Genomic DNA, 57,671 nt, shown 5'->3' on the forward strand with positions numbered 1-57,671 from the left:
TTAAAGGGGTTTAAGTTCGCGATCTGTCTATGTTTACGTTTATCCATACAAGAGGACCACGAAGTGGTCCTCTTGGCGTTACTGTTAAACATTAAATATTTAATATTTAATGTCCCATTCCCGAAGATGCAGACTGCGTACGCCCTCTACCACATATGGGTCGTTCTCCGCCAACTGCTGCGCTTCCTCTAGCGAATCTGCTTTGTAAATGACCATGCCGCCTGAACCGTCCTTGAATGGACCTTTCAAGTGTACTTTTCCTTGCTCGCTCAGTGCAGCCAAGTACTCTAAATGCTGCGGACGTAACGTCAAATTTCTGGATTCATCTAACATGTCTAATACTGCTGCGAAGTATGCCATATGTACGATCTCCTTACATCCAATTGGATTCATTCTGTGATTCTGTAAACTATTATAGCCTAACGGGGATAGTTGTGCAGCGTGTATACATACGGGCTTTCAGACAGCAACCTTATAGGGGGATCATTCTATACATGCCTAAAGATTTAGGCTCAGTATAGTCAAAGCCAAATTGCTTATACAGTTGGTCGGCGGGCACATCAGCAAGTAGACTGATATATGCTCCTTTAGCGGCATGCAGGTCCAAATATGCCGTTATTTCTTTCATAATTAGCTTGCCCAGTCCTGCACCTTGATGCGCAGGATCAACGGCAATGTCAACTACTTGATAAAAGCAGCCCCCGTCTCCTATAATTCTTCCCATGCCGATTAGCTTGTCCCCCTGACGTAAAGTGACTGCAAAGATGGAATGGGCTAATCCGATTTTTGCTCCGTCTAGCGACTTGAGGCTAAGCCCAGTAAGTGCTCTTAATTGTATGTATTCTTCAGGCTGGGGAGCTTCGTACAAAACGGCTATGCTGCTATCTGCTGAAACCATATGATACCCTCCAAATGCTGATCAATTGATGGAACGTAATCCTGTTTTCTTTGCAGAATTACGTCCCATAACATCATTATATAGCAATGGCGAGGTTGAATAAATCAACGGGATCTACGCTGCTTTCTTGTCCCTACAGCGAGCCTAAAACCAGCCTATAGCAAGTATATAGCATGCCTAAATCAAGTCTCGTGCGGTTTAGTATGCTCGTACTGCTGCTGCCCGAGTCATCGCCAACACGTTTGCTACGATCCGATATCCCGCGGCGTCTGACATCGTCAGGATGGACTCTGGATGAAATTGGACGGCAGCAATGGACAATTCCTTATGCTCCACCGCCATCACAACCCCATCTGCTGCTATGGCAGTGACCTGCAAACACTCAGGTACTTGAGCGGCGTGTAATGAATGGTAGCGTCCAATCTTAAAGCTGGAGGGCAGTCCATCCCAGAGCGGAGTGCGCTGCGTAATAGACAGATGCGCCGGCTTGCCGTGCTGTGGATAGTCGAGCACCTCTAGTTGACCGCCAAAGTATTCGACAATCCCTTGCAAGCCTAAGCAAACGCCAAATATCGGCAGCTGGCGGTCCACGCACAGCTGTATAGTCGTGTGCAGATCAAAGTCGTTTGGTGTCCCAGGTCCTGGCGACAGGACGACAAGATCAAACGTATTATTTTGCTGAAGCAACTGCTGTGCATGCTTGGTTCTGACTGTAACCACTTCAGCGCCTGTTTGTCTGAAATAGCTGGCGAGCGTATGGACAAAGGAGTCCTCGTGGTCCACAAACAAAATACGCTGCCCGCTCCCCGATAAATGATCTTCCTGCTCAGAAGTGTTCACTATTGTTGCACCACGAATAGCTTGAATAAGGGCCGCACCTTTCACAAGCGTTTCTTGTTCCTCCTCAGCGGGGATAGAGTCATACAGCAGAGTGGCGCCTACTCTTACTTGGGCAATCCCATAACTCAACCTGATCGTACGGAGTGTCAGCCCCGTATTAAGATTGCCGTTAAACGTATACATGCCTACAGCGCCGCCGTACCAGCCTCGTGCGTCCGCCTCGTGGTCCTCAATCCATTGGATCGCAGCACGCTTGGGAGCGCCTGTCACTGTAACCGCCCACATATGGGTCATAAAGGCATCTAAAGCATCAAATTCCGGTAAAAGCCTGCCTTCAATATGATCCACCGTATGAATTAAATGGGAGTACATTTCCAGTTGCCGTCGGCCAATGACCTTGACACTGCCAGGAACACAAATTCGTGACTTATCGTTTCGATCCACGTCTGAGCACATCGTCAATTCCGCTTCGTCCTTTTTGGAATTAAGCAAAGTACGAATCTGCTCGGCATCCTCAAGTGGAGAGGTACCACGCTTAATCGTGCCGGAGATCGGACAAGTTTCAATCCGATTTCCTTCTACGCGCACGTACATTTCAGGGGATGATCCAACCAAATGCTCATGGCCCAGATGAATAAAAAAACCGTACGGACTTGGATTAATCGCATTTAACCGTTTAAAAACTTCAGAAGGCTTGTCATGATAAGGCTCCACGAGCGTATGTGAGGGCACCACTTCAAACAAGTTGCCCACACGGAATTCATGGACAGCTTCTTCAACGAGCTTCGCGTATTTGCCTGGTTCATAAGGCTGAGGTAAGGAATGAGCAGCATCTGTACTCGCGATCTCATTGGCAATTGTTCGTTCCATACCTTGAGTTGCGAGCCCCTCAAATTCGAAATCATAATAAAGTGTATAGGCTTGACCGATATTTCGATCCACGATCACAATCTCATCGGGCAGGTAAAGCACAAGGTCTGTATGGGTATCGGAACGTGTATGTGTTAAGCGCAAAGACTCAAATTGAAACACAAGGTCGTATCCGAATGCACCGTATAGGCCAAGGTGGGAGTCTTCCGTCGAGTGAAATATATCTTTAAAAAGACGCATCAGTGTAAAAATAGAGGGCTGGCGTGTCCGTTCTTCTTCAAACACAACTTCGTTGGCTGATTCCATCGTTCCGAGTATGGCCGTATCGGTACTTGAATGAATGGTTAGTTCAGGTAAACGAGTAAGGTGAGGGTGAATGATGTCCAGAAGGACACCACCGCGTTCATTAAGCGCACGACATTCAAACTGCTTGCCGGAAGCACGTAGTTCCAGTGGTGGATCGGCAAAACCGATATCCCAGCGCGAATAACGACCAGGGTACTCATAGCCGCTTGTAAACAAAGCACCTCGAACCTGATCGATTCGAGTTACGATTTTTGTGATGGATGCCTCAATTTCAGTCGGGATTAAATGGCGGGTAATGTGGATGCCGCCTTGGGTAACGTAGTTGTGGTGCTGTGTGGACAATGGAAAATGAATGCTCATCTGTCTCTTCCTCCTTAAAATGTGGAGAAGAGAACTGAGAAGAAGAATCCCCTAGCGTAGATAAATATATAACTTTGCTCGACTCAACTCATCTCAACGTTCTCTCTGCTCTACTCTGCTCAACTGGTATTGTGCATGAACGGCTTGCTTATCGTGCAGTCAACTGCCGAAATCGCTCGCTTTCACGCCTGTCTTAGCTTGCTCCACTAAGATTTATCTCATTGTAATGAAAAAGGCCGCATTCGTCAAAGAAAAGCTGTGCCGAACATCAAAAAAAGCGAAGACCTAATGTCTTCGCCTGTTCATAATAAACTAATATCTAAATCGAGTTGGGAAATGCTAACAATAGGTTGAAGCCAGCCCATGTATATGCTAAGATGGGAGTACTTATTGTCTAGTGTTAACTGAATTGAGCATTATTATCTAATAATAGATTACCACAGAAATAATGCTTTGTCAAACAGTATGTAATTATTAACATAAAGGGAGCGGTGACATGAGTACAGAAAATCAAGAGTGGCTGAACGAACAAGCACGCGTCAATCATATTGTGGCTGAAATCCATGATCGTATTGAAGTGCTTGGGCATCAAGTAAGTGACGTGAGAACGGATATCGTAGACATCCGAAAGACGTTCTGGGACGACGTAACCGTTAACTTTGAAGACGGTGATGAAGCCGCTGAGACGGCGGCTAGCATTAAGCAGCAAGCCGAGCTGATGTCTGAACGGGAACGAAGCCATCGCCAAGCGCAAAAGCAGATGAAGACATTGGCAAGACTTGAGCAGTCACCTTATTTTGGTCGCATTGATTTCAAGGAGACGGGCGAGCCAGATACGGAAAAAGTATACCTTGGCATTGCTTCATTGTTAGATAAAAGCGGAATGGAATTTCTAATATATGATTGGCGAGCGCCGGTATCGAGCTTGTATTACGATTACCCGCCAGGTCCAGCCAAATACGAGACACCAAGTGGAGCCATTGAAGGCGAGATGCAGCTAAAACGGCAGTTTATTGTTCGTAATGGCCGCATCAGCAGTATGTTTGATACCGGTGTAACGATTGGTGACGAACTCCTTAAAGAAGTGTTGGGAAAACAGGCAGATTCTCAAATGAAAAGTATTGTTGCTACGATCCAAAGGGAGCAAAATCGTATTATCCGCAATGAACATAGCAAATTGCTTGTCGTGCAAGGTGCTGCGGGTAGTGGTAAAACATCGGCTGCATTGCAGCGTGTAGCGTATCTGCTGTATCGTCATCGTCAGACGCTTAGTGCGGAACAAATTGTGTTATTTTCACCTAACCCGATGTTTAACCATTATGTTTCAACGGTGCTGCCAGAGCTTGGTGAGGAAAATATGCAGCAGGTTACGTATCAGGAATTTTTGGACCATCGCTTAAGTTCTTTCTTTACCGTGGAAGATCCGATTGATTTGCTGGAATATGAGCATTCAGCGAGAGATGATGCTGATTACAGTGTGCGAATGGCTGCCGTCCACTATAAATCTTCCGTTGATTTTATGGAGATGATCGAACGTTATGTTGCGTATTTGGGGCGAGAAGGTATGCTGTTTAAGTCCGTGTACTTCCATGATGAGGTTATTGTTTCTGCTGAACGATTACGTGATCTGTTCTATTCGTACAATCAGGAGATTTCAATTCCGAATCGGGTTGATATGCTAAAGGATTGGATACTCAAGCAGCTAAAGGCATATTCTCGCACGCAAACTTCAAAATCGTGGGTAGAAGAACAAATGGAACTGCTGGAAAAAGAGGACTACTTGTGGGCCCATCAAGAACTCCGACGCAGACGAGGAAGTACCCCCGAAGAGGATACCTTTGATGATTTTGATCGTGAACAGGAATTGCTGGCGATAAAGATTGTTCAAGATGCGTTAAAACCGTTGCGAAATTCGGTTAAAAAATTAATGTTTATCGATTTGCAAAGTATTTATATGCAGTTGTTCGAAAATACGCACATTGCTGCTTCTTTGCAGGTTAAGTTGCCACAGGAGTGGGCAGAAATTGCTCGGATGTCGGTAGAACGACTCCATGCGGGTAGTTTGCTCTATGAGGATGCAACACCTTATCTGGATCTTCAAGGGCGAATTGAGGGGGTTCACGTTAATACGTCAATCCGCCATGTCTTTATTGATGAAGGCCAGGATTATTCGCCTTATCAATACTTCTTTGTGAAGCGTATGCTCCCGCGCAGCCGGATGACCGTGCTTGGCGACTTGAACCAAGCGATCTTTACGCATGCAGGCTCTGGCAGCGGGCTACAGGCGATCAAGGAGCATTATGACGAGGCTGAGACAGAGACTTTTGTATTAACGCAGAGCTACCGATCAACAAGGCAGATTGTCGAATTTACGCGACAATTGATTAAAGGCGGTGAGGTGATCGAACCGTTTAATCGGAACGGTGTGATGCCGACTTTGATGAAGGTGCCGGATGAGACCGCACTAATCAATAACATAGCTCAACGTATTTTATCTCTACAAGCAGAAGGGTACGAGTCAATCGCTGTTATTTGCAAGACGGCTGCTGAAAGTGAACGTGCGCATGCGGCGTTAAAGGATCTTGTTTTGCTTCGGCTGATCGGTAAGGACACCGCTTCTTTTGAGCGTGGTACGCTCGTTATCCCTTCGTACTTGGCTAAGGGTGTGGAGTTTGATGCTGTACTTGTATATAATGCGTCGATGGATCATTACGCCCAAGAAGGTGAACGCAAACTGTTCTATACAGCATGTACACGCGCCATGCATGAGCTTTATATGTATTATACGGGCGAGCGAAGCCCTTTTATTGCTGAAGCTAGTCGTGACAGCTACGTACACGTAGAAGACAATTAGGAAGTAGTCGTAAAATGATAGGCTGCTGCAACCGGAAAGTAATTTACAAGCATGATTGCATAGTGTGCTATTGAACGGTACAAGTGGATATGACGTAAAATTAGGATAGAAATAAGCCTGGCAGATGAGCTGCCAGGCTTATTTGAATTAGACGTGTAGGATGTTATCGTTCTTCACGAAACAGATTGGTAAATGTTTTAGGGATATCTGTCTCAAAGCGCATCAACTTGCCTGAAGTGGGATGCTTAAATGCCAAGACACGAGCATGTAGTCCAAGTCGTCCAATCGTTTTGGACTTGGCGCCATATTTCTTGTCGCCAACAATCGGGTGCCCGATATCTTGCATATGGACACGGATCTGATTTTTGCGGCCGGTTTCCAGACTGACCTCTACTAGAGAATAATGGCGATTGGATTGCAGCAGCTTGTAATGCGTAATCGCTAGCTGACCATCATTGGCGAATGGACTGGAGTACATTTTAAGCGTCTTGGTTTCTTTGAGCCACGATTTCACGGTACCCTCGGGTTTCTTCACAGCACCTTCTACAAGCGCAATATAAGTACGCTCTTGAACCGTATCCTGCCACGATTGTTGTAGCTTCTGCTGCACATGCTCGCTTTTTGCAAACATCATCACACCTGATGTATCACGATCTAGCCGATGCACAACAAATACGCGGTTGCTAGCGCCTGATTTACGAACGTGCGTCATCAGTTGGCGATAAGCTGTTACTTCATCACCAGGGAAGTCATGATGTGAAGATATGGACAATAAACCAGCATCCTTATGAATAATTAGGACATCATCATCTTCATGGATGATACGCAAGCCGATCATTGGCACTTCTTCCGGGGCGCGGCCTATCCGGACGATGACGGTCTGCCCTGGCTCAAGGTTGTAGTTGTAAGCCTTGGTTACGCGACCATTAACCGTGATTTGACCACGCGCAAGCATTGCCTTGACAGCGTTACGTCCTGAACCAGACATTTGTTCTAATAGGAAAGCAAGCAGTTCGCCTTGCTGCTTAACTTCATAAGACTTTGACTTTATAGGTGCCGCGGCAGGTTTATCTTGGCGCTTGCTGTCTGCTTTGTGCTTGGATGCAGCAGTTGAAACCGGCTTAGTAGAGTATTCAAAAGCAGAGCGTGTCCCCTTGGGGCCTGCTGTATGTGCTGTATGTCTGGCAGAGGCATGGGCTTGCTTGCCTGAGGTTCCACCAGATCGGTGGGCCGATGAGCGATTGTTCTTCGAAGGTGGCGCTGCGTAATCGAATGGGCTCTTGGCGTTTGCATTTGACGATGCTGTATTTGATGATGCTGTATATGTGTTTGATCCACGCTTAGGCGACCGATTTGCAGTGGATTTGTTGGCGTGATTGGTCTTTCTTGGTTGATGCTGTGATTTCATAGATGGATAGCTCCTCATTCGTAACCGAATTTAATAGTTCTATCATAACAAAAAGGGGAAGCAATCGCTATAAGCTGGCTACAGGACACGTTTGTCTAAGGTTAAACAGAGCCGATTAACCTGCACGAGCAGTACGCACATGGTATACTAACAACATATACAACTGGATCGTGGCATAAGGGATCTTGAACAAAGGGAGTAGATTGCAGCAATGGCATTAACGATGATGGATGCACGGAATACGCTTAAGCGTATTTATGGATATGAAGATTTCCGGGAAGGTCAGACACTCATTATCGAGCATTTGTTAAATCGGCAGGATACGGTAGGCATTATGCCAACGGGTGGAGGTAAATCGATTTGTTATCAGATTCCGGCGCTGCTTCAGCACGGACTAACACTTGTTATTTCTCCGCTAATCTCGCTGATGAAGGATCAGGTGGACGCGCTTCATACGTTGGGGGTTGAAGCGGCGTTTATTAATAGCACGCAAGAAATAGCCGAGGTTAACCGGATTTTTCGTCAGGCAGAGCAAGGGAAGCTGAAGCTGCTGTATGTCGCGCCGGAACGGCTCGAAAGTGATTGGTTCCGTGAACGTGCGGCCTCCTTGCGTATTTCTTTTATTGCAGTTGATGAGTCCCACTGTGTCTCGCAATGGGGGCATGACTTCCGCCCGAGTTACCGAGCAATCGCACCTTTTGTGCGCGCGCTTGCCGCGCATGAATTTGGCGAGCGTCCGCTCGTGGCAGCATTTACGGCAACCGCCACGCCTGAAGTGACGGAGGACATTATTCGCTTGCTGGAGCTGCGTCAGCCTGAGTTGGTCATTACAGGCTTCAAGCGGGATAATCTGGCGTTTACCGTGCTGCGCGGTGAGAATCGTAAAGAATTCACGCTTAACTACGTGAAGCAGCGAGCTAGCCAAGCGGGCGTAATTTATGCCTCCACACGTAAGGAAGTGGAGGATCTGCACGAGATGCTGGAGAAGGCAGGCGTGCCAGCGGGCAGGTACCACGCAGGCTTGTCGGATGACGAGCGCGCCAAGATGCAGGAGGCTTTCCTTTACGATGACATTCGGGTCATCGTTGCAACCAATGCGTTTGGCATGGGCATTGATAAGTCAAACGTACGTTATGTGCTGCACTACAACATGCCAAAGCATATGGAGGCATACGTGCAAGAAGCGGGGCGGGCAGGTCGTGACGGGGAGCCCAGTGAATGCGTGCTGCTTTTCCATCCGCAGGACATACAGACGCAAAAGTTCTTTATTGAGCAAAGTGAATCGCTGCCTGAACGAAAGGCACATGAGTATAAGAAGCTGCAATCAATGATCGACTATTGTTATACGCTTGGTTGCTTGCAGACGTATATGCTTAAGTACTTCGGTGAGGAGAATGATATGCCTTGCGGCGTATGTGGCAATTGCAAAGATGAGCGTGAAGAGGTAGATATTACGGTAGAAGCACAGAAGATCTTCTCCTGTATTTATCGGATGCGCGAGCGGTTTGGTGTCTCTATGGTAGCCTCTGTGCTCAAAGGGTCACGGAACAAGAAAGTGCTCGACTATCGATTTGACACGCTGTCTACGCATGGTGAGATGCGCCATCTAACAGATAAGGCAATTGCTGACTTGATCTACGTCTTAATTGCGGATGGATATTTACAGCTTAGCGAAGGGCAGTATCCGGTCGTTAGGCTGCTTCAACCTGCCGCAGATGTGTTGAAAGGACAACGCAAGGTGATGCAAAGAGTTGCCAGTTCCCTTAAGCCGAAAGTATCAGCCGCGGTGGATGAAACGTTGTTTGAGCAGCTTCGACTGCTGCGACGTGACATTGCCAACAAGGCGAATGTGCCGCCCTATATCGTCTTTAATGACAGCACGCTGCGCGAGATGGCAGAGACACGGCCAACGACAGAGCTTGCTTTCTTAAAAGTGAAAGGTGTCGGGGAGGCCAAGATCAAGAAATTCGGGATGCCGTTCTTGGAATTGTTCCGGCAGTTAAAAGATGCCGAAGCGGAGCAAGATGAACGCGGGGATTGGGAGGACATGAGCGAATAGGCATGTTCTACAAAAATAAAGGACCCGAATTACCCGGGTCCTTTTCCATGTGCAAATCCGTTACGAATCCACAATCGTCACATTTCTTCTCGCCGGTTTGATAAGCTGATCGGGATAATGATATGTACACTTAAGCCCATACCCGCTTCAGAAAGGAATTCAATGCTTCCCTCCAAACTGATCACTCGCTCACGAATTCCGGATAAGCCCATGCGGCTAAATGAGGATTGCATATTCTCAAGGTTCATCCCAATACCATCATCTTTATAGGTAAGATGAATGTGATGATCGACTTCTTTAATATCAATAATGACTTGATTGGCTTTGGCGTGCTTCTCCGTGTTACGTAACAATTCCTGCATAATCCGATAGACGGCTGTAATCTGTTCTTCACTTAACTTTGCCGTTACCGGCTTGCTTTGAAGAATGACAGCAAAGTTCACCTGAAGTTGAAGATGGTCTGTCAGAGATTGTATCGCCTCTACAATGCCAAGCTCGTTAATTAACGGAGGTCTTAACTCATTACACGTTTCACGAATCTGATGGATGACGTCAAGTAATCCCTCCCTGATTTGATACAGCTCATTGTGCATATGTGCAGACAATTTGTTGTCTACCATAAAGGTTTCAAGTCTTCTGTACCAGATCAGTTGATCCTGCAATGCGGAATCATGGAGATCCGAAGCCAGTCGGCGGCGTTCATTTTCGGACAGGAGAAACAAGAGCCGCAGCAGCCAAGGAGATGTAGTAGCAGACTGTGCTTGACTCATTTCCTCTTCCAACTGTTCCATCAGATTTTCAAGAAAGTACAGGTTCTCATGTACGATGCTAGTGTAATTCGCGATCGTTTTCAGCCATTGAAGCTCATCGACATTAAATAAAGTCCGGTTGTTTTTGTTGCCAATCCAAAGTACGTACAAACAGTCTTTACGTTTGCCAATAATTAAGGCGACGCCGTGAGGCATCGTAATTACATCAGCAATTTGAAATGTGTGGGCGCTTGCTAGCAGTGCCTTGGAGATCGCCTGATCCACATCACTAGAAGGAGCCGGAGTCACGCTCTGTTGATCGCTGTTGACCGTTAAAAATTGATATCTGCAATACGGCAGCATGATCGACACTTCTTGTTCAATGGCACGAATCAGGTCATCCTTCTTCATGACACGCGCCATTGAACGGGAGAAGCGGTCAAGACTGTCCTGATAACTATACATCTGCTTGAAAAATTTGGGTCGAAACTTATAGTCAATAAGCTCTTTGAGATAAAGAAACAGGGTGAACCCGATATGGATGACTACGTAGATTTGAAACCATTGAACCCACGTATGGTCATACTCAATATTAAAGATAATGACTATAAAGAGCAGAACACCAAGTGCAGGCAGTATAGATAATGCGGTGTAGTACTTAAACCTTGTCAGCATAAAATCAATATCGAATAAACGATTGGACGTAAATAAATATAAATAGCTTACGGGCAGCGCCAACAAAAACAAGGTGCTAAAAGAGGCAGGGAGCAGTTGGACTTTAAAGAAAAATAGTGTAATGACATTACTTAATACAAACGGGATAAACGACGCTGCATGGGCAACGAGCATAAATTTAAATAATGGATTAAGCTTTGTGTATCGATATCGCTTAAATATAACGATAAGTCGGTACAAGCAAATCAAATAACTGATGGCAATCAAAGCTAAAAAGATCGGATTAATGACCCATATAATATCAAAATCGATCGCATCCACTATAAATAAACCACTAAGAACAAATTGTGTGACGACAATAGCAGTAAGTGTATGAATAACTACGGGCTTAACAAATCTAATTTTGAAGCGAGCTAAATATACGTTCATGAAATACATATATATGCAGAAACAAAGAGGTAATAAAGACATAAGCAGCTTGCCCACGAGGTCGAGTCTGCCAGAGGCAGGAGAAGCAAAATAGATCATGCCGACAGAAATAAAGAACAGAATAAGCAGTCTGGCTGCATTATCTTCTTTCTTTTTGACGTACACAATAAAAGACATAAGCAGAAAAATGAGTAAAAATAAGACGGGTATAATGATAGTGAAAAACAAGGTGTTTGTATTGATGTTGTCGAGCCAATGTTCATTGTTAATATGTATTTCCTGGATATCGCCATTTTGCTTTTGAATGCGTAATGTGTCGGCTTGTTCTACGCTTCTGTACTTTTCAACGTAATAATGTTCACTTGCATCACGACCATTCACTTCAAGCAGTAGATCCCCGACTTGTATCTTATTCTGATCAGCCTGATCAAAGGGGTACACCTCGGTAATCCGATATTGTCCTGAAGTTTGGGTTACAATTAACCCTATTTTAGCGTTAGCTAAAGATACATTAACGAGATGAAAAATAACGATAAGTAGAACAATAACAAAAAGTGCATCTATCCAGTTAATAAATTTTTTTCTTATGCCCACGCCCAGAACCCAAATGAGTATTTTTCTCTAGCCTCCTTGTGTGTATTCAATGACGCTTTGAGAGCCCGCTCTTGACTTGCCGACATACCTGCAAACTGTAGCTGTCCAGTCATAAACAATTCCATTTTACCCGCATCGCTCTTAAGTTCCTTCATAATGTTTAACAACATATAATTCCCTCCATTTTATAAATATGAATTTAGGTTATTGGACTTTAACGATGATACTTTTGCTCCACTAACGGATAAGGTTTATTTTAGGCCATTAACAAAATAAGTAATGAATAAAGTTCTGCTAGATTCAGGCAAAGACAAGGAATCAAAGTGCTCCATACATTGGAAATAGTGGGTTCTTAGCAGGACATCAATGTACATTTCAACATCAGCTTGCTCAAATATACGAATAATTTCGCTTCTAAACAGATCGTTGCTTATATACTCTGAAAGCTTGTCGAACTGTGCTTCGGTTAAGTATGCTGCTTTGTGAAGCTCATCCAACAAAATCAGAATGGGCAGCGTCCTTCTGCCTGAAGTGATATCACTTGAGTGCTCCCAACGAATCATATTACGATAATCGTTTAGCAATTGGGCTCCAAAGCCCATTTCCCTTGCGTAAGTCTCGACGGTCGTATTGTATTCACCAGTAGCAAGCAGTACTCCTGTCATACATGCCATAATTAACATCGAAGCAGATTTCTGTTCAATCATGTCCATGTATGATTCCATATCCACAACGCTGTTCATAAGGTCAATCGTCTGTCCATTCACAGCAGCTAACAATTGCCGCTGCGTCATATTAACGACTAACCGAAGACGTTCCAAGTCTGTTGAACTAGACTGTAAAGCATAATGTCCCAAATTAAACAATCCGATTGCAACATTAATGGCCAAAGGCTGGGGAATTTGCATCCATGACTTATGTGAGGCGTCTTGGTCTTGTACGTCATCGAAGATATCATAACTGAGCATGAACAGTTCCATAGCAGCGCCAGCTTTATAAATCAGGTCTCCTTCTCCCCCAAACATCCGATAGTGGAATAGGGTCAACAAACCAAAATGAGTATCTTCTTCTAGTTTGTCATCCAAGAAACGTCGTGCATATAATCTTATCGAATCTGTGAAAAATTCGTCGATCAATGCGTACAGTTCCTCTTTTATTCTCACTAGTTCTATTTCCATATCTCACCTCCACCATTGATACTATACTACTAATGATAATAATAACGACAAAAGAAAAAACAGGCAACCGAATAAGCGCCCATATTAAAAATGATATCGATAAACATTTTAAGAGAATGATTTTTTTAATGTTTGGCCCCACAAATGGATCTCTGTTCGCGCTTCCAATTGGACGGCGGCAATGAAATAAGCGGCAAAAGCCATTAGGCTCTGCCGCTTTACATCAAAGGGATATTAAATAGCCCAGTTTCCGTTTCTGAATACAGGCACTACAGTGCCATCTTTTAAAATACCGTCGATATCCATCTCGGCTGAGCCGATCATAAAGTCCACGTGTGTAATGCTGTTATTTACGCCATTAGCGCTTAACTCTTCACTGGACATCTTTTTGCCGCCTTCTACGTTAAAGGCATAACCGCTGCCGATCGCAAGGTGGTTGGACGCATTTTCGTCAAATAACGTGTTGTAGAACAAAATGTTCGACTCTGAGATCGGGGAATGATGGGGAACAAGTGCAACTTCTCCCAGATAATGCGAACCTTCGTCTGTATCTACAAGGTGCTGCAAAATTTCTTGACCTTGCTCGGCTTCAACTTTGACAATTCGGCCTTTCTCAAACGTAAGCTTAAAGTTGTCTATGAGATTGCCGCCGTAGCTGAGTGGTTTTGTGCTGGACACGTAGCCGTTCACACCTTCCTTAAACGGCACTGTAAACACTTCTTCCGTTGGCATGTTAGCCATAAACGGAACTTCTTGTTCGTTGGTGCTGCCTGCGCCAACCCACAGGTGCTTCTCTGGCAGTTCGATCGTCAAATCCGTGCCAGGAGCCCGGTAATGCAGCTTGTGAAAATGTTGGCCGTTCAGAACGTCAACTTTCTTATGTAAGGTAGTATTATGGTCAGCCCATGCTTGTACCGGATCTTCTGCATGGAGACGGACAGAGGTAAAGATGGCATCCCACAACTTTTCGACTGCATCTTCAGGGCTTGCATCCGGAAATACTTTGGCAGCCCAGTCTGCACTAGCAGCACCGACAACTGTCCAGCTTACTTTGTCAGATTGAACCGCTTTGCGATAATGATCAAGCGCTTGTCCGGATGCTTTCTGGAAGTTGCCGATTCGCTGCGGATCAATGCCCTTTAACAAGTCGGGGTTAGAGGAAACGATTGCAACAAATGCGGCCCGCTTGTCAACAAATGTGTTACGTTTTAAAGCTTCAAACTCAGGATACTCCGTAAACACTTCATCTGCTGCTTTCTCATATTTTAAGCGGGACAATTCCTCGTCAACCCAGTCGACATGCACGTTGGATGCACCAGCCTCATAGGCTTCACGAGCGACCAGGCGGGCAAGCGGAGCAACTTCAGTTGTCGCGGTTACGTATACATCTTGTCCTGGCTGAACGTTTACACCTACTTTTACGATCAGATTTGCATATTTTTTTAAGTTGTGTTCAAATGATGCAGTCATTGGGAAATCCTCCTTTAGTAATTGACCTGTGTTACAAATATAAACCATTTTACGATCGCAATCAAAACAGACTTTTCAAATCTACAAATTAGGGGGTGGGGATTTCATTACAACGGTTGTCGAATTAATTGCTGCAAATGGTTATAATGGGGATGGCTGCTGTTAGCAGAAAGGAGAAATTATGAAAGTAGTATTAGCGACATTAAATGCAAAGTATATTCATACTTCGCTTGCGATCCGGTATTTGAAGGCGCATTGTGAGCATGAATTTGACGTAGAGTTGGCAGAGTACACAATAAAAGATCCGGTGATGAACATCGTATCTGATTTGTACCAGCGAAATGCGGACGTGATCGGTTTCTCTTGTTATATATGGAATATTGAAGAGACGATTAAAGTGATCAGTATGCTGCGCAAGGTCCGTCCAGACGTTCGAATTTTGTTAGGGGGCCCTGAGGTATCTTACGACACTTCCTATTGGATGGAACGTGTAACGGATGTTGATTTTATCGTTGTGGGTGAAGGGGAGGAAACGTTACTACACCTGCTGCGTGAGATGAGCACAGAGCAGAAATATCACTTTGTGTTTGGACTTGCTTATCGAGACAAGCACGGTAAAGTGGCCATTAATCCGCCTCGACCCAAGTTGGATCTGAATGAAATTCCGTCCCCTCATCGCTTTAAGGAGGATATAGGGGAGCTTGGTAAGCGCGTCGTTTATTTTGAGACGAGCCGAGGATGTCCATTCAGCTGTCAGTTCTGTTTGTCCAGTATTGAAGTGGGCGTGCGTTATTTTGATATGGAGCGAACGAAGGCTGATATTTTATACTTGATTGAAAACGGTGCTAATCTGATTAAGTTTGTGGACCGTACGTTTAATATCAAGCGTGATTATGCAATGGAAATGTTCCAGTTTCTGATCGACAACCATCAGGGCTGTGTGTTTCAGTTTGAGATTACGGCTGATATTATGCGTCCTGAAGTGCTGGACTTTCTGGCAGAGAATGCGCCTCCTGGCATATTCCGTTTTGAAATTGGTGTACAATCAACAAATGATTCGACTAATGAATTGGTGCAGCGACGCCAGAACTTTGCGAAGCTGACACGTACAGTGAACAAGGTGAAGGATAGTCTGAAGATCGATCAGCATTTGGATTTGATAGCCGGATTGCCGCTTGAAGACTATGACACCTTCCGTAAAACATTTAATGATGTGTTTGCGTTAAGACCTGAGGAACTGCAACTGGGCTTCTTGAAAATGCTGCGGGGCACTGGACTAAGACGGGATGCAGAGAAGTATGGCTACATTTATATGGATCATGCGCCTTATGAAATGTTAAGCAACAACGTGATGTCATTTGATGATGTCGTTCGTTTAAAGCGACTTGAGGATGTGTTGGAAAAATATTGGAACTCACATCGGATGGACTATACGATGGAACATTTAATGGAGCGGGAGTTTGATTCTCCATTTGATTTCTTTCAGGCGTTCGGTGATTATTGGGAGTCCAAAGGCTGGCAGAAGATTGGCCACCAGCTAGAAGATTTATTTGTGCGGCTTCGGGGCTTCTTGCAGGAACGGGAATTAAAACAGACATCCGTTGCATTTGGCTTGATGAAGCTGGATTACTTTATGAACCATAAGTACAAGCCACGTAAAATATGGTGGGACGTCTCGTTATCAAAAGACGAAGCCGCTAATGTGTTACGGTTCGCGGCGCAGCAGCCAGATCGAGTGTCCAGTGTGTTTGCAAGTCTCGGATTAAGCGAGAAGGAGCTTCATAAGCATGCTGTTGTGGAGCGTCTTTCATTTGACGCACTCCAGTGGATGACTGTAGATAATGCGGAAGCCGTGAGTGGCAATAAAAAGATTGCTGATCAAGAGACGTCAACTATCGTGATTGTGTTATACCAACAGACGGATGATGAGAAGCCACTGCTGTTCTTTTTGCCAGAACAAAGTCTCGTCTTAAAATAAGCTTGATTATATAGTCAAACAGGTCTGCTCCTATGTTACATAGGGCAGACCTGTTCTTGTAATTACCGTAAATGCAACTGCAAAACATGCAGCATTTGCATGAAGATAACAAAGCGATACGTCCAGTTAAGGAGCTACTGAACGTAATACAGTACAATTGCCATCCAGTGAGTATTCTCCCAGGTTTGCTGGAAGCAAGAAGCACTCTCCTGAACGGAAGTCAATGGAGCCATCTGTCCAGCGTAGTGTCCCTGTTCCTTCGCACACGACTAGAATCACAAAGCTCTCCGATGTCGTCGTCAAAGCCCACTCTGTGTTCACAATCCCTTTCTCCACGACAAAGTAAGGCGATTGAGCAAGCGTGAGCCACTCGTTAGGCTGTGCATCGTCCGTTTTCATACGGGAAGCACCTGCTCCCTCATAAGCAATCACGTTAAGGGAATCTTCGATATGCAGCTCACGCGGCTTGCCATCGAGTCCAGGACGGTCGTAATCATACAAGCGATACGTCGTATCTGAGTTCTGTTGAACCTCGGCTACAACTACGCCAGCACAAAGGGCGTGCACCGTGCCAGCAGGGATGTAGAAGGAATCGCCCGCTTGAACGGGAACTTCCTGTAGCGCTTCCATAATACGATTCTCTGCAATTGCTTTTGCTAATGCTTCACGATCGATGCCCTCTTTTAGGCCATAAATAATTTTGGCGTCTGGCTTGGCATCGAGAACGTACCACATTTCTGTCTTGCCCAGTTCACCTTGCGGCAAGCCCTCGTATTCGTCAGTTGGATGAACTTGCACAGACAAGTCATCATTACAATCAAGCAGTTTGATTAACAATGGGAAGCGGCCGTTTTTCTCGGAAAAGCCTTTTGTTCCAAACCATTCTTTACCGTATTGCTCGCGAACATCGTCCAGGCCTTGGCCGGCGAGTTCACCATTAACAACACGAGTGATGCCGTTCGGGTGGTCGCCGATCATCCAGCCTTCTCCGATATGACCTTCAGGCAATGCTAGTCCGAACTGCTCTAATGCGCGTCCGCCCCAAACACGTTCTTTAAATTCGGGTTGAAACTTAAGCGGGTATGGTGTAATCATGCTCTTCACTCCCAGTCGTAGTCTAGTTTCTTGTTGATTGGAACATTTCAAGCCATTCGCCCTCTGGACCTTTAAAGAAGAAATATCGGCTTCCATTAGGAAGGGTGACGATTTCTTGGTCGATAAGTTCAATACCGAGCGCTTGAATGCGCTTAAATTCCGACTCGATGTCATCTACAGTAAACGCCAAATGATGGACTTTTCCTTCAACAGGCAGCTGAGCGTTGTATCCTTCGATCAGTTCAAGCTCAATACTTTCTTGTCCTTCAAAACCAAGGAAGGCAAGGCGAATCACGCCGTTAGCATGATTTACGATGTCCTTGAGATTCATACCGATTACTTCTGTATAAAATTGAATGGATGTGTCCAAGTTACCAACCATAATGCCAGTATGCTCTAGCTTGCGTACAGTCATTTGCTCCATCTCCTTAGGGCTTGAATAGAAATGTTCCATCCTTACACGGTATACTTTCTATATTAATCAAGGAAAAGCAAAAAAGAGTGTTCATATTATAGATTTGTTTGTAATCTTTATGCCTTAAATTATACACCTTGGATTTGTGCTAGCGCTTCTCAATTGCGATCACGTAAGGCGCGTGCTGCCGCTGGACCATACGGTACACGACCGCTTGTCCTGCGTGTGCCGGCAGTTGTTCGGCCCACGCCTCTACAGCGGCCGCTTCGCGATCGCCGCCTTCGTGGCCCGGGTAAAGTACAACGCTGAGTACCCCGCCTGGGCGCAGCAGGCTGAGCGCACCCTCTAGCGCGGCCAGCGTTGAGCCCGGCTCCGTCATGACGGACTTGTCAGCTTCTGCCGCAGGCAGAAAGCCCAAGTTAAACATGACGGCAGCCGTCTGCCCAAGCCACGAGGGCGGCAGCAGGGCTGGCATGCTTGCGTGGCTCGCATGCCGCAAGGCCACATGCTTGGCGCCATCGACGCCAAGCGCAGCGTGGAGGCGCTCCGTAGTGAGCCGGAGCGCCTCCTGCTGGATGTCAAACGCGGCAACGTGACCGCGTTCACCAACTAAACGGGCGAGGAACAGTGTATCAACGCCCGTACCCATCGTTGCGTCCACGACGAGGTCGCCAAGGTGGACGCGCTCTTTGACGACCTGCTGGGCATAACTCAGCACGGATAAAAAGCCCATCTTATTTGTCCCTCCACAACTTGCCCTGCCATGTGTTCCGTCGCTTCAGCTCTGCATCTATTGAATTCAGCACTTCCCACTTCTTCAGGCTCCACATTGGACCGATAATCAGGTCGCGTGGCGCGTCACCTGTTACACGGTGCACAATCATTTCAGGTGGTAGAATCTCAAGTGAATCAACGATAAGTTTCACGTATTCATCCTGCTCCAAAAATCGAAGCAGGCCAGCTTCATACTGCTTGACCATCGGCGTTTTGCGCATCAGATGAAGCAAATGCAGCTTTATGCCTTGGACGTCCATTTGGGCGACGGCTTTGGCGGTATCTAACATCATGTTGTAATCTTCTTGAGGAAGACCGTAAATGATATGTGTGCAAATACGAATGTTATGCTTGCGCAGTTTCTCTACGGCTTCCAAATAACACTGTGTATCGTGTGCGCGGTTAATTAAAGTTGAGGTGGACTCGTGAATGGTCTGCAATCCCATCTCAATCCAGAGATACGTCCGTTGATTAAGCTCAGCCAAATATTGTACAACGTCATCTGGTAAGCAATCTGGACGTGTAGCGATCGACAAGCCGACAACTCCAGGCTGCTCCAAGATGACTTCAAAATATTCGCGCAGCGTTTCGACCGGTGCATACGTGTTCGTATAGGCTTGGAAATAACCGATGTATTGGGCATTTGGCCATTTGGCATGCTGCTTGTCGCGAATCGTATTAAACTGTGTAACAAGATCATCGCGTCGCTTTCCGGCAAAGTCACCGGAGCCGCGTGCGCTGCAAAATGTGCAGCCGCCAATCGCAATTGCACCGTCGCGGTTCGGGCAGGTGAAGCCAGCATCAAGCATAACTTTAAATACTTTATTGCCAAACTGTTCGCGCATTTCATAATTCCATGTATGAAAACGTTTGTCTCCCCAAAGCAGCGGAGAGTGTTCATGATCTAACTGTGCTGTCTCATGTATTTGTTTCAACTTTCAGCAAGCCCTTTCGTATATCAAGTCCGCGATGAAGCTGCGGCTGTCACCACTACTGTCCATACAAGCACACTTAGCAGGTAGTGGGTGATGTTGCTCCGATGAGCATACCTTCAGTAGAAGGATATCTATTAAGCCGGAAGTTAGATGGTAGCCTGAAATTTATCAGATATACCTCCTAGTTCGCGCTTGCTGTTGGTAGGCTGCAAACGGCATTAAAAGCTTATTTTATTGTATCAGAAACGATAATAAAAGCGAAGTTAGGCTTGAATAACCTCACATTTCATGTTACATTAAAATCGCATAACAGCAAGGTGTTAACCGTTTTCATTGATCGTTTTCTGGCATATCCGCTTCATGACCTGTCTATACTGATTAACAGGCAAGCAACAATTAGTGAGGTGATGGATAATGAATTCAAGTATCGTTATTCCGCGTGGAGAAGAGAAAGTAACGGTTGAACTAACAGTTAAGGAGGCATTGGCGCTGTCAGGTCAGCGTTTTAATGATCAGCCTCAGGTGAAGAGCGATGCAACACGTAAGCTGAAGCATGCCATTGATCGCAAGTTTGAAGTATAGAGGTATGTGTTAATTTTATAGCTAAGCATCTCATATACATGTTCTACGAACAGGAATGTCAGGGCGAGGTTGTTGCCTGTGTGCATTCCTTTTTTTCGTACTTTACATTTGCTTGATCATTCGGCACAATTAATTGTTGGATCTATTCACAGTGAGCATCCAAAGGGTAAGTTCAGTTCATTTTAGTTGTAGTCATTATTACTATTACACACTAATGGAGGCATAAACATGCGTTTACGCGGCAAAAAAGGCGCACCGGAGATGTTGGCGCAAATGTCCACACTCGTGGTGATGAACCCTGAGGCCCATAAAGGAAAATGGAAAGAACTTTTTGGAAATGATCATCCTATCTATGTTGAATTTGGAATGGGAAAAGGCCAGTTTATAACGCAGATGAGTGTGCGTTACCCTGATATCAATTTTATTGGTATCGATATGTACGATGAATTAATTGCCCGTGCGAGCGAGAAAGCGCTAGCGCTTGGTGAGCAGGCTGGAGAAGGGATGGAGCATCCGGCTAATTTGAAGCTTGTGCGTGCAAATCTGGAATTTGTAGAAACGATTTTTGCCGAACAAGAACTCGATCGAATTTACTTAAATTTCAGTGATCCGTGGCCAAAGAAGAAGCATGCGCGCCGTCGATTAACTCACCCCAGATTTGTTGAGAAGTACAGTCGGATTATGAACGAAAACGCGGAAATTCATTTCAAGACAGACTCGGTCACTTTGTTTGAGTTTTCTTTAAATTCATTTGCAGATATGGGGCTCCAGATGACAAACATCTCGCTTGACCTGCATCGTGGTGGATTAAATGAAGAACATGTCATGACAGAATACGAGGAGAAGTTTTCTGGAAAAGGGATGAATATCCACCGAGTTGAAGTCGTAATAGGATCAGCCGCTTTAGCACGCTACGAAGCTAGAAAGTCACAGGTGAAACGGCGCTATTAATCTTATCCGATAATCGTGTCATTTACTTGAAAAAAAGGTTCTCTTCCGTTAATGGAAGGGAACCTTTTTTAAGCGATCTACGATTGAATTGGTGGGATAAGAAAATGAATTGCGTCTGTATTACTTGGGTTCATACTTATCAAAAAATGAGGTCAGAATGGTTTCGGCGCAAGCTTTAGGATTATACTGGGCTGCATTCTGCTCATATAATCTACGGCGTTGTATCACTTCTTCGTAATGCCGTACAAGCAGGTTCATCCACTTCGTAACCGTATGCGACGACTCAATCGGTTCTCCGTACCCTTTAGCAGTGAAATAATGACAGTTCTCTTCCTCTTGTCCTGGAAGCGGGCTGTAAAACAGCATCGGAATGCCTTTGGCTAACGCTTCGGTACAAGTCATACCGCCAGGTTTAGTCACAAGCAGATCGGACACGTCCATTAATTGATCAATTTCATTCGTATAACCGATCAAATGCACGTTCTCGTGTCGAAAGCGTGGGTTGCGTAATAGGCGATTGCGCAGTTTCTCGTTGCTGCCAATGCAAAACACAAATTGGACGTCCCCTCGCCATCTCGTTAATAATTCATTCACATCGTTAGGGTCCATTAGTCCCCAGCCCCCGCCCATTACGAGGACGGTTGGCATTTCCTTTAAACCAAACTTGTCTCGAATTGCCGCTTTAGTGTCACGATCATGCGTTTCCCAGAACTTAGGGTGTACAGGGATGCCCGTTACATGGATACGCTCAGCACGTACCCCATGATTCATCAGTTTGTCTTTCACTTCCGGTGTAGATACTAGGTATTTGGATACTGCTGGACTTACCCAAGCAGCATGTGCGTCATAATCGGTAATGAGCGTATAGAGCGGCGCAGTTAGTCCGTGTTTGCGCAGCCGAGATACGACTGCACTAGGTATCGGGTGCGTGCATACGATCATGTCGGGTTTCAATTGCTTCATTACAGCCATTGCGTGTGTATAAAATACACGATGCAATGCTAAGGTCGTGAGACGATTTAAAGACCGGTGATATTGTGTCTTGTACATAAACCCGACAAGTTTAGGTTGGACTGTTACCGTTCTCCGATAAGCATGAATAATAAGCGGAGCCATCTTAGGATTCAGGAAGCTGCCGAGCTCAATAACACGTGTTTGTACGTGCGGCGACAGCTTGCGTAAACTGACTGCCAGCGCATGAGCGGCTTGAGTGTGACCTGCGCCGAAGCGTTCCGATAACAACAAAATGCGCTTCTTGCTTCCCCAGTCCTCTTCAGGCAATCCCATATCAGAAGAAGGGAGCAATGTAACAGCTTGTTGCATGGTCGTCACCTTTCTTTTTCTATAATTTAAGTAACCTAGTCCTCTTCTCATAATAAGTTCACTACGTATAAGTACAGGAAAAAGTTGCATGATAACCAAAATCAGACCCTCTAGTCCAGTTCAGTTGCCTCATTTAACCTTGCCACAACAGCACAGTTCCAACAGCAGCACTAGTGCCAAGTATCGCACCAACTAAGCAATCTGAAGGATAATGAAGTCCTAAATACATCCTTGATAAAGCGACGATGCCCGTTATAGGAAGCAGCAGCCATGCCAGCATAGGCACCATCATTATAATGGGAACTGCAATTGAAAAAATTGCAGTAGTATGCCCGGATGGAAAGGAATGGTCGATGAGCGGCTTTTTAAATGTCCGAATATTAGGCAATGCCAAATGCGGACGAATTCTAGGATAAACTTTCTTAATAAGTGCTACTGGAATGTGGCTAACGGTCAGAGCTACCAAACACTGCCATCCCACGGTGTCCCACGGAGTTGGAGCGAACAATGCTAGCAGCACCGAAAAGGTAATCGTAAAGGTTGCTCCGCCTAAATGGGTCAGCGTGTACAATATAATGTTAAGGAATCGATGATGCAGACGATGGTTAATCCAGAAAAATAATTGTCGCTCACGATGTCCGAGCCACGCGATAACACGGGTCATGGTCTTCCCTCCGTTATGCGGTATATTCAATAAGTAGGGTAACAACGTAACATTATCAGAAGATGATCGATTTGTGAATTTTCAATTAAGAAAGTTCAACAAATACACATCGTATACCTCTTATTAAGAACTGCCATCTGAAGGATCTTCACGATCTTTTTACACCGTCTTGATATGCAGTCTATACTGTCATTTTACCCTAATAGGTGTGTAAGGGAAAATGATAATATTGGAGGGGGCTTCTTATGCGTGTTGCGTTGTTGACTGATACGTATTGGCCGGAGCTTAACGGAGCTGCAAGAACGTTGAAGCGTTGGACGCAATATTTATGCAAGCATCATGTACCCATTCGTGTCATTGCACCTATGTCGCAGCAACCACTGGCGAATGAGTGGCATGTTAACCGCGTCTTTAGTATTCCAGTTGCAGTTTATCCAGACTGCCGCTTTGCTCTGCCGAATCCGTCATGGATAGGACGCCAACTTGACCTTTTTAACCCTTCAATTATTCATGTGGCGACACCGTTCTCGCTTGGCTTGATCGGAGTCCGTTATGCGCGTTCACGTGGAATACCACTTGTTGCATCTTACCACACTCATTTTGATCAATATTTAAAGTTTTATCATCTTGAGTCTTTGGAGATGCTGTTATGGAAATATATGCGCTGGTTTCATCGAGATTGCCAAGCTGTTTATGCCCCTTCCACTTATACAATGAGAATGCTTGAGGCTCAAGGCTGGAATCGGCTGCACGTTTGGACCCGAGGGGTTGATGCGCAACTGTTTAAGCCGCTTGCGTCTGAGGAAAAACGGCTAAGACGAGTTAGTCTTGGGATGCCTATCGACCGCCAGATCATGCTGTATGTAGGCAGAATGGCAGCCGAGAAATCTGTAGACCTGTTAATTGAAGCTTACGCTGCGCTTCCAGCCGTCCATTTGTCAAAAAGCTTGCTTGTGCTTGTAGGCGACGGTCCAGAACGTGCTAGGCTGGAGCGGCAGGCACGATTGCATCAGACTCAGCGCCTGCATGGTGATGGCGCCGTGCTTGACATTCGGTTCGTTGATTTTCAAGCACAAGATAAGCTTTCCCTATATTACGGAATTGCGGACTGGTTTGTATTTCCGTCTGCCAGTGAAACGTTTGGTAACGTCATTCTGGAAGCAATGTCGTGTGGATTGCCGGTAATTACGACACAATCAGGTGCCGCAGCTGAACTGGTCATATCTGATGCAACCGGATGGCTAGTTCCCCCGTATGACTTAGAGGCCTTCAAAGATATGCTGTTGCGTGCGCATGTGGAATCGTCGCGCAGTGCTGTCATGGGAGCAGCAGGAAGACGCAGCGCTGAACGTCGTTCGTGGGAGCAGGTGTTTGGGGGAATGCTGGATCATTACCGCCAAATCGCTAATGTGCCACATTGTTGGGAAGCCTAATGAGCAATAGCTTTACTTTGCTTCATAATTAGTTTCCTGCGATAGATTTCGTCTGAGTTGAAAATGCTGCACAATATTTGTTCACACAAATGACACATTTATAAATTGACGAATATTCCCGTTTCGTATTTACATTTATGGGTTAACAGGTAGTAACTGCTGCAACCTTATAAGTGTCCAGTACGTCTAATAATGAAGTGCGGAGTAAGATCCGCCATGACGTGCATTCGATGTGATTCACCGTAGTAATTACTGTGCTGCTTTCGACATTCATTGCAAAAAGGAGGTCTAAAGCCATAAAAACGGTGTATTTGGATGAAAATAAAACGAAATGAAGCCTTAAAGCATGATCTAATGACTTTTCTCTTGACATAATGGCTAATATTAAACCTAGAAGGCTGTGGAAGCCAATAAAAGGTTTTGACAAAAGAGAGCAAACGTTAGAAAATCGTGTTTGACCGTTTTTATGTTTCGTTACCATAAAACATAGATAAAGAGGTAACTGAAAATGGCTGGTGTTAGATTGAATTGGTTACTTTAAACAGATTATAGAGAAAAAAGAACCAATGTTTCAGGGGTATATAAATAAAGGGGGACACCTAATCATGGTGGAAAAGTGGCTTGTTGCCTTGCAAGTTATATTGGCGGCAATCGGGGTATATCAATTTACCTTGTCGCTGTTTGGTATTTACAGAAAAAAGAATCATAAACAATTTGAACCGAAAAAGACCTTTGCAGTCTTGGTTGCGGCTCATAATGAAGAAGCAGTTATTGATGCACTGATGGAGAACCTGAAGACAGTAGATTATCCTAAAGATATGTACGATGTGTTTGTCATCTGTGACAACTGTACGGATAATACGGCTGAAATTGTACGTGAGCACGGCTGGACAGCATGTGAACGTCACAACCCGCATCAGCGTGGGAAAGGTTATGCTATTGAATGGATGCTGAAGAAGCTGTGGGAAATGCCGCGTCAATTCGATGCAGTTGTGATGCTTGATGCGGACAACTTGGTCAGCCCAGATTTTCTGCGTGAAATGAATAACGATCTATGTTCTGGTGCACGTGTCATTCAAGGATATATTGATACTAAAAATCCACATGATTCATGGATCACTGCGGCATATGGTGTTACCTATTGGTATTGCAATCGTTTGTGGCAGCTGTCCCGTACGAATTTGAAAATGGCTAATTTCTTGGGTGGTACGGGTATGTGTTTTGAGAACCAGTTGCTAAAAGATATGGGCTGGGGAGCAACAAGCTTGGTTGAGGATTTGGAGTTTACCGTTCGTTGTGTAAAAAATGGTGTAAATCCTGTGTTTAACTACAAAGCACGTGTATATGATGAGAAACCTCTTACGTTCAAAGCTTCCGCGCGTCAGCGGTTGCGTTGGATGCAAGGACACTTTACAGTTGCTCGCCGTTATTTCTTCCCACTGCTATGGCAGAGCTTGAAAGAACGCAATTTGGCGAAGTTTGATACTGCATTATATACGATTACCGTGTATACGGTGCTCGTTACGTTTTTACTTACCGGTTACATGTGGGTGGACGCGGCATTGTTTAACGGACCGAATTTCCCAACACTTTATGAATATTTGCCGACATGGTTAGCTGTTGTATCGGTTGTAGCCACGTGTGCGGCCTTTATATTGGCACTTGTGTTAGAAGGAGTCAAGTCGTGGCGTGTATATGCGTCACTTATTACGTTCCCGATTTTCTTGTTGTCCTGGTGGCCGATTACGTTTTACGCATTCTTTACACAGAACAACAAAGTATGGAGCCATACAGAGCACACACGTGTCGTTCGTTTGGATGAAGTTCATGGCAAACAAGTAAGCTAAATTAGAGCTGCATGAAATTATATACGAACCAGGAGAGAGGCACTTGCTGCCTCTCTTTTTTTGTGAGGAGCTAGTTTGTGGCACATAAGGAAACTGAAGCTGCGCAGCCACGCGGTGCAGTTGTTAAAATAAGCATGCTAGGGCACTCTACATATGAAGTACAAATGGCTTATCGGATTTATGAGATGAGATATATATAACCTTAACGTTTATATAGTGATGGGAGGGTGAATTGGAGTGGGACGAAAAGGGGCTGCCAGAGGGAGCAATAAATCGAATTGTATACTGCTTGTCCTGCTGTGTGCAGTCTTGTGGGGCAGCACAGCTATGACGACGGGAGCTGCTTCTGGAGAAAAGACGATAAAGCCCGTATGGGATGCAAAATCAATGGGCAGCTTTATTCAGCCCAATATAACGCATGAGTGGACAGCTCAGGATTGGATGGAAGAACTGTCTATTTTGAAAGAAGCAGGTCATCGCCTCGTTATTATTCAATGGACGGGGGATTCAAAGAAGAAAGAAACCATCTATCCGACTGCACTGGATGGCTTTAAGCAGGATACCAGCTATAAGGGAGATCCATTGGAGTTTGCGCTTCAGGCCGCAGATGAACTGGGCTTGGACGTATGGCTCGGGCTGAATGAGAACCAGGATTGGTATAAATACCATGCGGATCAGCAAGTGTGGCTTCATCAGCTTTTTACATATGGATTAGCATTTGTGGATGAGCTTCATAACCGTTATGGTGGTCACTCTTCTTTAAAGGGATATTATTTGACCAATGAGATGGAAAATTGCAGCTATCAGAGCAGGACTTCCATTCGTAATCTTGCCGCAGAGTTTAAACGGGTTGTGGATCACGTGCATGCGCTGCCAGGTAATTTGAAGACGTCAACGGCTCCGGCTCTTTGGCCAGAAAGCTGGTGTGCGCAATCTCCTGCGCAAAATCAAAAAGCTTGGAAACAGACGTGGGACGGTATTTTACAACAGGTCCCCTTGGATTATCTAATCGTTCAGGATGGGCTCGGTGGAGGCTACCGCAGTAAAGAGGCGACCATACAATGGTATGCGTTTATGAAGTCAGTGACAGATCGGCACCCGATGACCAAGCTGTGGGCAGATGTTGAGACGTTTCGGTCTGTCAATCCGGAACCTTGGTTTGCAGAACCGATGCCGATTCGGGAGGTCGTGCAGCATATGCAGCGGATTAAGCCGTATGTGGATGAATTGATTACGTTTTCCTATGACCATTATCAAAGTCCGAAAGTAGTTGGCGTTCCCTATTATCACGAAACATATATGCAGTATGTGAACACTGGACGTGTAGATTCGGAAGCACCTGTTGTACCCTCAGGCTTGCACGTGGCCGCATGGGGGACCGATAAAATAAAGCTGGTCTGGCAGCCCTCGTCCGACAACATTGGCGCAATGTACTACGTTTATCGCGATGGGGTGAAGATCGGAAAGTCCTATGTGCCACAGTATCAGGACACTGGGCTTATCCCGAATACAACGTATAGGTACAGAGTAGAGGCGGCAGATGCCGCAGGCAATCGTTCACGGCTATCCGATCCTGTCTCCATTGCAACGTCTTATCAATCGACGGACTGGGCACTTGGCAAATCTTACGTCGTATCCATGCCGGCGAACTCAGCTTATCCAGACCGCGAGAGTAATAAGCTGACAGATGGAAATGCCGCCAGCAATGATCCATTAGATCTAGCCTGGCAGGGTAGAAAGGCGGGCAAGGTACCGCAAACGTATACAGTAACGTTGGATTTAGAGAAAACCCGGCCTATTGACGGGGTCTCTTTGCAATTTCTGACTCACGGCTCAATAGGTGCAGCACTGCCAACCAAAGTGGAATACTGGATATCGGATGATGATATCCAGTATCGATTACTGGGACAGGCGCCTTATCGCAGCGCCAATTATGGTGAACCGGCAGTAAATCGTCAAGTTCAGTTTGGCCTTGTATTCCCACAAGAACAGGCTCGTTACGTTAAGGCTGTCATAACGATAAAACCCGAGTCGTGGGTTTTTATGGATGAATTTCATGTGGAGCAGTACAAGGGAGCAGGGATACCGGTAAAGGAGCAGTTGGAGCGGGTAAGTCTGCATAAACCTTACACGGTGTCTCATGCCGCCGCCGCAGCTTATCCGGATCAGGGGCGAGTCAAGCTGACGGATGGGAAGCTAGGCAGCATAGAATTCACAGATCCAGCCTGGCAAGCTCGGGCGGATATTGCCAAGTACAGCGTGACACTGGATCTTGGTCGGCCTGTGAAGCTGCGTCGTTTGGACGCTTCGTTTTTACGTGATGAAGGTGCGGCCATTAACTTGCCTGAATATATAACGGTAAGGACGTCAACTGACGGTCAGCACTTTACAACAAGAGGCACCATCCAAAAAGTGCCGGCAGAGCGTAAGGCACGCAAAGCTTACATTTTCAAGCTGACTAGTACAGTCAAAGCCAAATATGTGCAGGTTGATATCAGCACTTCGAGCGGATGGTCCTTTATGGATGAAATGACCGTATATCGTTAAATAAAGACAAAAGAAGGAAGACAAAAGGCGAAGTGAGGAATGTGCAAGGATGAAAAGTAAAAGGAACGGATAAAAATAAAAAAAGTAAAGGTAAGCCTTGACGAGTGGATTTGCTTGTGATATATTACTTGAGTATGATTAATGAAAAGCAGAGGCGCCCGCTTCTCACCTGACCGACTTTGGTTGGCTGGTCTTTGAACTTTACCGTACTAACGGTACTCACTCGATAATGTATAGTGAGGGATGTGGGCTCTTTTGAGAGCTAACATCCCTTTTTTTAATGAAGTTTGGTAAATCGTATTTGGAGGTGGCAGGTCATTAGTAAGGATCATATTATCAACGAAGAAATTCGTGCGAAGGAAGTACGTCTTGTAGGTGCCGAAGGTGAGCAAATCGGAATTAAGCCTTTCCGTGAGGCTCTTCAAATGGCTATTGATGCGAACCTGGATCTTGTGAATGTGGCTCCTCAGGCTAAGCCTCCTGTGTGCCGCATTATGGACTACGGTAAGTTCCGTTATGAGCAACAGAAGAAAGAGAAGGAAGCACGCAAGAACCAGAAGATCGTTGATCTTAAAGAAGTATGGTTCCGTGCCAACATTGATGAGCATGACTTCCAGACAAAGCTGCGTAATGTAATTAAGTTCTTGGGCGAAGGCGACAAAGTAAAATGCTCTGTTCGTTTCCGCGGCCGTGAAATCGCGCATGCAGCAGTTGGTCAACGTGTGTTGGAGCGTGTAAAGACAGAAACAGCTGATCTTTGCATCATTGAGCGCCAACCTAAGTTGGAAGGACGCAGCATGATTATGATATTGGCACCTAAGACTACTTAATTTACCGATTAAATAGTCCCGCCACGCAGGTGAAGGTGGCGGCTTGGATTAATTATTGAGGAGGAAATGATAATGCCTAAAATGAAAACGCACAGCAGCCTTAAAGGCCGCTTCAAAATCACTGGTACTGGTAAAGTTCGCCGTTATAAATCGGGCCGTAACCACTTGCTTTCACACAAGTCGCAACGTACTAAGCGCGTATTGGCTACAAGCCCAGTAATGGCTGCTGGTGACGTTCGTCGTCTGAAGCAACAATTGGCTAACTTGAAGTAATGAATTTATTCGCTTTTGTGTGCGCGCCACACAAAGCATGAGCATTTATATGCATATTAGAATCAATTGGGAGGTTACCTAGAATGGCTCGAGTTAAAGGCGGATTTACTACACGTCGTCGTCATAAGAAAGTATTGAAACTAGCTAAAGGTTACTTTGGCTCCAAACACCGTTTATTCAAAACAGCAAACGAGCAAGTAATGAAATCCTTGCTGTATGCATACCGCGATCGTCGCGTTAAGAAACGTGATTTCCGCAAATTGTGGATCGCTCGTATTAACGCAGCAGCACGTATGAACGGTTTGTCTTACAGCAAATTCATGCACGGCTTGAAATTGGCTGAAGTTAACATCAACCGTAAAATGCTTGCTGACTTGGCAGTAAACGATATCGATGCGTTCAACTCCTTGGCTGCTGTAGCAAAAGAAAAAGTAAACGCATAGTTCAGCTTTTGAACTGCGCATTTTATAAAGTGCACCCTTTAGATGAGCATAGGACGTCGTCCTCTGTAATCTGACGGGTGCACTTTTGGTTTGGATGCAACAAATGGTTCAAGTAAGAAGATATCTTTTCTTTATGTTGAATTGGCAAGATAGGCTGTCATTTTCACAAAAGGCACGGGCTTCATTAGCTGATACTGCTTGACAAATCCGTGTTTTCGGTAGAGTTGAATAGCAGGAGTATTAGCAGGTTCTACGAATAAGGAGCACTTGGGCAATCCTACCTGCCTTGCCTGCTGAGAGGCCTCATGCATAAGCGCATTGCCTACTCCGAGACCTTGATAGCGGGGAGCGGTAGCTATAAAGTTAATGTACCACTCATCAGTAGTTTTGGCGGTTAACCTTTGCGACTGGATGCCAAGCAGCGGGTGGAGACAGTGGTAGGCAATCAGCCTTATACCGCCAGCACGAGCTAATAAGGGTAACGACAAGCTTGCGCAGTCACTATTTCTAGCATCAAACGAGGTCAGTAAACCAGCAGGAGTACCCTTTATTTCTGCAACCAAGCTGGCCTGATAATAAAAAGGATTAGGTTCAGCCGTCCACAATACTTGCATAACCTTTCTTGCCCTATCTTCCCGCCCACCTCCTAGCACCCTCTCGATAAGGCCGCCCCCAGCAGAGATGATCCGGTCGAAGGCAAAGTTAAAATCGGTTTCAGAGGCTGGTCTAACTACGATTGTGCTCATCATGGACACCTCCTGTACAGGGATTGCCTTTCTTCTGTGTTACCTTCCTGTAAGGCTCTTCTCTTACGAGATGGCCATTAATCACTTTAAGAAATAAAAGGGGAATCAGCCATTCAAAGCCCACTATAGGGGGAATCGCATAAAGTTGAATGAGAATAACGAAAAGAATAATTAGAATAGATACGGGACGTTTTAAATACAAAGGGGTAATGGAGACAATAAAGACAGAAATCATAAACAGGGAGTACCAGATTAGTCCATACGTGATGTCCATCGGACCATACAGCAGCCCTACAACAAGCGGGTGAATGTGAAAGCTGCTAAACAGGAACTTATTTTTGACGATCGCGGCTCGCTTGCTTTCGGTGGATAACAGGGGAGTATGGTAGAACCGTTTGCAAGAGTTCAAGGAATTGCTTACTAGGCCTCCTCCAATATCAAAAGCAAGCAGGAAGGCAATCGTAATTTGTAGTCCATTCCATTGCACATAACCTGTAACTAGCAAGTAAATTAACAATGCGACAAGTGCGACACAGCCTGAATACCCCAATGCTTTTTCTTCGATATAAGCGCCTGTTCCAGCACCTAAATCTTCCTTCCCGCTATAATGCCAATTAATCCGGGCTTGCTCTGCCATACGCTCACTCTCCACGTTTATGATGGATAGATTGGATGTTTACATTACCTTGCAGCACAAATTCAATACCACGCTGATGGGCAAGAAGCATGTCATCATACTGATAATCGTCCATTAGTACGTACAGGCTAAGTTGATGAGTGACACAGGCGGCAATACAACTAAGTGCAGGTTGCAGAACTAATTCGTGATCCACTTCTTCTATAACGGATAGCAGTAGCTGCTCGATATGGCCAATGATCAACTGATCCAACTTAAACAAGCTGCTGCGAGTTAAAGTAGAGGCGCTAGCCTGATTGCCATACACAACGGAGAAGAAATCCTTTAACAAGTCCTTGTTGATGGATTTAATATTACTTAAATAATAATCAATGATTGTAGTAATCGCAGCTGATAGCTCTTTTATGCTGTTAATAGATTGATCAGGAGGTGTGTAAGGCCGGATCACCGTATCACCAAACATAGCACTGACAAACAGATCACCTTTCGAATGAAAATAGTTAAACAACGTGCCTTCGCCGATGCCTGCTGCCTTGGCTACTTTAGAGGTAGTCACTTTGCCATAGCCTAATTGTATAAATTGATTATAGGCATGCTCCAAAATTAGATTTCTAGTCGCTTCTTTCTTGGCCATTCGGATACCGCTCATCATAAACTCCTTTCAATTATGAGTATGCTCATTAATGAGTACACTCATAATTATTAGCTACAAGGTAACATTTGTCAATAGGGAATCGCTGAAATAAAAAGGCACCTGCTTAGGCTTGCCCATCCGGGACCGCTAACAGGTGCGATTTTGTTATTCGCTTATTTTTTCAAAAGACGTATCATATAAACGAAACATCGTTTTATATCCAGATTCATCAATTTTGATGCCTACATCCAGTGTTCCTGTCAATTCAAGCGGTCCTGATGTATAACGAAGCTTCGTATCATTAGGGACAAATACCATCATAATTTTGTTCCAATACGTTTCATCACCGTTGTCAAATGGGCATTCTGCACCAGGTGCAGGGATAAGTAGAAACCAATTTTTATCAAAGGAAAGCACTTCCCCCATGTAACCTTTAATGGTGACTTGCTTACCACTTAGCTCCCAAAACTTCTCTGATGGTGTATTTTGCTTCTCATTATCAAAAAATTCAGACCATAACAGCGTACTTGAATATGTCTTGTCCGCAGGCTGCTGTACAGCAGGCTTTGATGGTGTTTCGGCCGCTTTACTTTGACTGTCAGAATGCCTACCTTGAGCTGGTGTGGGCTTCTTTAATGTGTTATTATTGGCCGCTGTTTGAGTTCCTTTGACTTGAGCTGATGTTTGAGCTGTTGCTGACGAGCCTTCCGACTTGGATGACTTGGGAGACGTAGTTCGGACTGAATCGGCTGATTGGTGCCGTACGGTCTCGCTCTCCCTTGTTACATTCGTATCAGGGGCAGCAGCGCTGCTTTTTTTGCTATTACGAGTCGTGCTTGCGGAGGCATCCAGTTCCTTTTTCTCGGAGGCCGAGTTTGTTTGTTCCTTCGAGCTGCCAACAATAGATTCAGGTAAGTTTTTTACATCAGCGTTGCCCGAGGAGGCAGGATATTCAATCGGCGTTTCCTTTGCGGCAGATACGACCTTATTATGCGTTGCTGCTGATGTCGCTGCTGCTGCAAAAGAATCTGGTTGTTGACCCTTTGACAAGTTCGATTGTCCGCAGCCAGTTAGCAGCGCTCCACAGGTGATGGCAACTGTTATCGCCATAGCTGTATTTCGGTTCATATGTATCCCTCACTTTAGTTAGGAAATGAAGTCCTAAGCTTGACAGCGTGCAGTTAGCTTTTAAAAAGCTGCAACGGGTCAACTCGATATACTTTCCATGCAGGTCCTATAGAAGCGATAAAGCCAATCAGCAGAGTACCAAGCAGGAGCCAGCCTTCACCAGGTACAAATGTGGCCGCGTTAACATGAACGCCGGTCCATTCTAAAATCGGACTGGCACATAAATAGGTGACAAGATGGCCGATCAGCAGGCCAGATAACAGACCCACGCAGGTTAACAGCATCCCTTCGCCAATAAGGACGGACCATACATATCGTCTTGATTTGCCAACAAGGCGCATAAGACCGACATCTTTTTTACGCTCCGTGACCACTGACGTTAACGAGAGCAATAGGGAAATAGCAGCGAGCACAACACAGATCATGGATACAAAGCTGACTAACTCGGTTCCTTGATCTACAACATTTACAACATCTGCTACAGATTTGCTCGTATAGGCGGCCTGCACATCAACACGCTTGTCATACTTGTTCTTGATGAACTGTGTTCCAAGCAGTGACTTGGCCTGCACTAGAATGGCGGTGACCGTTTTGTCTTCATCATGTGTAATGCCATGTACATGCCAGGCGTAATCTACGGTTGTAAATACAGCTCGATCATCAGCCGTACCCAGAGACGGAAGAATTCCTACAATTTTGTACTCAAAATGCTCATGCTGATCATGATCCTCCGCTGGATGACTGTTCGCAGTCACTTGCTCCGGACCTGCTTCTGACGTAGGTGAAGACGCCTCGACAGGAGAGGTGTCCTCATGGGGTTGTTCGTCTGAATGTTCGTCCTGCTCATTAGTAGCAGAAGCCGCCGTTCCTGAATGCGTATCAAATGACTTTCCACCTTCGTGAACGAGCCCGTGACTGCCGTGGAAGGTGTCCCCAACTTTTAAGCCAAGCATTTTGGCAACATGAGCGCCTACGATCGTTTCGCCTGTATTGGCATACATCGTACCCGCTTGCAGCCTCTGATCGCCATAACGTGTCAGAAAGTACTCAGGCTCGATGCCTACAATAGGATAACGATTATAAGCGTCTCCAGCAGTCATCGCATATACGTGTGCTGCCTCTGGCTCTTGCTTCAATTGTTGCAGCACCTGTAGCGGAATGTTGCCGATTGGTGATCCAACACGGTAATAGGTGTTTAGCACCAGTTGTGTCTGACTGCCTTTAGCACCTATGGTGAGTTCAAAGGGACCATAACCTTTCTGCGCGCTTTGCTCCACACCATCGCTTGCTTGCAGCAAGATGACGAGTAGTGCAGTTGTAAGTGTTATGGATAGTATCGTTAAAAAGGATAATGCTTTGCGATGCATCACGTTGCGCCATAAGATGTGAACAACATTCATGCTTGCTGCGCTCCTTTCAAGCTAGAACCCGTACCGTAAAGCTGATGGTGATGACGTTGTGTACAACGATTGACCTCCTCAATATGAATCTGCATCGGATATCGCATAGCGAGATGCTGGTCATGCGTAACCGTAATCAAGGTCGCTTGTTCTTCCCTTGATAAAGACAATAGCAAATTCATAGTGTCATGGGCGGTTTCGAAGTCAAGACTGCCCGTAGGCTCATCTGCAAGCAAGAGTGCAGGACGGTTAACGAGTGCACGAATAATAGCGACACGCTGCTGCTGCCCTCTGGACAGTTGTCCAGGCAGATGATTCATGCGATCATGCAAACCAACACGTTCAAACCACTGCTGAATATGGGCGTAGCGCTCGCGCCCTCTGTGGGGGCCTTCATAAACTAATTCGATGTTCTGCCTAGCTGTGAGGGAAGATATGAGATGGAAATCTTGAAAAATTATGCCGATATGTTTGGCACGGAAGTGATCTCGCTGCATCTCATTCATCCGATGTAAGGGCTGATCCATAATGTACAGCTCGCCTGCGTCAAGCGGAAGCACGCCGCATAACAAATACAACAGTGTACTTTTTCCGCTGCCGCTTGGTCCAAGAAGTGCGATTTGTTCGCCTTGCTGGATGTGCCAGTTCTCAACATGAACAATCGGCAGTTCCTGCTGTTGTGTGCGATAGGACTTGCGAATCTGGTGGATTTGTATCATCATACACCTCACGGGAAAGGGCAGGATGACGGCTGCCATCCTGCCCTATTATTTGACAGCTTGTTATTTTAATACAATTCGCTCAGATAAAGCGTCCCACTTCAAAGCAGTGCCATTCAATTTGCTAAAGGCATCCAAGTTTAAGTAGAGAACACCGCGGTCAATCTCGGCTGGAAGGGTTGTAGCTTGGCCATTTACGGTTACAGTCGTACCGTCCTTCACTTGCAACGTTACTTTCCCTTTTTTAAACGTAGTCACGTTATTTTTAGTGTCGCTTGTTACAGCAATGCCAAGCGACTTGGCAAGTGCAGGAGCAGGATACATTACGCTACCTTCACGTGTTACTTTAAATTTCGGATAGAGATGCTTGCTTTGCAAGTCAGCAGATGCTTTGTTCAGATCCAAGCCTGCCGTTTTAGCTGCGCTTTTGGCGATATCGGTATTATCGATTTGTCCTTTGACGGACTGTGCAATTGGGCCATATGCCCAGACACCTACGTCAACTGCGGAGTGGCCATGACCAGACCAGCCAACCAAATAACGCTTTGACATTACGGCGTTAAATGCACCTTCTTGTGCATAAGAAGACTTGTCGCCGTCGATAATGAATTGAGCTTCTTCTTCTGTCAAATCGTTATATCCTGTATACTTTTCTACGAGCTGCTTAATTTCCGCTGTTGTTTTAACGGCTTTTAATTTAGGGCCGAGCTGTTCGGAAGAAATTTTTTGTTTGTTCCAGGCGTTCACATTTAACTCGTAAATATCGTCACGTGACAGGGACAAGCCGCCTGTCTCATGGTCTGCCGTAATGACAACAGACGTATTGCCGTCTTTTTTCGCATAATCGAGCGCGACTTTGACAGCTGCGTCAAAATCAAGCATTTCTTGAATTACAGATGCGAAATCATTCGCATGTCCGGCATGGTCGATACGACCGCCTTCAACCATCATCGTAAAGCCTTTCTTGTTTGTAGCGAGCGATTCGATAGCTTTTTTTGTCATATCAGCCAAGCTTGGTGTTTCCTGCTTGCGATCGATGACATAGTCTACATGGGAATCATTAAACAGACCTAAAATTTTACCGTTTTTGGCAGTCAAAGCGTTTAGCCCTTTTTTATCGTAAACGACTTTGTAACCTTTTGCTTGGAAATCAGGAATGATTGATTTTCCTTCACGCTTGCCTTTTTCGTCTTTGCCCACGAAGTGGCGTTTGCCACCGCCGAGAAGCACGTCAACACCAGAGGTTAAGTATTGAGATGCAATTGCATTCTCGTTATCGCGATTGCGGACATGTGATGCATATACGGCAGGTGTAGCATGTGTGATCCGTGCCGTTGTAACAAGGCCAGTCGACTTGCCAACTTGCTCAGAAGCTTCAATGATGGAAGCGAATGGCTTCGAAATGTCTTCATTTGAAACACTGATTGCGGCATTATATGTCTTATGTCCTGTAGCAAATGCAGTACCTGCGGACGCGGAGTCCGTAACCTCACCGGATACGACTTTGTTGCCGTCTTCGCCTTTGTCAGCAAAAGTAGTCGCTTGACCTACATAGATGCTGTCGATGTTCAAGTGGGGCTTGTTTAACTTGTTTTTGGAGAAGATTCGTGCAGCTGATACTTGCGCGGGACCCATGCCGTCGCCGATGAGGACGATTAAGTTTTTGGATGAAGGCGTGGCATTTTTGGTAGCATTCGTTTGGGCGGCTTCTGTTTGCAGCGCACCAAATGGAAGCATGATGAGCGCCAAGCCAGCAACTAACGATTTACGTACATATTTGTTCAACAGTAACCCCTCCAACTATTTTTGGTTTGACAAGTTTATTGTAGAGGTTGATTGTTAAGTCGCTTTTAAGTACGTGTAAAGTTCGTGTAAATAATACGATGATTGCATCACTTTTTCTACATGTATAGGTTTCATGCTATAAATTATCCATTGACCTGACTAGACTGCTAAGCTTACAATTCCTTTACGAATGCTGTACGGAAGAGAGGAACCTTTAACGTGATTGATGTATCGCAGATTCATATTCATCAGCTTATTATTCATAAAGTAGGAAGCGCTGCTCGTGACGAGGGCGTATGGGTTTCACGGGATTTGACCGATGTAGAGGGGGATGACGAGCTGCGGCTTGCACTCACGCAATATTTTGTAAAACCGTTTAAGTTTGATTGGTTTTATCGACTTCATCATGAAGCGGAGCTAAGTATGAATGAAATTTATACGTTTGCCTCGCGTATATTCGATCAGCCAGCAACTTTTCAAGAGCAATCGGTTCATATTTTGAACCACTTATACGCGCAGTCTACACACCCTCAAATCAAGCCGGGGGAATTGTACGTAACCCATTTTACTAATGTGCTTTACGGAAACTTCAGTGTAGACGCAATCGGGATATTTAAGTCGGAAAATAAAGACGCATTTCTTCAAGTAAAAGAGAAGTCAGACACGGATTTAGGTGTCTATTTACAAGAAGGAATTAACATTAAGAAGCTCGATAAAGGCTGTATTATTTTTAATTTATATGCTGATTCGGGCTATCGGGTATGTATGGTAGATACGGGAAGTCGCGGCTTTGAGGAAGCGCAATATTGGAAAGATGATTTCTTACAGCTTGTGATGGTAGAGGACGAGCATTATTATACGGATGAGGCCATTACGATGTGTAGTGAATTTTATGACAGCGTCATTGCGCCTGCCTCAGCACTGCCCGAGAAGAAAGAGAAGCTGGAGTTCATTAACAGCACGATGGAGTATTTTTCTAAACATGATACGTTTGATGAGCAATCGTTTGTCGACACTGTGCTGCATGAGCGTCCTCAACATGCACAGCATGCTCCGATGTTTAAGGCATACAAAGAAACGTATGAGGAAGCAAATGATCTTCCTCCTTTTGATGCGATGCCGATTTCACATGTAGCTCTCAAGAAGGCGAAGCAGTCTATACGCAACAATATCAAAACGGATACTGGAATTGACATCAAGTTAAAAAATGAAAGTTTCCCCTATTTGGAGCGCGGTTATGATGAGGAGCGCCAAATGTATTTCTATAAAGTGTATTTTAACGAGGAAGAGTAGAGGATAGTCAACTTGCACACCCCTGTTAGTTCGGTTAACAGAAGGTGTGCTTTTTGCTGTTAAATGGAACCCAAGTGCTACTAATGTGGCAGTAAATGATATCGATCGTATAACTAGCTAGAAGGGTAAGACTCCAAAAACGAATGTCTCCCTTATGTGGACAAGTTGCTCGTTTATGTAATAATTTCATATCCTGGCTAACGTTCCCTGCGGCATGATCATGGAACAGTTGGAGAATGAAATTCGGGTAGCTGTTAAACGTGTTGGTGAAAGGGAAGCCCTACAATAAAGATATGAATTATCGTGCAATCATATGGAGTAGCCCTGAATAACATAGCAGGGAGCACTTTGAAGCGTCTACAAAAGAAGGACTCTAATTTCGTTCGTTTGGGGCTGATCAAGTAGTTGCTTTACAAACGTTCTTGAAATTATGGCGGCCGATACATGCTAAAATATAGCAGTAGAATCTGTTAGCGATGTCCTTATCAGGAGGACAATTGTTGTTGGTTAGGGTGCGCGCAACGTGCTCTGTTTTATACTCTTTTCTTCCAATAAAACCCAATATATTGAACTGGTTTATAACAGCGAGAGCGTCTGACATTCCTCACAGACTGCTTGTAGTTTCTAGGACTCTAGCACAGATTGGAAGTTGATAGGGTTACGAATACAAGCAGCGTTGTCTATCGTGCATAAGCTAAAACGTAGGAACGAAAAAGGAGGAGTGCTCATGCGTGGAGTTACACAAGCCGAGGCCCGCAAATGGGTAGGCAAGCACATTTATGCGGTGCGTAAAAATGGCTCTGTAATTACCGGCAAGCTTGTCCGGATAAGTGGGGATCGTTTTGTATTGGAACAGCCTAAAGGCAAACAAGTTAGAACAAAGGCGATTTTGCCTTTAGTGTTGTTTGATTTGCTGGCAATTGGTGCTTACAGCAGCAAGCCATATGGTTATGGTGGCTATGGTGGTGGTTACGGTCATGGCGGGTACGCGGGCTATGGCGGCGGGTATGGTGGGGGTTACGGTACCGGCTACGGCGGCGGTTATGGCTGCTGCGGCGGACACTACGGTAATATTTACCGTTAAGGATAACATTCGGTCGCGTGAGGAAGCAGAGCGAGTTGGCAGCCCGGAGCGGGAGACTCCGGGCTGTTTGGCATGGAGGGAAAATGAGGCAGCTAGGGTGTAGGACAGTAGTTGACTAGGAATACAACATGAGGAGAGAAGAGTTATTTCAGCCTTTTTTCCATTTCGTAACATTTTAAACTTGGAATATAACGAGTTCTAACGTAACCGTTGCGTTCATAGAAACGTTTGGCCTGATCATTGCCCTTATCAATTAGCAGCAAGGAAGATCGGCAATCTTTCTGTAGAGCTGCTTGCTCTGTTGCACGCAAGAGCATGAGTCCAATGCCTTTGCCATGCATAGGTTCAGTTACAGCGAGCATGTCGATAATCAGCTTGCTGTTGTTGAATACGGCGTGAATAAATCCATATATCCGGTTAAGACCGTCCGTATATACGTAAGTGATGCCGCGCTTCAAACGTTGCGGCAATTCGTCTTTAATTTCTTTGGCGTCCCATTCGTTGTTAGAACGCGGAATCAGCTCTTGAACGATGAGCTGCCAAATGCTATCATCATCTGATCCCGGCCTACGCAATCGCAGCATGAGCATACCTCCAAGAGGCGTTTTGTGCCAGATGGCCATATTTTTTTATAAGTTATGCCAGTACGGCCTGACGGGTGCGACGCTCCAAATTTTTAAAAACAGCCTATTGACTCCCTAGGGGTGGAGGAATATAATGTTTCTAAACATTCGGCAACACGGATTGTTATATAATCCCAACGGCTATGAAGAGGACGAAGACTTAGGGCCCTTTTGAACAGAGAGCGTTCGGAACACTGCTGAAACCGACGCCAGAATCCCTGATGTGCGAGCTCACCTCGGAGCTGTTCTTCTGAACAGATGATGATAGTCATAACCTAGTTATGACTTGAGGAATTACATGATCCTACTAGGAAGAATCGTCAGACGCGCGTTAGGCGTCAAGTATACGAGATTGGACTCGTGTACTTATGGAGGCTTTGTATTGCGAGATGCAAAGCGAACTTGGGTGGTACCACGGAAGCTAAACCTTTCGTCCCTACACAGCTATAGCTGTGTGGAGACGGAAGGTTTTTTTAATATCTATAACGTGTTTTTAACGGATTCAACCATGAAATGAAGCTAAGGAGGATGGCGAATGAGCACACATCACACGACCATGCGATCAAAAGATGAATTAAGAGAAAAATGGATGAAGCCGGATATTATTACAGGCTCGGAAATCTTGCTGCGCAGCTTATTGTTGGAAGGTGTAGAGTGCGTCTTCGGTTATCCGGGTGGGGCAGTGCTTTACATTTATGACGCCATGCATGGCTTTGATGACTTTAATCACCTGCTGACACGTCATGAGCAAGGTGCTATCCATGCAGCCGACGGTTATGCTCGCGCAAGCGGTAAAGTAGGCGTCTGTATAGCGACTTCTGGTCCGGGTGCTACGAACTTGGTGACAGGTATAGCGACTGCATATATGGATTCGATCCCGCTTGTTGTTATTACAGGCAACGTAGCCACTACACTGATTGGAACGGATGCTTTCCAGGAAGCGGACATTACAGGCATTACGATGCCGATTACGAAACATAGCTATTTGGTGCGTGATGTAGAGGATTTGCCCCGTGTAATACACGAAGCATTCCACATTGCTTCAACAGGTCGCAAAGGACCCGTATTGATCGATATTCCGAAAGATGTGTCAGCTGCGAAAACGTTGTTCAAACCTGTAACCGAAATCGACATTCGCGGGTACAATCCAACGGTTTCGCCGAATAAGTATCAGGTTGACAAAATGATCAAGGCCATTGAGCAGGCAGAGCGCCCACTCATTTTGGCGGGGGCAGGAGTCGTACATTCCGGGGCACATGATGAGCTGTTGGAGTTTGTTAATAAGTCGGGCATTCCGGTCACTACAACATTACTTGGGCTTGGTGGTTTCCCTAGCGGGCATGAATTGTGGCTCGGCATGCCAGGGATGCATGGCACATATACAGCCAATAACGCCATTCAACAAGCGGATTTGCTTATCAATGTGGGCGCACGCTTTGATGATCGGGTGACGATGAAGTTGGAAGGCTTCGCGCCTTATGCCAAGATTGTCCATATCGATATCGATCCAGCAGAGATCGGCAAAAACGTGCCGACGGATATTCCGATCGTAGGCGACATTTTGACGACACTTAAGCAAGCTAATACTGTAATTAAGCACACCGATAACGCGGAAGAGTGGCGCAATCTGGTGAAGCAAATGAAGATGGATAAACCGCTTCGTTATATCGATTCAAGTGATGAGTTAAAGCCGCAGTGGGTCATCGAGATGATTCATGATACGACACATGGTAATGCCATCGTAACAACCGATGTTGGTCAGCATCAGATGTGGTCGGCTCAATATTATCGCTTTAACCATCCTAGATCCTTTATTACTTCTGGCGGCCTAGGAACGATGGGCTTTGGCTTCCCGTCTGCTATTGGCGCACAGATGGCGAATCCAGACCGTACGGTCGTTTCGATCAACGGTGATGGTGGGATGCAAATGTGCGCACAAGAGCTCGCCATATGTGCGATCAACAACATTCCGGTCAAGGTTGCGATTATTAACAACCAAGTGCTTGGTATGGTTCGTCAGTGGCAGGAAATCATTTATGACAATCGATACAGCCACATCGACCTTGCAGGCAGCCCAGACTTTGTAAAGTTGGCTGAAGCTTACGGTGTGCGTGGATTCCGCGCGACGACCAAGGAAGAAGCGCTTCAAGCTTGGGAGGAAGCGTTAAATACACCTGGACCAGCTGTTGTTGAGTTTGTTGTACGCAAGCATGAAAATGTGTATCCGATGGTTACTCAAGGCTGCACGATAGATCAAATGATAATGGGGGATAGCGAATGAGTGCCACTAAACATACCATTGCCGTTATCGTAAATGACCAGCCAGGTGTCCTCCAGCGAGTATCAGGTCTGTTTGGACGCAGAGGCTTCAACATTGAGAGCATCACGGTAGGCGCTTCGGAGGAAGCGGGTCTTTCCCGTATGGTGATTGTGACAACAGGTGATGATCACATGCTAGAGCAGATCGAAAAGCAATTATATAAAATTATCGATGTGATCAAGGTAGTTAATTTGAGCTCACAAGCGATGGTCGGTCGTGAACTTGCACTTATCAAAGTAAAAGCAGAGCCAAGTGAACGTCCGGAAGTGCTTGGTGTAGTCGAAACATTCCGTGCTTCCATCGTAGATATCGGACCGACAACACTAGTAGTGCAGGTCGTAGGGGATTCGGTCAAGATTGAAGCTATGATTGAATTGCTGCAACCTTACGGTATTCGTGAAATTAGCCGAACGGGTGTAACCGCGATGATTCGTGGTTCAGTAACAGACAGCAAATAACGTTAACAATTCGTTTAGCGGTGTTATACCTTTCATCCATCTGCTTATCTCTGGATGAAGGGGTATTTCAGGGGACAAGCTCAATTGCCACTTGAAATACCCACATTCATCTGGGGAGAAGGCACAATAATATAACAATGGGAACCATTATGAGGAGGAACATACTTATGGCAGTTACAATGTACTATGAAAAAGATGCAGACTTCGGTGTATTGCAAGGGAAAACAATCGCGGTAATCGGTTACGGCAGCCAAGGGCATGCACAGGCGCAAAATTTGCGCGACAGCGGTTTGCAAGTGGTCATTGGCCTTCGTGAAGGTAAATCGGCAGACAAAGCTCGCCAAGACGGATTTGAAGTATTGTCCGTAGCGGATGCAACAAGCCGCGCAGATGTTGTACAAATCTTGATGCCTGACGAAACACAAGCTGCTGTATATCGTGATGAGATTGCACCAAACTTGAAAAAGGGTGCTGCTCTGATGTTCTCCCACGGTTTTAATGTGCACTTTGGCCAGATTGTAGCGCCAAAAGATACAGATGTACTGTTGGTGGCACCTAAATCCCCAGGGCATCTCGTTCGCCGCACGTATGTGGAAGGCTTTGGTGTTCCTGGACTGATAGCGATTGAGCAAGATGCAACTGGCACGGCGAAAGCGCTGGGTTTGGCGTATGCTAAAGGTATCGGCTGTACACGCGCAGGTGTTCTCGAAACGTCCTTCAAAGAAGAGACAGAAACAGACTTGTTCGGGGAGCAAGCGGTATTGTGCGGCGGCGTGAGTGCGCTTGTCAAAGCAGGCTTCGAGACGTTGACAGAAGCTGGTTATGCACCAGAGATGGCATACTTTGAATGCTTGCATGAGCTGAAGTTGATCGTGGACCTGATGTATGAAGGAGGTCTTGCGACTATGCGTGATTCCATCAGTAATACAGCGGAATACGGTGATTATGTTACTGGCCCACGCATCGTAACCGAAGATACGAAAAAAGCGATGAGAGAAGTGCTCTCTGATATTCAGCAAGGCAAATTTGCACGTGACTTCATCTTGGAGAACCAAGCGAATCGTGCCTTCCTGACAGCTACTCGCCGTAATGAAGCTAGCCACCCAATTGAAGTAGTGGGCGGTCAATTACGTGAGATGATGCACTGGATCAAGAAATAATCGAGTAAGCAGGCAAGGCGATAACGCATAGCGTCCGCCCGTCATTCGGCGGGCGGACGTTTTTACGATATGGACTAACGATGAGGAGGCGCAGCGATGCGTAAAATTTATATATTTGACACCACTTTGCGTGACGGGGAGCAATCGCCAGGCGTCAACCTAAACACGAAGGAAAAGCTTGAAATTGCGCATCAGTTGGAACGGCTTGGCATCGATCGGATGGAAGCTGGCTTTCCAGCAGCGTCTCCAGGAGATTTAGCTGCGGTTAATGCCGTGGCGAGAGCAGTCAAACATGCGACAGTTGTTGGCTTGTCGCGTGCTCGCATTCCAGATATCGATGCGGCCTATGAAGCATTAAAGGACGCGCAAGATCCCTGCTTGCATTTATTCCTCGCTTCATCGCCCATTCATCGTCAATACAAGCTGCGCATGAGCAAGGAAGAAATGCTGCAAACGGCAGAAGACGCTATTAAGTATGCGAGAAAATATTTTAGCAAGGTAGAGTTTTCACCAGAGGATGCAGGGCGTACGGAGCTTGATTTTCTTTGCCAGGTGACGGAAATGGCGATTAAGGCGGGGGCATCAGTTGTGAACATACCAGATACCGTAGGCTACTTGACCCCTTATGAATACGGCAACATCTTTAAGACGCTGAAGGAAAATGTGCCTGGTATTGAGCGTATTCAGCTGAGCGCACATTGTCATGATGATCTTGGCATGGCAACAGCGAATGCGCTTGCTGCCGTGCTAAATGGTGCAGACCAAATTGAGGGCACGATTAACGGCATCGGTGAACGTGCCGGCAATACGGCAATCGAGGAAGTAGCGCTTGCATTGGAGACAAGACAAGACTTTTTCCAAGCGAAGACTTCGCTTGTATTGTCCGAGATTGCACGTACAAGCCGTCTGGTCAGTAAGCTCACCGGTATGGTTGTGCCTGGTAATAAGGCTATAGTGGGGGCAAACGCCTTTGCCCATGAATCAGGTATCCATCAAGACGGCATGCTGAAGGAAAAAACAACTTATGAGATTATTTCGCCAGAGACGATCGGTTTAAAAGAGAGCACCTTGGTTCTCGGCAAGCATTCTGGTCGTCATGCGTTCCGCGAGAAATTGCAAGACCTTGGATATGAGCTTGATGAAGAACAAGTGAATGCAGCATTTTCCAAGTTCAAAGATTTGGCGGATAAGAAAAAGGAAGTTTCTGACGAAGATATTCGGGCGTTTATCGAGGAAAAGCTTGTCGAAACAGAGGAAGAGTTCAAACTGGAGACGATATACGTCTCATATGGCAACCAATCAACACCGTCCGCCAAAGTTCGTATTGTCACCTTGCAGGGTGAAGTGCTTGAACAGGAAGCAGAGGGCAACGGCTCGGTTGATGCGATCTACAATGCCATTGATAAGGCGACAGGTGAAGACGTTGTCCTTTCTGACTATTCTATCAAGTCAGTAACACATGGTAAGGATGCACAAGGTGAAGTCCATGTAGTAATGAATCAGCACGACGTTGCGGTACTTGGCCGTGGGGTAAGTACGGATATATTGGAGGCCAGTGCACGAGCTTATATTGACGCGTTAAATCGATTGATCGAGAAGCGAAGCAGTGTGAGTTCGACTCGTCGTGACAAGATTAGTTTGATCTAATGCTAATGTTAATGCGGTAGGGAAAAAAGACTTCACTCCTAATGTGCCTGCGTGAGCGCATAGGAGAGAGGTCTTCTTTTTTGTACAAGAGGCTGATTTACATTTATGCTATAGGTTTTACCTATAAAACTGATAGATTTTATATCTTAGTCAATTGTATCTAATATGTGATACAAATGTAGTTATACATGTTGGAGTTGTTGTGAGCAGGCGGAACGTTATGATCCGCTTTACTATAGGCACAGAAATAACAACCATCGGGGATGAAGGAGTGAGTCAGATGACAGACGTAAAGAGGATAGCGGTTATAGCAGGTGACGGAATTGGGCCAGAAGTAGTAGCGGAAGCAATCAAGGTGATGAAGCGTACAGAAGAGCTGTTTAACTATAAGTTTGAATTCGAGTTCGGATTGTTCGGAGGCATTGCGATTGATGAAACCGGCACACCTTTGCCAGAGGCAACGTTGGACATGTGCAAGCGTGCAGATTCCGTCCTGTTAGGAGCAGTAGGGGGCCCCAAGTGGGACAACAATTCAAAGGAACTGCGACCGGAGACCGGATTGCTTGGCATTCGTAAAGCATTGGGCTTGTTCTCCAACATTCGCCCCGCGGTTGTTTTTGATTGTTTGAAAGATGCATCGACGCTTAAACCAGAAGTGCTTGAGGGTACGGATCTTATCGTTGTGCGTGAGCTAACAGGTGGAATTTACTTCGGGGAGAAATTCCGACGTGAAGGTGAACGAGGACAGGAAGCCGTGGATACTTGCGTGTATAACGTAGAAGAAGTGGAGCGTATCGTGCGTCAAGGCTTCGAAGTTGCACAAAAGCGCCGCAAGAAGTTGGCTTCCGTAGATAAAGCAAATGTATTAGAAACCTCTCGCTTATGGCGTGAGACGGTCAACCGCATTGCTCCTGAGTACCCTGATGTTGAACTGGAGCATGTGTTGGTCGATAATTGTGCGATGCAGCTTCTGCGCCGCCCTGCCAGCTTTGATGTCATCGTAACGGAGAATATGTTCGGTGATATTCTAAGTGACGAAGCAGCCATGTTGACTGGCTCAATCGGGATGTTGTCGTCAGCTTCATTGGGTGAAGGCAGCTTTGGCCTCTACGAACCTGTGCATGGATCAGCGCCAGACATTGCTGGTCAAGGGATTGCGAATCCAATCGCAACAATCTTATCTGTTGCGTTAATGTTCCGTCTTACGTTCGGTTATGAGGATGCAGCCAATGCCATAGAGGCGGCAGTCAAGCAAGTGCTTGATGCGGGACATCGTACAGGTGATATTGCAGTGGATCGCTCTCAGGCCATTGGAACGGAACAAATGGGTAATTTGATCGTTGCTGCACTAAGTGAGCAAGTTGTGAGCGCATAGCTGTAATTCTTTAAATTTTTAATTCATCCATGATCAGCTCCTCTTCCTTACGGAAGGCAGTCGGAGCATGAACAACTTAAATAGAACCGGTGTCTATTATAATAGTAGACATCGGTTTTTTTATTAGCCTATACATACAATCAGAACCTTCTTCCCGCAAATCGCATACATTTTATGAGCATGCCTTTAACAATGCTTGTTCATGGTGGAAAAGGGGAGCAGCGAGATGAGAATTATGATATGGTGTGCCAACGTCATTTCCGCAGGTGGAGGAGCACGACTGCTCTCCAACCTGCTGCCTGCAATGGCTCGACAGCCAGACATTGATCTGATCAGGCTGGTCATAGCTCCAGAGACTCGTTTCAAAGAAAGAATTGATATTGCAGGATATTCAAATATCGACATTGTGTACTTTAATGGAAGTATTCAATCCAAAGAAGGCAGAGCTTTGTTGCAGGACTGCCACGTCGTTTATTTCTTTTGGCCGCATGGCCCCGAGTTTGTTGATGTTGGGCTGCCTACGATTTGCACGTACCACGATACGACTATATTGGACTTTATTTTACCGTTTATGAGCGGGTCATCTGTGCAGCATTGTTGGCGGGCCGCCAAGGGCTGGATCGATAACGTCACAACGGTTGTTGTATCCTCTGAACATGTAAAGTCACGCCTTGTGGATCACTTCGGGCCGCCTAGTCATGAAGCAGTCGTCATTGCTCATGCCATTGTACCTGCGGCTACAATAACGAACAGGACGATAAGTGAGACTCTTTCTGCACGACTTCCTGCAACGTACATGTTGTATCCCAGCAATGTGAGCCCACACAAAAATCATGCCAATTTAATGCTGGCCTACGCTCAATTTAAGCTGCGTCACGAATGCCCACTTGTATTATTCGGTTATAACACAGAGCTGCTCAGATATCAGGCTCCGAATTGGCCCGATATTCCTTTTGTCCCGACATTGATATCGTTACTGAAACGAACAGGATTACAGCTTGATAAGGAGATATATCCGCTCGGCTTTGTGCCTGATCACGATGTCATTCCGCTAATTGCAAATGCTTATGCGGTTATTATGCCAAGCTTATCAGAAGGTGGCGGCAGTTATCCGGTAGAAGAAGCGTTAAAATTAGGCGTGCCGGTGCTTTGCTCCGATATTCCAGTCATGAGAGAGCATTTATCAAGACATAGCGCAGATATTTGCTGGTTTAATCCGGAATCACCTGATTCCATCCTGCATGCACTAGAGCATCTATCGTCTCATTATACGCATTATAAATCAGCTGCTATGCGTGGTATCCACGATCCGTCGGAAACGTGGGATGACGTCGCGATCAAATATATCCATACGTTTCGTATCGCTTATTTAAAATACTACGGGGCTCTCCAATCATAATAATTAGTCGCTGATGAACCCCGTAGCTGCTATTTTGCTACCTGTTGTATCAAGGCATAATATTCACGAGCTGCGTCGTTCCAGGTGCGCTGCATTGCGCCTGACAGCGCAGCTTTTTGTCTGTGCAGCAAATGTTTGTTGTGTGTCCATAAGGCGCGGATGGAAGCTTCGATTTCTTCGATTGAATACGGGTTAAAGGCAAGAAAGGCGGACATGTCTGTAATAATCTCGTTGCTGACTTCGATATTGGCAGCGGCAACAGGGGTATCCATCGTTAAAGACTCCAGAATAGGAAATGGACAGCTGCCTTCAAATAATGTAGGGACGATGGTCCCGACCGCATATTTATAAAGGGATGGCAAATCAGATGTCGGTATTCTCCCGACAAAGAGAATGCTGTTCCGAACAGCAGGAGCTTGTTGGAGCAGAGGGGCAACTTCCGCCCACTTTGGATTTTGGTGTAACTGATCCGTAAATACCAGATGTAAACCAGAACGATAGCCATCGTGTGTTTGTCTGAATCGAATAAAGGCGGCAATTAGTCGTTCAAAATTTTTATGGAGGCGCAGTACAGTAGGGAATACGATGTAAGGGTAGTACAGATTGTACTTTTGTCTGAACGTGCCTTCGTCAATGAGCGGGAACGACTGATATTCATTAACAGGTGGTGCCATTCGAATCACATATGTTTTCTCAACGGGCATTTTGGCAAAGCCGATCGCATGGTTAGCACGTACATACTGGGAGTTCGAAACGATAGCGGATGCTTGGTTCATAAGGGAGTAGGCATTACGATCGACGCGATAGCAAAAATCAGCATGCATAGAAAAGTAAAGTTCCTTAAATTGATGGTGGACCATGTCGTGCAGGCATAAAATGTACGGCTTATTTAAAAACATTGCCAATTCAAGCGAGACGATGGGAACAATCCATACTTCAGCTGGCACATAGTTGTTTACCCATTCTATGTTGTTTGACTTTGTAATATGGATCCGCCCTGGAAAACGGAATTTAAGAGCTGAGAAGGAATGTTCCGCGTTTGTATAATTATATTCAGTGGTGGCGATATGGATATGGACATGAGCGTGAGAGCTTAGAAAGCCTTCCGTTAACCGATAGAGGAAACGACCGATGCCTTCCCCTTCTAATGCTAGCGGATGGGGGTAGCCAAGGAAGATGCCGATGTGATGCACCACACGATGGTTAACTTGTACTGGTGTGGATTTGGTTTTGTGATACTCGTTTATGTGGGGAATGTGTGGCAGGGTCAACAGGTGCTTACATTCAGCAGAATTAAAAAATTCCAATAGCATTCTTCTACGATGGAACCCTTTTTGAACAGCTTTTAAGTGTAGCCCAAGCCCTTCTGGATCTGGGTTTCGACCTAACATTTCATTATAAAGCGCGTGTATAAAAAAGAGCGAATCTGACGGATAAAAGTGACGTATCAGGCATGCAGCTGATTCATGGGGATCGGGAAGGAGACTAGTGTGTGGTTGTTTGTACAGCGTCTCCGCTTCTGGGCTGCACATCACTTCACCTATCACAGCATGTTTATTTTTTGCTGCCAGCAGTCCCAAGTAATGCTGGTATTCATGGGAACCAGGTTCTCTGTGCAGAAACTGTAGGTATAACGTTCTAATGAATTCGTGTCCATCGAGCCTTACAATGGCATGAATAATATGAATGACTCTATGCTGCTGAGTCAATAGGATCTCCCCCTCCTGCATAATTACAGAGGCTACAAGTTATTTCGTAACGTCTCACTTATAAATTGAACGTCTTCTCTTGACAGCTCCCCGTGACTCGGTAGATTTAATCCCTGTGCTGCAATTCGGTTGGCGACAGGAAAGTCTGTGTATATTTGCTTATCCGAATAGGGGGGTAAAATATGCATAGGATAGAAGAATGGCCTCGTTTCGATACCGTTATCTTTTAAACGTTTCATCACAGCATCTCGTTGTTGCTCCGTACTTTGATTTAAAACAACGCCAAGCATCCAGTACACGTTTTTGGACCATACTTTCTGCACGGGCAGGGTGAGGCGATCATCGTCTTGCAAAAAATGATAGTAATCCATCGCGACTCGGATACGTTGCTGGATGTGCCAATCGACTTTCTCTAATTGGGCACAGCCGATTGCTGCTTGAACATTGGTCATCCGATAGTTATAACCGATAACCGGATGCCAATATTTTTTGTGTTTGTCAATGCCCTGACCTCTAAGCAGTCTAATCGTATCAGCAATATTGTCATCATTTGTTGTAATAAGGCCGCCCTCTCCAGTTGTAATAATCTTATTGCCGAACAAGCTAAAGGTAGCGGTGTGGCCGATAGAGCCTGCCATGCGTCCCTTGTACTGTGCGCCTATAGCTTCTGCCGCATCTTCTATTACAAAAAGACCATATTTGCTAGCTAGTTCCATAATAGGGTCCATGTTAGCAGGATGACCGTATAAATGAACGGCAATAATTCCTTTTGTACGGGCAGTAATTTTGTTTTCGATGGCTGAAGTATCGATATTCCACGTTTCTGGCTCTGAATCAACAAATACAGGGATACCGCCGCAGTAAGTAACGGCGTTAGGTGTAGCAACAAACGTTAATGTCGGCATAATCACTTCATCGTCCTTACCGACACCATGTGCAAGCAGTGCCAGATGGAGGGCAGTTGTGCCATTGCTACAAGCGATCGCATGCTTAGTATTGTTAAATAAAGCATACTGCTGCTCGAAGCGATCCAGGTACGACCCGTTGGATGATATCCACGTCGAATCCAGACAATCCATTACATATTTTTTTTCGTTTCCATTTAAAATGGGGGTCGCTATAGGGTAATATTTTTTCATAAATTCTCCCTCCTACAATTAAGACGCTCCCTCACAATGACTGCTGATGTGGAATAATACGCGCAGGTACCCCATAAGCCAGACATTGTGCTGGAATATTACGTACAACGACGGATCCTGCGCCAACAACAGTCCATGCGCCGATGTGTATTCCGTCAATAACCGTAGTTCCAGTACCAAGAAATGCGCCTTCCTGCACATGAACATTTCCGGACAGATGGCTTCCGGGCGCTACGTGACATGACTCTCCGATATAACATTCGTGATCGATGGACGAACTGGTATTGATGATGGCGTAGTTGTCAATGACGGCTTCTGCATTTACAATAGCGCCTGGCATAATAGCAATGCCAGAACCGAGGCTAGCTGATTCTGAAATGTGAGCATACGGACTAACTGCATTAATCAGTGTAAATCCGATCTCGGTTGCTCTTTTTGCCAATCTCTGACGAATTTGATTGTTGCCAATAGCCACAAATGCATGTTTAACGTCTGCATTCCATAATTGGGGGAGTAGATCGTCATCTCCTAACACAGGAAGTTGCATCACCGTGCGTACGTTTGATCTATCGATGCAGCCAACAATTTCGAGTTGAGGCATAGATCGTAAAATATCAATGACCACTTTGGCGTGCCCGCCTGCCCCAATAATAACGGTTTTGCGTGAGCAAGACATTCCCTGTCCTCCTGACGGTCTGGCGTCTTATTGTAAGTTATGATTCAAAACGAAGAGCGGTTTAGGCCAAGTAGTACGTTATCGTAAAATAGGTGATGTGCAGCGCTGAAAATAAAAGATTGGTATACGACGGAGATGAATGTCAAGTTAATAAATACCCGCGCTGTTGGCAGACGCGGGCACATGATCTTTAAATACCGGCCAGTTCCAGAACCTGATCCAGCTTGTTAAGGTCTACGATCAGATTGTCAGCCCCGCCAACTGCTTTAGGGGGCTCTTCAATTTCACACACGATCTCGTAATAATCCAACTGGGCATGACAGCTTATTCGCCAAAAATAAGGATCTATCACAGTGGTAGGTGACAGCTCTACTACTTTTGTGCCAGGATTACAAAAGGCCAGATTGGCATTGCCACTCCCAAATGGAGCGACTACTACTTCGGCTGTGGAGAAGATGGACACTTTTTCTCTCGTCGTAAGTGGTGTAAGCACGATCGTTTTGAACCCTTTCTGCTGCAAGTATTTGATAACTTCATCCTCATTTACTACATAACGTGCAAATGCGTCTTGCCTTGAAATATAAATGCGCTCATATCCAGTTTTTTTTGGAATGACATGCTGCTCTTTCAGCCTTGCTTGAATAAACTGATAGGCCCATTTCGGACTTTTACCTGTGAGAATGGGGACAGAGGGAACGATTAATCGTTCCGCCATCAAGTGGAAGTCTAGTTTATCGACTTGAAGCAATCTATTTAATGGAATACCGAGCATTTCCAATGATTCATACTGAAAAGCGTGGGTAAGCTTGCCTATGACATATTGACTAATAGGTATACCACTTTGCTCGATTAAATGAAGGCGTGGCAAAATATCAAAAAACCAATGACCATAGATCGTTTGCGTAGATGCATATTCGGGTATATTCCATCCCCATAATAAGGTGGCAACAGTTCCTGACTTGTATGCGGGCTGGGGCAGTTGTCGGAATGGATAATCATAATAGTATTCGACATCTCGTATTCGTTTGTTATTTGGCGTCACCACATAACAGTTACTTGTGACTAGACGACCATGCGGGATAATAGCAACGTAGGAATCTTCATAAAGGCATGCTGTTGGCCACCGAACGGGATCTATCCCTTTCGGAGGGGGAAGATGGAGTGTTTCCTTCGGATGGATTACTTTATAGAAATGATGGATAAGATGAGTGTCCTTTACCGTATCGATGAGCCAATCGATTGTTTTGTCATAGGATTGTTCAGGAATGGTGTACATGCTCCAACCTCCACAATAAGACGTGAATACATGGCATCAACATATATAATGCGAAATTAGCGCATTTTTAGAGTCTAACAAGTCTCGTGCGTAATCCGGGACTCCTTTTGGGAATAGCACACCGAGCCCGTGGGAATGGGGAAACTCGATATGGGGCAGACCACTCAATTCCGCCCAAAAACGATATACACCAAAGTCGTTAGCACGGACGGCGATATCGTGAAACAGCACGACGCCATTAGGTGCTAGCTTGGGATACCATGTCGTATAGTCATGGTGGACAGCTTCATACGTGTGATAACCGTCAATATGAAGGACATCGATACAATCCATTGCAAAGTAAGGTAATGCCGTATCAAATTCGCAGCGTACCAGTGTGCCAATCGTCGGGAACTCCCTGGTCGTGACAGCCTGTACCGCTTGGAAAATCTGTTCGCCAATGTGGTCGTATTTACCGCTATGAGGGTCGCCTTGCCATGTATCAATAGCAAAGCAGTGAGTAGATCGATTCTCGTCCCTCGCGCCTTGACAGAAGCTGAAGAAGGAAGTGCCATAAAATGTGCCCAGCTCTACGACCATACGCGGCTTGCTATTTCGAATCAGATCATAAGCAAACCGTCGGTGGCCTGACCAAGCACCGCCAACCGTGAGCTGGCGCGGGATTTCAGGCGAGTTTTCAACGATGAATGGTGTATCGTAACAATTCCATTTCATAACTAGACTCACCACTTTCGAAGTATTCCACTAGAATGAAGTGGGATTCTATATTCTATGAATGGCTTGTATGCTAGGAAAGGGCATGTAAAACGAAGTAATTGACACATTTTAAATTAGGAAGGCAGTTGGTCATGGGGCATTCATGGGGCATATGTTGAAAGTAGTAGCTTATTAACTTACTCGAACGTTATCCCGATAACTTTCTGACTTAGCAACTAGATGAAGTGATCAATTTCTTTTTTGTTGTTAATTATAATTAATATAAATTGATAATTAATATAATCTTGACTTCATTATAATCTAGTGATAACATTCAGTATGTAAGTTGTCCTGCTGGTCAAGCAGCAGGCAGCAGCCAATTAACCCGCGTTAAATAAGATACATATATATGAAAGGGGATTTTTCAGATGGCAGAACGTTTAGTAGGCAGACCTGCTCCTGACTTTAACATGGAAACGGTAAATGGTGATGGACAAGCATTTGGTGCAGCGCAGTTGTCCGATTATCGTGGCAAATGGCTAGTATTGTTTTTTTATCCGCTCGATTTTACATTTGTATGCCCCACTGAAATTACAGCTTTAAGTGATGCAGCATCTGAATTTAACAAGCTGAATACAGAAGTGTTGGGTGTTTCCGTTGACTCAGTGCACAGTCACAAAGCATGGATCAATACGGATAAAGAACATAACGGTCTCGGCAAGCTGAACTTCCCGCTTGCTTCTGATATTACGAAAAACGTTGCTCGAGACTATGGCGTTTTGATTGAAGAAGAAGGTATTGCGCTGCGTGGTCTGTTTATTATCGACCCAGAAGGCGAATTAAAATATCAAGTCGTGAATCATAACAACGTTGGACGTTCTGTAGAAGAGACGTTGCGTGTATTACAAGCTTTGCAATCCGGCGGTTTATGCCCAATTAACTGGAAACCAGGCGACAAAAATTTGAACGCCTAGTTAGCATTTATAACATGGCCAAGCCCCTCAGGGACATTAATCCTTGAGGGGCTTGTTGGTATTGCAGCTGCAACAGGAAACAACAGCCGCATTAGTGCTCCTGAAGCTCAAGCTCTTCGTACCGCTTAATGTACTTTAAAACGATATCGACATAAGTGGCGTGTGACCAAGTGAGTGGAGCTACGGATATGGGTTGACCATGATGTGGATCTACCTGTTCAGAAAGCAGCCCGCTTGATAAGCTGTGGCGCTGCACCCACTGGAGAGTTTCAAGCGGTCGCTTGAGATCCTGAAGTGTGGTGGCGGTCGCAATGTCATAGCCGGCAAACCATAACGTGCAAATGACCCAGGGATTTCCTGGAGCGACGTCAAGATCAGAGCAGCGTTGAAAATAGTAATCTTGCCAATAGCGCGCGATACCGCCAACTGGTGTTAGAATAGACAGTTTACTGCGCAAACTGTGCATAGTTGCAACGACACGTCTGTCGGCAGGCGCGAGTACGCCGAATTCATAAATGCCAAATATGCTGCTTTCAGGTGTCATATCTTGCACCCAACGGCCCTCCTTACGAAATAGGCCTCTAGCAAAACGTCCATGCTCCTCATTCCACAAATGTGTCAAAATGCCATGCTTTATTCGCTCCGCACCTTGGGCATAGCGCTCGGAGCGGGTATCATCACCAAACAGGGCTGCGAATTCGGCCGCCGCCGTAAGACCGCCATAGACAGCACTAGCTGTAAATGTAAAGATGCCATATCGCTCTTCCCACAGATCATAGCTTGGATGCGGAAGTTGCAGTCGCTCATCTTGATAGTCAAGCAGGAATTTGGCGGCTTTGCGAATAAGGGATTGATATAACGACTGTGCCAATTCGATATCGCCGTGGACCGTATAGTCATGCCATAAAGCATGAAGAACAAGCGCAGTCTCATCTTCTTGGATAGGAAGCTGTTGTTTGCCGTCATGTATATAAGGATGCCAGCTAGAGCCAACGGTACCGTCAGGATTGTACTTGTGATGCAAATAGCCTTCACTGGTTAACGCTTGAGCACAGAAGCGGAAGAAGGGAGCGATCATGCCATGATACCCTGCTGAAGACATCGCTTTAGCCACCAATGCGCCATCTCGCGGCCACATATAGCTGTAATGGTCGCGGTTAAATTGCATAATGTCCGTGTCGTTAGCCGCGATAATGGCGCCACCGACATCGGTTTGTGTGCGTACGATCAGCAGACTTTGCTTGTATAACCGAATGAGTTCCGCATCTAAATCGGCAAAGGAGATGTTGTCTTTGTTCACCCATCGCCGCCAGTAAGTTTCTACCCGATCCAGCAAGTGCCCGGGATGATTATCGCGTACATATTGATCCAGGCGGATGACTTCATCCAGATGTTTTCCCGCAGAGAACCAGTAATGATGGTAGCTATCACCAAGAGGCGGGACGAAGGATCTCAGACTAATCGTACTGTCTACCGACCCTTGTGCGATATCATTGCCCATCAAATGACCGTCTTCAGCATCTTTCCAAGTGCCTTCTGCTTGGTGAAAGCGCTTGATGCCAGTTGTATACTCAAAAATCCCTTCCCAAACGGGATGACCAGTAGCTGTCTGTAAGTTAGCAGATGAAGCCTGAGAAGGCAGGGAGTACGACGAGCAGCCGTTAAACATAAAGTAGCAATCTTTCTTGTAATGAAATATAGTTCGATTGAGCGGGTAGAAGACAGCAGTGTCGCCTACTTCTGTTTCATTAATGACTAGATCTTGATGGAAGAACAATCGGACTTCCCGTTCGGAACTTGTGTGATTTACAATGTGAATCCGCTTTAGAAAGATAGATTCTCGCTGATGAACAGCGTCATGAATCGTTAAGGTCAGTTGCAGGCGAGGGTGATGAGCCTTAGTTTCCGTAACTAGCGATTCTTCTACATAACCGGTCTGAATCTGCCATTCCTCTTCATGCAGCCAACTGAATATGCCATCTGCCCATACGCCAAAACGACAGCGATAACCCC

The 57,671-nt window shown here is 45.5% G+C and carries 50 protein-coding genes (2 of these 50 cut by a window edge); 22 read left to right on the forward strand and 28 right to left on the reverse strand.

Annotated features, from left to right (window positions below; translation table 11 throughout):
* Positions 1–4 carry the final stretch of a GNAT family N-acetyltransferase gene (locus tag H509_RS25615; RefSeq protein WP_051287265.1) on the forward strand. 797 nt of this gene lie to the left of the window's left edge, so the window shows 4 of its 801 coding nt (coding positions 798–801); the start codon falls outside the window, past its left edge; its stop codon occupies positions 2–4.
* Between the two features lie 95 nt (positions 5–99).
* Here the strand turns inward: H509_RS25615 and H509_RS0116075 are convergent, their stop codons facing one another.
* The 3 genes from H509_RS0116075 to H509_RS0116085 form a co-directional block, all read right to left on the reverse strand.
* Positions 100–360, reverse strand: coding sequence for a YciI family protein (locus tag H509_RS0116075; RefSeq protein ID WP_028545980.1), 261 nt, complete (start codon positions 358–360; stop codon positions 100–102).
* Between the two features lie 112 nt (positions 361–472).
* Positions 473–898, reverse strand: a complete 426-nt coding sequence (locus H509_RS0116080; RefSeq protein ID WP_028545981.1) for a GNAT family N-acetyltransferase — start codon at positions 896–898, stop codon at positions 473–475.
* A 198-nt stretch (positions 899–1,096) separates the two neighbouring features.
* The gene (locus H509_RS0116085; RefSeq protein ID WP_211234342.1) at positions 1,097–3,274 is read right to left on the reverse strand and encodes an anthranilate synthase component I; all 2,178 of its coding nucleotides are present in this window, start codon (positions 3,272–3,274) and stop codon (positions 1,097–1,099) included.
* A gap of 496 nt (positions 3,275–3,770) precedes the next feature.
* On the opposite strand from H509_RS0116085, the gene helD reads away from it, so the two are divergent.
* A complete protein-coding gene (helD, locus tag H509_RS0116090; protein ID WP_028545983.1) occupies positions 3,771–6,128 on the forward strand; it encodes an RNA polymerase recycling motor HelD in 2,358 nt (785 codons plus the stop codon).
* 163 nt (positions 6,129–6,291) lie between these two features.
* On the opposite strand, the gene H509_RS25620 is transcribed toward helD, so the two are convergent.
* Complete coding sequence (locus tag H509_RS25620; RefSeq protein ID WP_036697935.1) at positions 6,292–7,179, reverse strand: RluA family pseudouridine synthase; 888 nt, start codon at positions 7,177–7,179, stop codon at positions 6,292–6,294.
* 568 nt (positions 7,180–7,747) lie between these two features.
* On the opposite strand from H509_RS25620, the gene recQ reads away from it, so the two are divergent.
* Positions 7,748–9,595 (forward strand): DNA helicase RecQ, encoded by a 1,848-nt coding sequence (recQ, locus tag H509_RS0116100; protein WP_036697629.1) that lies wholly within the window; start codon positions 7,748–7,750, stop codon positions 9,593–9,595.
* Positions 9,596–9,672: 77 nt separating this feature from the next.
* Here the strand turns inward: recQ and H509_RS0116105 are convergent, their stop codons facing one another.
* The 4 genes from H509_RS0116105 to H509_RS0116120 form a co-directional block, all read right to left on the reverse strand.
* Positions 9,673–12,042 carry an ATP-binding protein gene (locus H509_RS0116105; RefSeq protein WP_028545985.1) on the reverse strand — a complete coding sequence of 790 codons (2,370 nt, stop codon included), beginning with the start codon at positions 12,040–12,042 and terminating at the stop codon, positions 9,673–9,675.
* Positions 12,033–12,212 carry a hypothetical protein gene (locus tag H509_RS0116110; protein ID WP_028545986.1) on the reverse strand — a complete coding sequence of 60 codons (180 nt, stop codon included), beginning with the start codon at positions 12,210–12,212 and terminating at the stop codon, positions 12,033–12,035. Before H509_RS0116110 ends, H509_RS0116105 begins: the two co-directional genes overlap by 10 nt.
* An 81-nt stretch (positions 12,213–12,293) precedes the next feature.
* Entirely contained in the window at positions 12,294–13,220 is a 927-nt protein-coding gene (locus H509_RS0116115) for a polyprenyl synthetase family protein (protein WP_028545987.1), read from the reverse strand.
* A 234-nt stretch (positions 13,221–13,454) separates the two neighbouring features.
* A complete protein-coding gene (locus H509_RS0116120; RefSeq protein ID WP_028545988.1) occupies positions 13,455–14,690 on the reverse strand; it encodes an aminopeptidase in 1,236 nt (411 codons plus the stop codon).
* Between the two features lie 181 nt (positions 14,691–14,871).
* On the opposite strand from H509_RS0116120, the gene H509_RS0116125 reads away from it, so the two are divergent.
* The gene (locus tag H509_RS0116125; RefSeq protein ID WP_028545989.1) at positions 14,872–16,668 is read left to right on the forward strand and encodes a B12-binding domain-containing radical SAM protein; all 1,797 of its coding nucleotides are present in this window, start codon (positions 14,872–14,874) and stop codon (positions 16,666–16,668) included.
* Between the two features lie 126 nt (positions 16,669–16,794).
* Here the strand turns inward: H509_RS0116125 and H509_RS0116130 are convergent, their stop codons facing one another.
* The 4 genes from H509_RS0116130 to mnmL form a co-directional block, all read right to left on the reverse strand.
* On the reverse strand, positions 16,795–17,763 hold the full coding sequence (locus H509_RS0116130) for a type I phosphomannose isomerase catalytic subunit (protein ID WP_028545990.1): 969 nt from the start codon (positions 17,761–17,763) through the stop codon (positions 16,795–16,797).
* A gap of 22 nt (positions 17,764–17,785) precedes the next feature.
* Complete coding sequence (locus H509_RS0116135) at positions 17,786–18,178, reverse strand: VOC family protein (protein WP_028545991.1); 393 nt, start codon at positions 18,176–18,178, stop codon at positions 17,786–17,788.
* Between the two features lie 148 nt (positions 18,179–18,326).
* Positions 18,327–18,911 (reverse strand): tRNA 5-(aminomethyl)-2-thiouridylate-methyltransferase MnmM, encoded by a 585-nt coding sequence (gene mnmM / locus H509_RS0116140; protein ID WP_028545992.1) that lies wholly within the window; start codon positions 18,909–18,911, stop codon positions 18,327–18,329.
* 1 nt (position 18,912) lies between these two features.
* Entirely contained in the window at positions 18,913–19,878 is a 966-nt protein-coding gene (gene mnmL / locus H509_RS0116145; RefSeq protein WP_028545993.1) for a tRNA modification radical SAM protein MnmL/YtqA, read from the reverse strand.
* A gap of 423 nt (positions 19,879–20,301) precedes the next feature.
* On the opposite strand from mnmL, the gene H509_RS28010 reads away from it, so the two are divergent.
* Positions 20,302–20,469 carry a hypothetical protein gene (locus tag H509_RS28010; RefSeq protein WP_169450931.1) on the forward strand — a complete coding sequence of 56 codons (168 nt, stop codon included), beginning with the start codon at positions 20,302–20,304 and terminating at the stop codon, positions 20,467–20,469.
* A 228-nt stretch (positions 20,470–20,697) separates the two neighbouring features.
* Entirely contained in the window at positions 20,698–21,420 is a 723-nt protein-coding gene (trmB, locus tag H509_RS25625; RefSeq protein ID WP_036697636.1) for a tRNA (guanosine(46)-N7)-methyltransferase TrmB, read from the forward strand.
* 120 nt (positions 21,421–21,540) lie between these two features.
* On the opposite strand, the gene H509_RS0116160 is transcribed toward trmB, so the two are convergent.
* Entirely contained in the window at positions 21,541–22,707 is a 1,167-nt protein-coding gene (locus H509_RS0116160; protein WP_028545994.1) for a UDP-N-acetylglucosamine--LPS N-acetylglucosamine transferase, read from the reverse strand.
* Between the two features lie 169 nt (positions 22,708–22,876).
* Positions 22,877–23,407, reverse strand: coding sequence for a phosphatase PAP2 family protein (locus tag H509_RS0116165; protein WP_028545995.1), 531 nt, complete (start codon positions 23,405–23,407; stop codon positions 22,877–22,879).
* A 245-nt stretch (positions 23,408–23,652) separates the two neighbouring features.
* On the opposite strand from H509_RS0116165, the gene H509_RS0116170 reads away from it, so the two are divergent.
* The 7 genes from H509_RS0116170 (at position 23,653) to rplT (ending at position 30,780) form a co-directional block, all read left to right on the forward strand.
* Positions 23,653–24,840, forward strand: coding sequence for a glycosyltransferase family 4 protein (locus tag H509_RS0116170; protein ID WP_028545996.1), 1,188 nt, complete (start codon positions 23,653–23,655; stop codon positions 24,838–24,840).
* 605 nt (positions 24,841–25,445) lie between these two features.
* A complete protein-coding gene (locus H509_RS0116175; protein ID WP_028545997.1) occupies positions 25,446–26,687 on the forward strand; it encodes a glycosyltransferase family 2 protein in 1,242 nt (413 codons plus the stop codon).
* A 77-nt stretch (positions 26,688–26,764) separates the two neighbouring features.
* On the forward strand, positions 26,765–26,887 hold the full coding sequence (locus H509_RS28615; RefSeq protein WP_281169748.1) for a hypothetical protein: 123 nt from the start codon (positions 26,765–26,767) through the stop codon (positions 26,885–26,887).
* Positions 26,888–26,924: 37 nt separating this feature from the next.
* Positions 26,925–29,234 carry a DUF4434 domain-containing protein gene (locus tag H509_RS0116185; protein ID WP_028545998.1) on the forward strand — a complete coding sequence of 770 codons (2,310 nt, stop codon included), beginning with the start codon at positions 26,925–26,927 and terminating at the stop codon, positions 29,232–29,234.
* 332 nt (positions 29,235–29,566) lie between these two features.
* Complete coding sequence (gene infC / locus H509_RS0116190; protein ID WP_028545999.1) at positions 29,567–30,064, forward strand: translation initiation factor IF-3; 498 nt, start codon at positions 29,567–29,569, stop codon at positions 30,062–30,064.
* Between the two features lie 72 nt (positions 30,065–30,136).
* The gene (gene rpmI / locus H509_RS0116195) at positions 30,137–30,337 is read left to right on the forward strand and encodes a 50S ribosomal protein L35 (RefSeq protein WP_028546000.1); all 201 of its coding nucleotides are present in this window, start codon (positions 30,137–30,139) and stop codon (positions 30,335–30,337) included.
* An 83-nt stretch (positions 30,338–30,420) separates the two neighbouring features.
* Positions 30,421–30,780 (forward strand): 50S ribosomal protein L20, encoded by a 360-nt coding sequence (gene rplT / locus H509_RS0116200; protein WP_028546001.1) that lies wholly within the window; start codon positions 30,421–30,423, stop codon positions 30,778–30,780.
* Between the two features lie 131 nt (positions 30,781–30,911).
* Here the strand turns inward: rplT and H509_RS0116205 are convergent, their stop codons facing one another.
* The 7 genes from H509_RS0116205 to H509_RS0116235 all read right to left on the reverse strand — a co-directional run bounded on the left by H509_RS0116205 (position 30,912) and on the right by H509_RS0116235 (position 37,781).
* The gene (locus H509_RS0116205; RefSeq protein WP_028546002.1) at positions 30,912–31,526 is read right to left on the reverse strand and encodes a GNAT family N-acetyltransferase; all 615 of its coding nucleotides are present in this window, start codon (positions 31,524–31,526) and stop codon (positions 30,912–30,914) included.
* Complete coding sequence (locus tag H509_RS0116210) at positions 31,507–32,163, reverse strand: hypothetical protein (protein WP_028546003.1); 657 nt, start codon at positions 32,161–32,163, stop codon at positions 31,507–31,509. Before H509_RS0116210 ends, H509_RS0116205 begins: the two co-directional genes overlap by 20 nt.
* Before the next feature lie 4 nt (positions 32,164–32,167).
* Positions 32,168–32,812: a TetR/AcrR family transcriptional regulator gene (locus H509_RS26850; protein ID WP_028546004.1), complete on the reverse strand. Its 645-nt coding sequence runs from the start codon at positions 32,810–32,812 to the stop codon at positions 32,168–32,170.
* A 150-nt stretch (positions 32,813–32,962) separates the two neighbouring features.
* Positions 32,963–33,925 (reverse strand): hypothetical protein, encoded by a 963-nt coding sequence (locus tag H509_RS27260; RefSeq protein ID WP_245596113.1) that lies wholly within the window; start codon positions 33,923–33,925, stop codon positions 32,963–32,965.
* Positions 33,926–33,978: 53 nt separating this feature from the next.
* Positions 33,979–35,325, reverse strand: a complete 1,347-nt coding sequence (locus H509_RS0116225; protein ID WP_028546006.1) for an ABC transporter permease — start codon at positions 35,323–35,325, stop codon at positions 33,979–33,981.
* Positions 35,322–36,047, reverse strand: a complete 726-nt coding sequence (locus H509_RS0116230) for an ABC transporter ATP-binding protein (protein ID WP_245596115.1) — start codon at positions 36,045–36,047, stop codon at positions 35,322–35,324. The genes H509_RS0116225 and H509_RS0116230 overlap by 4 nt, the downstream gene beginning before the upstream one ends.
* Positions 36,048–36,107: 60 nt before the next feature.
* Entirely contained in the window at positions 36,108–37,781 is a 1,674-nt protein-coding gene (locus tag H509_RS0116235; protein WP_211234353.1) for an alkaline phosphatase, read from the reverse strand.
* Positions 37,782–38,048: 267 nt separating this feature from the next.
* Here H509_RS0116235 and H509_RS0116240 point away from each other — a divergent pair, with 267 nt between their 5' ends.
* On the forward strand, positions 38,049–39,122 hold the full coding sequence (locus H509_RS0116240) for a nucleoid-associated protein (protein WP_028546009.1): 1,074 nt from the start codon (positions 38,049–38,051) through the stop codon (positions 39,120–39,122).
* A 727-nt stretch (positions 39,123–39,849) separates the two neighbouring features.
* The gene (locus tag H509_RS0116245; protein ID WP_028546010.1) at positions 39,850–40,206 is read left to right on the forward strand and encodes a hypothetical protein; all 357 of its coding nucleotides are present in this window, start codon (positions 39,850–39,852) and stop codon (positions 40,204–40,206) included.
* A gap of 143 nt (positions 40,207–40,349) precedes the next feature.
* Here H509_RS0116245 and H509_RS0116250 read toward each other — a convergent pair whose 3' ends face one another.
* Positions 40,350–40,790, reverse strand: coding sequence for a GNAT family N-acetyltransferase (locus tag H509_RS0116250; protein WP_028546011.1), 441 nt, complete (start codon positions 40,788–40,790; stop codon positions 40,350–40,352).
* A 574-nt stretch (positions 40,791–41,364) separates the two neighbouring features.
* On the opposite strand from H509_RS0116250, the gene ilvB reads away from it, so the two are divergent.
* The 6 genes from ilvB to H509_RS0116285 all read left to right on the forward strand — a co-directional run bounded on the left by ilvB (position 41,365) and on the right by H509_RS0116285 (position 49,188).
* Entirely contained in the window at positions 41,365–43,110 is a 1,746-nt protein-coding gene (gene ilvB, locus H509_RS0116260) for a biosynthetic-type acetolactate synthase large subunit (protein ID WP_028546012.1), read from the forward strand.
* The gene (gene ilvN, locus H509_RS0116265) at positions 43,107–43,607 is read left to right on the forward strand and encodes an acetolactate synthase small subunit (protein WP_028546013.1); all 501 of its coding nucleotides are present in this window, start codon (positions 43,107–43,109) and stop codon (positions 43,605–43,607) included. Before ilvB ends, ilvN begins: the two co-directional genes overlap by 4 nt.
* A 167-nt stretch (positions 43,608–43,774) precedes the next feature.
* Entirely contained in the window at positions 43,775–44,767 is a 993-nt protein-coding gene (ilvC, locus tag H509_RS0116270; protein ID WP_028546014.1) for a ketol-acid reductoisomerase, read from the forward strand.
* Between the two features lie 96 nt (positions 44,768–44,863).
* Positions 44,864–46,414, forward strand: coding sequence for a 2-isopropylmalate synthase (locus H509_RS0116275; protein WP_028546015.1), 1,551 nt, complete (start codon positions 44,864–44,866; stop codon positions 46,412–46,414).
* Between the two features lie 280 nt (positions 46,415–46,694).
* Positions 46,695–47,789: a 3-isopropylmalate dehydrogenase gene (gene leuB / locus H509_RS0116280; protein ID WP_028546016.1), complete on the forward strand. Its 1,095-nt coding sequence runs from the start codon at positions 46,695–46,697 to the stop codon at positions 47,787–47,789.
* Positions 47,790–48,015: 226 nt separating this feature from the next.
* Positions 48,016–49,188 carry a glycosyltransferase gene (locus tag H509_RS0116285; RefSeq protein WP_028546017.1) on the forward strand — a complete coding sequence of 391 codons (1,173 nt, stop codon included), beginning with the start codon at positions 48,016–48,018 and terminating at the stop codon, positions 49,186–49,188.
* A 29-nt stretch (positions 49,189–49,217) separates the two neighbouring features.
* Here H509_RS0116285 and H509_RS0116290 read toward each other — a convergent pair whose 3' ends face one another.
* The 5 genes from H509_RS0116290 to H509_RS0116310 form a co-directional block, all read right to left on the reverse strand.
* Positions 49,218–50,897, reverse strand: a complete 1,680-nt coding sequence (locus tag H509_RS0116290; protein WP_028546018.1) for a DUF4214 domain-containing protein — start codon at positions 50,895–50,897, stop codon at positions 49,218–49,220.
* Positions 50,898–50,929: 32 nt separating this feature from the next.
* Positions 50,930–52,036, reverse strand: a complete 1,107-nt coding sequence (locus H509_RS0116295; RefSeq protein WP_028546019.1) for a DegT/DnrJ/EryC1/StrS family aminotransferase — start codon at positions 52,034–52,036, stop codon at positions 50,930–50,932.
* A gap of 31 nt (positions 52,037–52,067) precedes the next feature.
* The gene (locus tag H509_RS0116300; protein ID WP_028546020.1) at positions 52,068–52,712 is read right to left on the reverse strand and encodes an acetyltransferase; all 645 of its coding nucleotides are present in this window, start codon (positions 52,710–52,712) and stop codon (positions 52,068–52,070) included.
* A gap of 190 nt (positions 52,713–52,902) precedes the next feature.
* Complete coding sequence (locus H509_RS0116305) at positions 52,903–53,988, reverse strand: glycosyltransferase family 61 protein (RefSeq protein ID WP_028546021.1); 1,086 nt, start codon at positions 53,986–53,988, stop codon at positions 52,903–52,905.
* Positions 53,989–54,024: 36 nt separating this feature from the next.
* The gene (locus tag H509_RS0116310; RefSeq protein WP_028546022.1) at positions 54,025–54,702 is read right to left on the reverse strand and encodes a class I SAM-dependent methyltransferase; all 678 of its coding nucleotides are present in this window, start codon (positions 54,700–54,702) and stop codon (positions 54,025–54,027) included.
* Between the two features lie 410 nt (positions 54,703–55,112).
* Between H509_RS0116310 and H509_RS0116315 the strand changes: the two genes are divergently transcribed.
* A complete protein-coding gene (locus tag H509_RS0116315; RefSeq protein WP_028546023.1) occupies positions 55,113–55,658 on the forward strand; it encodes a peroxiredoxin in 546 nt (181 codons plus the stop codon).
* Between the two features lie 91 nt (positions 55,659–55,749).
* On the opposite strand, the gene H509_RS0116320 is transcribed toward H509_RS0116315, so the two are convergent.
* Positions 55,750–57,671, reverse strand: partial view of a glycoside hydrolase family 15 protein gene (locus H509_RS0116320; RefSeq protein ID WP_028546024.1) — the 3' portion only. It continues 109 nt past the right edge of the window; 1,922 of the gene's 2,031 nt are visible here — the last part of the coding sequence; its start codon lies beyond the right edge, outside the window — the gene reads right to left on this strand; it ends in the stop codon at positions 55,750–55,752.

It is taken from the genome of Paenibacillus taiwanensis DSM 18679, assembly GCF_000425125.1.
In the GTDB taxonomy this organism is placed as follows: Bacteria; Bacillota; Bacilli; order Paenibacillales; family Paenibacillaceae; genus Paenibacillus_B; species Paenibacillus_B taiwanensis.

What these genes read in the sequence shown, in the direction of transcription:
- H509_RS0116115 (WP_028545987.1), bottom strand. Translation starts at nt 13,220, where the DNA reads ATGGAAATAGAACTAGTGAGAATAAAAGAGGAACTGTACGCATTGATC.
- ilvC (WP_028546014.1), top strand. Translation starts at nt 43,775, where the DNA reads ATGGCAGTTACAATGTACTATGAAAAAGATGCAGACTTCGGTGTATTG.
- H509_RS0116085 (WP_211234342.1), bottom strand. Translation starts at nt 3,274, where the DNA reads ATGAGCATTCATTTTCCATTGTCCACACAGCACCACAACTACGTTACC.
- H509_RS0116130 (WP_028545990.1), bottom strand. Translation starts at nt 17,763, where the DNA reads ATGATTACACCATACCCGCTTAAGTTTCAACCCGAATTTAAAGAACGT.
- H509_RS0116125 (WP_028545989.1), top strand. Translation starts at nt 14,872, where the DNA reads ATGAAAGTAGTATTAGCGACATTAAATGCAAAGTATATTCATACTTCG.
- mnmM (WP_028545992.1), bottom strand. Translation starts at nt 18,911, where the DNA reads ATGGGCTTTTTATCCGTGCTGAGTTATGCCCAGCAGGTCGTCAAAGAG.
- H509_RS0116310 (WP_028546022.1), bottom strand. Translation starts at nt 54,702, where the DNA reads ATGAAATGGAATTGTTACGATACACCATTCATCGTTGAAAACTCGCCT.
- H509_RS0116210 (WP_028546003.1), bottom strand. Translation starts at nt 32,163, where the DNA reads ATGGCAGAGCAAGCCCGGATTAATTGGCATTATAGCGGGAAGGAAGAT.
- helD (WP_028545983.1), top strand. Translation starts at nt 3,771, where the DNA reads ATGAGTACAGAAAATCAAGAGTGGCTGAACGAACAAGCACGCGTCAAT.
- H509_RS0116120 (WP_028545988.1), bottom strand. Translation starts at nt 14,690, where the DNA reads ATGACTGCATCATTTGAACACAACTTAAAAAAATATGCAAATCTGATC.
- ilvN (WP_028546013.1), top strand. Translation starts at nt 43,107, where the DNA reads ATGAGTGCCACTAAACATACCATTGCCGTTATCGTAAATGACCAGCCA.
- H509_RS0116175 (WP_028545997.1), top strand. Translation starts at nt 25,446, where the DNA reads ATGGTGGAAAAGTGGCTTGTTGCCTTGCAAGTTATATTGGCGGCAATC.
- H509_RS0116275 (WP_028546015.1), top strand. Translation starts at nt 44,864, where the DNA reads ATGCGTAAAATTTATATATTTGACACCACTTTGCGTGACGGGGAGCAA.
- H509_RS0116080 (WP_028545981.1), bottom strand. Translation starts at nt 898, where the DNA reads ATGGTTTCAGCAGATAGCAGCATAGCCGTTTTGTACGAAGCTCCCCAG.
- H509_RS0116075 (WP_028545980.1), bottom strand. Translation starts at nt 360, where the DNA reads ATGGCATACTTCGCAGCAGTATTAGACATGTTAGATGAATCCAGAAAT.
- H509_RS0116295 (WP_028546019.1), bottom strand. Translation starts at nt 52,036, where the DNA reads ATGAAAAAATATTACCCTATAGCGACCCCCATTTTAAATGGAAACGAA.
- leuB (WP_028546016.1), top strand. Translation starts at nt 46,695, where the DNA reads ATGACAGACGTAAAGAGGATAGCGGTTATAGCAGGTGACGGAATTGGG.
- H509_RS0116225 (WP_028546006.1), bottom strand. Translation starts at nt 35,325, where the DNA reads ATGAATGTTGTTCACATCTTATGGCGCAACGTGATGCATCGCAAAGCA.
- H509_RS0116250 (WP_028546011.1), bottom strand. Translation starts at nt 40,790, where the DNA reads ATGCTGCGATTGCGTAGGCCGGGATCAGATGATGATAGCATTTGGCAG.
- H509_RS0116205 (WP_028546002.1), bottom strand. Translation starts at nt 31,526, where the DNA reads ATGAGCACAATCGTAGTTAGACCAGCCTCTGAAACCGATTTTAACTTT.
- H509_RS0116305 (WP_028546021.1), bottom strand. Translation starts at nt 53,988, where the DNA reads ATGTACACCATTCCTGAACAATCCTATGACAAAACAATCGATTGGCTC.
- H509_RS0116300 (WP_028546020.1), bottom strand. Translation starts at nt 52,712, where the DNA reads ATGTCTTGCTCACGCAAAACCGTTATTATTGGGGCAGGCGGGCACGCC.
- ilvB (WP_028546012.1), top strand. Translation starts at nt 41,365, where the DNA reads ATGAGCACACATCACACGACCATGCGATCAAAAGATGAATTAAGAGAA.
- H509_RS27260 (WP_245596113.1), bottom strand. Translation starts at nt 33,925, where the DNA reads ATGAACCGAAATACAGCTATGGCGATAACAGTTGCCATCACCTGTGGA.
- H509_RS0116160 (WP_028545994.1), bottom strand. Translation starts at nt 22,707, where the DNA reads ATGGGATTGCCTGAAGAGGACTGGGGAAGCAAGAAGCGCATTTTGTTG.
- H509_RS0116235 (WP_211234353.1), bottom strand. Translation starts at nt 37,781, where the DNA reads ATGCTTCCATTTGGTGCGCTGCAAACAGAAGCCGCCCAAACGAATGCT.
- H509_RS0116245 (WP_028546010.1), top strand. Translation starts at nt 39,850, where the DNA reads ATGCGTGGAGTTACACAAGCCGAGGCCCGCAAATGGGTAGGCAAGCAC.
- H509_RS0116315 (WP_028546023.1), top strand. Translation starts at nt 55,113, where the DNA reads ATGGCAGAACGTTTAGTAGGCAGACCTGCTCCTGACTTTAACATGGAA.
- trmB (WP_036697636.1), top strand. Translation starts at nt 20,698, where the DNA reads ATGCGTTTACGCGGCAAAAAAGGCGCACCGGAGATGTTGGCGCAAATG.
- H509_RS0116135 (WP_028545991.1), bottom strand. Translation starts at nt 18,178, where the DNA reads ATGACTGTACGCAAGCTAGAGCATACTGGCATTATGGTTGGTAACTTG.
- H509_RS0116230 (WP_245596115.1), bottom strand. Translation starts at nt 36,047, where the DNA reads ATGATGATACAAATCCACCAGATTCGCAAGTCCTATCGCACACAACAG.
- H509_RS0116170 (WP_028545996.1), top strand. Translation starts at nt 23,653, where the DNA reads ATGCGTGTTGCGTTGTTGACTGATACGTATTGGCCGGAGCTTAACGGA.
- H509_RS0116110 (WP_028545986.1), bottom strand. Translation starts at nt 12,212, where the DNA reads ATGTTGTTAAACATTATGAAGGAACTTAAGAGCGATGCGGGTAAAATG.
- recQ (WP_036697629.1), top strand. Translation starts at nt 7,748, where the DNA reads ATGGCATTAACGATGATGGATGCACGGAATACGCTTAAGCGTATTTAT.
- H509_RS0116285 (WP_028546017.1), top strand. Translation starts at nt 48,016, where the DNA reads ATGAGAATTATGATATGGTGTGCCAACGTCATTTCCGCAGGTGGAGGA.
- H509_RS26850 (WP_028546004.1), bottom strand. Translation starts at nt 32,812, where the DNA reads ATGAGCGGTATCCGAATGGCCAAGAAAGAAGCGACTAGAAATCTAATT.
- H509_RS28010 (WP_169450931.1), top strand. Translation starts at nt 20,302, where the DNA reads ATGAATTCAAGTATCGTTATTCCGCGTGGAGAAGAGAAAGTAACGGTT.
- rplT (WP_028546001.1), top strand. Translation starts at nt 30,421, where the DNA reads ATGGCTCGAGTTAAAGGCGGATTTACTACACGTCGTCGTCATAAGAAA.
- rpmI (WP_028546000.1), top strand. Translation starts at nt 30,137, where the DNA reads ATGCCTAAAATGAAAACGCACAGCAGCCTTAAAGGCCGCTTCAAAATC.
- H509_RS0116165 (WP_028545995.1), bottom strand. Translation starts at nt 23,407, where the DNA reads ATGACCCGTGTTATCGCGTGGCTCGGACATCGTGAGCGACAATTATTT.